The sequence below is a fragment of the Pacificibacter sp. AS14 genome, from assembly GCF_038899935.1.
Classification (GTDB): domain Bacteria; phylum Pseudomonadota; class Alphaproteobacteria; order Rhodobacterales; family Rhodobacteraceae; genus Celeribacter.
This window is the reverse complement of the sequence record NZ_JBBMQI010000005.1, coordinates 1-57671: the sequence shown is the minus strand read 5'-3', so window position 1 is coordinate 57671 and position 57671 is coordinate 1. Positions and strand designations below refer to the sequence as shown.

The 57671-nt window shown below is 52.4% G+C and carries 52 protein-coding genes (1 of these 52 running past the window's edge); 29 read left to right on the top strand and 23 right to left on the bottom strand.

Going from position 1 to position 57671, the window contains the following annotated elements; translation table 11 throughout:
* The 7 genes from WNY38_RS07090 to WNY38_RS07060 form a co-directional block, all read left to right on the top strand.
* On the top strand, positions 1-395 hold the 3' portion of the coding sequence (locus WNY38_RS07090; RefSeq protein ID WP_342856636.1) for a mechanosensitive ion channel domain-containing protein. It extends 916 nt beyond the left edge of the window; 395 of the gene's 1311 nt are visible here — the last part of the coding sequence; its start codon lies beyond the left edge, outside the window; it ends in the stop codon at positions 393-395.
* Between the two features lie 180 nt (positions 396-575).
* Positions 576-974: a ribosome silencing factor gene (gene rsfS, locus WNY38_RS07085; protein ID WP_342856635.1), complete on the top strand. Its 399-nt coding sequence runs from the start codon at positions 576-578 to the stop codon at positions 972-974.
* 11 nt (positions 975-985) lie between these two features.
* Entirely contained in the window at positions 986-1456 is a 471-nt protein-coding gene (gene rlmH, locus WNY38_RS07080) for a 23S rRNA (pseudouridine(1915)-N(3))-methyltransferase RlmH (RefSeq protein WP_342856634.1), read from the top strand.
* A gap of 136 nt (positions 1457-1592) precedes the next feature.
* Positions 1593-3119 (top strand): 2,3-bisphosphoglycerate-independent phosphoglycerate mutase, encoded by a 1527-nt coding sequence (gene gpmI, locus WNY38_RS07075; RefSeq protein WP_342856633.1) that lies wholly within the window; start codon positions 1593-1595, stop codon positions 3117-3119.
* Complete coding sequence (locus WNY38_RS07070) at positions 3116-4246, top strand: peptidase M23 (protein ID WP_342856632.1); 1131 nt, start codon at positions 3116-3118, stop codon at positions 4244-4246. The genes gpmI and WNY38_RS07070 overlap by 4 nt, the downstream gene beginning before the upstream one ends.
* Positions 4247-4319: 73 nt before the next feature.
* Positions 4320-5648, top strand: coding sequence for a S41 family peptidase (locus WNY38_RS07065; RefSeq protein ID WP_342856631.1), 1329 nt, complete (start codon positions 4320-4322; stop codon positions 5646-5648).
* Positions 5649-5705: 57 nt separating this feature from the next.
* Positions 5706-6182: an RNA pyrophosphohydrolase gene (locus tag WNY38_RS07060; protein WP_342856630.1), complete on the top strand. Its 477-nt coding sequence runs from the start codon at positions 5706-5708 to the stop codon at positions 6180-6182.
* A gap of 17 nt (positions 6183-6199) precedes the next feature.
* Here WNY38_RS07060 and WNY38_RS07055 read toward each other — a convergent pair whose 3' ends face one another.
* From WNY38_RS07055 to dapE, 5 genes are all read right to left on the bottom strand, one after another.
* Positions 6200-7465 (bottom strand): lytic murein transglycosylase, encoded by a 1266-nt coding sequence (locus WNY38_RS07055; protein ID WP_342856629.1) that lies wholly within the window; start codon positions 7463-7465, stop codon positions 6200-6202.
* 83 nt (positions 7466-7548) lie between these two features.
* Positions 7549-9804, bottom strand: a complete 2256-nt coding sequence (gene rnr, locus WNY38_RS07050; protein WP_342856628.1) for a ribonuclease R — start codon at positions 9802-9804, stop codon at positions 7549-7551.
* 38 nt (positions 9805-9842) lie between these two features.
* Entirely contained in the window at positions 9843-10424 is a 582-nt protein-coding gene (locus WNY38_RS07045) for a TIGR04282 family arsenosugar biosynthesis glycosyltransferase (RefSeq protein WP_342856627.1), read from the bottom strand.
* 17 nt (positions 10425-10441) lie between these two features.
* Positions 10442-10867 carry a GNAT family N-acetyltransferase gene (locus WNY38_RS07040; RefSeq protein WP_342856626.1) on the bottom strand — a complete coding sequence of 142 codons (426 nt, stop codon included), beginning with the start codon at positions 10865-10867 and terminating at the stop codon, positions 10442-10444.
* Positions 10864-12006, bottom strand: a complete 1143-nt coding sequence (dapE, locus tag WNY38_RS07035; RefSeq protein ID WP_342856625.1) for a succinyl-diaminopimelate desuccinylase — start codon at positions 12004-12006, stop codon at positions 10864-10866. Before dapE ends, WNY38_RS07040 begins: the two co-directional genes overlap by 4 nt.
* Positions 12007-12340: 334 nt before the next feature.
* On the opposite strand from dapE, the gene WNY38_RS07030 reads away from it, so the two are divergent.
* Complete coding sequence (locus WNY38_RS07030) at positions 12341-13429, top strand: Hint domain-containing protein (protein WP_342856624.1); 1089 nt, start codon at positions 12341-12343, stop codon at positions 13427-13429.
* Positions 13430-13484: 55 nt separating this feature from the next.
* The gene (locus WNY38_RS07025) at positions 13485-14540 is read left to right on the top strand and encodes a transporter substrate-binding domain-containing protein (protein ID WP_342856623.1); all 1056 of its coding nucleotides are present in this window, start codon (positions 13485-13487) and stop codon (positions 14538-14540) included.
* 3 nt (positions 14541-14543) lie between these two features.
* Here WNY38_RS07025 and WNY38_RS07020 read toward each other — a convergent pair whose 3' ends face one another.
* On the bottom strand, positions 14544-14900 hold the full coding sequence (locus WNY38_RS07020; RefSeq protein WP_342856622.1) for a hypothetical protein: 357 nt from the start codon (positions 14898-14900) through the stop codon (positions 14544-14546).
* A gap of 66 nt (positions 14901-14966) precedes the next feature.
* Positions 14967-15794: a 2,3,4,5-tetrahydropyridine-2,6-dicarboxylate N-succinyltransferase gene (gene dapD / locus WNY38_RS07015; RefSeq protein ID WP_342856621.1), complete on the bottom strand. Its 828-nt coding sequence runs from the start codon at positions 15792-15794 to the stop codon at positions 14967-14969.
* A gap of 132 nt (positions 15795-15926) precedes the next feature.
* Here dapD and WNY38_RS07010 point away from each other — a divergent pair, with 132 nt between their 5' ends.
* Positions 15927-16793, top strand: coding sequence for a TIGR00730 family Rossman fold protein (locus tag WNY38_RS07010; RefSeq protein WP_342856620.1), 867 nt, complete (start codon positions 15927-15929; stop codon positions 16791-16793).
* A gap of 49 nt (positions 16794-16842) precedes the next feature.
* Here the strand turns inward: WNY38_RS07010 and WNY38_RS07005 are convergent, their stop codons facing one another.
* The 6 genes from WNY38_RS07005 to serB all read right to left on the bottom strand — a co-directional run bounded on the left by WNY38_RS07005 (position 16843) and on the right by serB (position 21180).
* On the bottom strand, positions 16843-17031 hold the full coding sequence (locus tag WNY38_RS07005; protein ID WP_342856619.1) for a hypothetical protein: 189 nt from the start codon (positions 17029-17031) through the stop codon (positions 16843-16845).
* 44 nt (positions 17032-17075) lie between these two features.
* Positions 17076-17507 carry a hypothetical protein gene (locus WNY38_RS07000; protein WP_342856618.1) on the bottom strand — a complete coding sequence of 144 codons (432 nt, stop codon included), beginning with the start codon at positions 17505-17507 and terminating at the stop codon, positions 17076-17078.
* Between the two features lie 42 nt (positions 17508-17549).
* Positions 17550-18728, bottom strand: coding sequence for a 23S rRNA (adenine(2503)-C(2))-methyltransferase RlmN (rlmN, locus tag WNY38_RS06995; RefSeq protein ID WP_342856617.1), 1179 nt, complete (start codon positions 18726-18728; stop codon positions 17550-17552).
* Between the two features lie 116 nt (positions 18729-18844).
* Positions 18845-19375, bottom strand: coding sequence for an invasion associated locus B family protein (locus tag WNY38_RS06990; RefSeq protein ID WP_342856616.1), 531 nt, complete (start codon positions 19373-19375; stop codon positions 18845-18847).
* A 174-nt stretch (positions 19376-19549) separates the two neighbouring features.
* Positions 19550-20308 carry a TSUP family transporter gene (locus WNY38_RS06985; protein WP_342856615.1) on the bottom strand — a complete coding sequence of 253 codons (759 nt, stop codon included), beginning with the start codon at positions 20306-20308 and terminating at the stop codon, positions 19550-19552.
* Positions 20308-21180: a phosphoserine phosphatase SerB gene (serB, locus tag WNY38_RS06980; RefSeq protein ID WP_342856614.1), complete on the bottom strand. Its 873-nt coding sequence runs from the start codon at positions 21178-21180 to the stop codon at positions 20308-20310. Before serB ends, WNY38_RS06985 begins: the two co-directional genes overlap by 1 nt.
* A gap of 129 nt (positions 21181-21309) precedes the next feature.
* On the opposite strand from serB, the gene WNY38_RS06975 reads away from it, so the two are divergent.
* The 5 genes from WNY38_RS06975 (at position 21310) to WNY38_RS06955 (ending at position 28034) form a co-directional block, all read left to right on the top strand.
* The gene (locus WNY38_RS06975; protein WP_342856613.1) at positions 21310-21822 is read left to right on the top strand and encodes a hypothetical protein; all 513 of its coding nucleotides are present in this window, start codon (positions 21310-21312) and stop codon (positions 21820-21822) included.
* A gap of 156 nt (positions 21823-21978) precedes the next feature.
* On the top strand, positions 21979-23121 hold the full coding sequence (locus tag WNY38_RS06970; protein ID WP_342856612.1) for a phosphoserine transaminase: 1143 nt from the start codon (positions 21979-21981) through the stop codon (positions 23119-23121).
* A 104-nt stretch (positions 23122-23225) separates the two neighbouring features.
* On the top strand, positions 23226-24818 hold the full coding sequence (gene serA, locus WNY38_RS06965; protein ID WP_342856611.1) for a phosphoglycerate dehydrogenase: 1593 nt from the start codon (positions 23226-23228) through the stop codon (positions 24816-24818).
* A gap of 107 nt (positions 24819-24925) precedes the next feature.
* A complete protein-coding gene (locus WNY38_RS06960) occupies positions 24926-25708 on the top strand; it encodes a metallophosphoesterase (RefSeq protein ID WP_342856610.1) in 783 nt (260 codons plus the stop codon).
* A 133-nt stretch (positions 25709-25841) separates the two neighbouring features.
* Positions 25842-28034 carry a response regulator gene (locus WNY38_RS06955; protein WP_342856609.1) on the top strand — a complete coding sequence of 731 codons (2193 nt, stop codon included), beginning with the start codon at positions 25842-25844 and terminating at the stop codon, positions 28032-28034.
* 2 nt (positions 28035-28036) lie between these two features.
* Here WNY38_RS06955 and recQ read toward each other — a convergent pair whose 3' ends face one another.
* Both recQ and WNY38_RS06945 read right to left on the bottom strand, forming a co-directional pair.
* On the bottom strand, positions 28037-30079 hold the full coding sequence (gene recQ / locus WNY38_RS06950; protein ID WP_342856608.1) for a DNA helicase RecQ: 2043 nt from the start codon (positions 30077-30079) through the stop codon (positions 28037-28039).
* A gap of 69 nt (positions 30080-30148) precedes the next feature.
* Positions 30149-30436: a YggT family protein gene (locus WNY38_RS06945; RefSeq protein WP_342856607.1), complete on the bottom strand. Its 288-nt coding sequence runs from the start codon at positions 30434-30436 to the stop codon at positions 30149-30151.
* A 130-nt stretch (positions 30437-30566) separates the two neighbouring features.
* On the opposite strand from WNY38_RS06945, the gene WNY38_RS06940 reads away from it, so the two are divergent.
* The 6 genes from WNY38_RS06940 (at position 30567) to arfB (ending at position 35885) form a co-directional block, all read left to right on the top strand.
* Entirely contained in the window at positions 30567-31103 is a 537-nt protein-coding gene (locus tag WNY38_RS06940) for an acyl-CoA thioesterase (RefSeq protein ID WP_342856606.1), read from the top strand.
* 89 nt (positions 31104-31192) lie between these two features.
* The gene (locus tag WNY38_RS06935) at positions 31193-32566 is read left to right on the top strand and encodes an MFS transporter (RefSeq protein WP_342856605.1); all 1374 of its coding nucleotides are present in this window, start codon (positions 31193-31195) and stop codon (positions 32564-32566) included.
* Positions 32567-32661: 95 nt separating this feature from the next.
* Positions 32662-33486: a penicillin-insensitive murein endopeptidase gene (gene mepA, locus WNY38_RS06930; RefSeq protein WP_342856783.1), complete on the top strand. Its 825-nt coding sequence runs from the start codon at positions 32662-32664 to the stop codon at positions 33484-33486.
* Positions 33459-34331: an esterase-like activity of phytase family protein gene (locus WNY38_RS06925; protein WP_342856604.1), complete on the top strand. Its 873-nt coding sequence runs from the start codon at positions 33459-33461 to the stop codon at positions 34329-34331. The genes mepA and WNY38_RS06925 overlap by 28 nt, the downstream gene beginning before the upstream one ends.
* Before the next feature lie 91 nt (positions 34332-34422).
* Complete coding sequence (locus tag WNY38_RS06920; protein WP_342856603.1) at positions 34423-35064, top strand: queuosine precursor transporter; 642 nt, start codon at positions 34423-34425, stop codon at positions 35062-35064.
* 404 nt (positions 35065-35468) lie between these two features.
* Positions 35469-35885 (top strand): alternative ribosome rescue aminoacyl-tRNA hydrolase ArfB, encoded by a 417-nt coding sequence (arfB, locus tag WNY38_RS06915; protein ID WP_342856602.1) that lies wholly within the window; start codon positions 35469-35471, stop codon positions 35883-35885.
* 72 nt (positions 35886-35957) lie between these two features.
* On the opposite strand, the gene WNY38_RS06910 is transcribed toward arfB, so the two are convergent.
* Both WNY38_RS06910 and pncB read right to left on the bottom strand, forming a co-directional pair.
* A complete protein-coding gene (locus tag WNY38_RS06910) occupies positions 35958-36557 on the bottom strand; it encodes a hypothetical protein (protein WP_342856601.1) in 600 nt (199 codons plus the stop codon).
* Positions 36558-37000: 443 nt separating this feature from the next.
* On the bottom strand, positions 37001-38302 hold the full coding sequence (pncB, locus tag WNY38_RS06905) for a nicotinate phosphoribosyltransferase (protein ID WP_342856600.1): 1302 nt from the start codon (positions 38300-38302) through the stop codon (positions 37001-37003).
* 186 nt (positions 38303-38488) lie between these two features.
* On the opposite strand from pncB, the gene WNY38_RS06900 reads away from it, so the two are divergent.
* Together WNY38_RS06900 and WNY38_RS06895 are read left to right on the top strand one after the other, a co-directional pair.
* Positions 38489-39055: a hypothetical protein gene (locus tag WNY38_RS06900; RefSeq protein ID WP_342856599.1), complete on the top strand. Its 567-nt coding sequence runs from the start codon at positions 38489-38491 to the stop codon at positions 39053-39055.
* Positions 39056-39463: 408 nt separating this feature from the next.
* Entirely contained in the window at positions 39464-40564 is a 1101-nt protein-coding gene (locus WNY38_RS06895) for a Hint domain-containing protein (protein ID WP_342856598.1), read from the top strand.
* A gap of 114 nt (positions 40565-40678) precedes the next feature.
* Here the strand turns inward: WNY38_RS06895 and pncA are convergent, their stop codons facing one another.
* Positions 40679-41302 carry a bifunctional nicotinamidase/pyrazinamidase gene (pncA, locus tag WNY38_RS06890; protein WP_342856597.1) on the bottom strand — a complete coding sequence of 208 codons (624 nt, stop codon included), beginning with the start codon at positions 41300-41302 and terminating at the stop codon, positions 40679-40681.
* A gap of 105 nt (positions 41303-41407) precedes the next feature.
* On the opposite strand from pncA, the gene WNY38_RS06885 reads away from it, so the two are divergent.
* From WNY38_RS06885 to WNY38_RS06875, 3 genes are all read left to right on the top strand, one after another.
* Positions 41408-42331: a rhodanese-related sulfurtransferase gene (locus tag WNY38_RS06885; protein WP_342856782.1), complete on the top strand. Its 924-nt coding sequence runs from the start codon at positions 41408-41410 to the stop codon at positions 42329-42331.
* A gap of 20 nt (positions 42332-42351) precedes the next feature.
* Complete coding sequence (locus WNY38_RS06880) at positions 42352-43365, top strand: glycosyltransferase (RefSeq protein ID WP_342856596.1); 1014 nt, start codon at positions 42352-42354, stop codon at positions 43363-43365.
* A gap of 192 nt (positions 43366-43557) precedes the next feature.
* Positions 43558-46503 (top strand): calcium-binding protein, encoded by a 2946-nt coding sequence (locus WNY38_RS06875; RefSeq protein WP_342856595.1) that lies wholly within the window; start codon positions 43558-43560, stop codon positions 46501-46503.
* A 78-nt stretch (positions 46504-46581) separates the two neighbouring features.
* Here the strand turns inward: WNY38_RS06875 and WNY38_RS06870 are convergent, their stop codons facing one another.
* Both WNY38_RS06870 and WNY38_RS06865 read right to left on the bottom strand, forming a co-directional pair.
* Positions 46582-48306: a M10 family metallopeptidase gene (locus WNY38_RS06870; RefSeq protein WP_342856594.1), complete on the bottom strand. Its 1725-nt coding sequence runs from the start codon at positions 48304-48306 to the stop codon at positions 46582-46584.
* A 105-nt stretch (positions 48307-48411) separates the two neighbouring features.
* Positions 48412-48816 carry a hypothetical protein gene (locus WNY38_RS06865; RefSeq protein ID WP_342856593.1) on the bottom strand — a complete coding sequence of 135 codons (405 nt, stop codon included), beginning with the start codon at positions 48814-48816 and terminating at the stop codon, positions 48412-48414.
* Positions 48817-49076: 260 nt separating this feature from the next.
* Between WNY38_RS06865 and glf the strand changes: the two genes are divergently transcribed.
* Positions 49077-50222, top strand: a complete 1146-nt coding sequence (glf, locus tag WNY38_RS06860; protein WP_342856592.1) for a UDP-galactopyranose mutase — start codon at positions 49077-49079, stop codon at positions 50220-50222.
* A 178-nt stretch (positions 50223-50400) separates the two neighbouring features.
* Here the strand turns inward: glf and WNY38_RS06855 are convergent, their stop codons facing one another.
* Together WNY38_RS06855 and WNY38_RS06850 are read right to left on the bottom strand one after the other, a co-directional pair.
* Entirely contained in the window at positions 50401-52203 is a 1803-nt protein-coding gene (locus tag WNY38_RS06855; RefSeq protein WP_342856591.1) for a hypothetical protein, read from the bottom strand.
* A gap of 84 nt (positions 52204-52287) precedes the next feature.
* On the bottom strand, positions 52288-53340 hold the full coding sequence (locus WNY38_RS06850; protein ID WP_342856590.1) for a hypothetical protein: 1053 nt from the start codon (positions 53338-53340) through the stop codon (positions 52288-52290).
* A 390-nt stretch (positions 53341-53730) separates the two neighbouring features.
* Here WNY38_RS06850 and WNY38_RS06845 point away from each other — a divergent pair, with 390 nt between their 5' ends.
* Positions 53731-56160, top strand: a complete 2430-nt coding sequence (locus tag WNY38_RS06845; protein WP_342856589.1) for a glycosyltransferase — start codon at positions 53731-53733, stop codon at positions 56158-56160.
* 30 nt (positions 56161-56190) lie between these two features.
* Positions 56191-57219 (top strand): hypothetical protein, encoded by a 1029-nt coding sequence (locus WNY38_RS06840; protein ID WP_342856588.1) that lies wholly within the window; start codon positions 56191-56193, stop codon positions 57217-57219.
* Between the two features lie 7 nt (positions 57220-57226).
* Here WNY38_RS06840 and WNY38_RS06835 read toward each other — a convergent pair.
* Positions 57227-57671, bottom strand: a 445-nt coding sequence (locus WNY38_RS06835; RefSeq protein ID WP_342856587.1) for a hypothetical protein, incomplete at its 5' end; no start/stop codon positions are given.

Sequence of the window (57671 nt, the reverse complement as noted above, 5' to 3'; positions counted from 1 at the left end):
GCAAGGAATACCTGATCCCGAACGAGGACCTGATCACAAACCAAGTGGTGAACTGGTCGCACACCAATTCCTTTGTGCGGCTCGATATCAACTTTGGCACTGCCTACGGCGACGACCCGCACCTGGTCCGCCAAGTTGCCATCGACGCCGCCAATTCCATTGACCGCATTCATAGAGGCAAACCCACCGTTTGTCATATCGTTGGGTTTGGCGACAGTTCTGTGGATTACGTGCTGCGGTTTTGGATCACAGACCCCACAGGCGGACTGACGAACGTACGTGGAGCTGTGTTTTTGGCCCTTTGGGATGCTTTCAAAGAAAACAACATTTCGATCCCGTTCCCACAACGCGAGGTACGAATGTTGGATGATAACCCAGAAAACGGCGAAACATAGGCATATAGGGGAAAAGCCTTGCCCCCTGCCCTTTCCAAACGCGCCCAGACTATATAGATACGCGCGCTGTACCCCTGCAAACGGGCGAGAATCGAGAGCGTTGAGATCGACCTCTTTGGATGCTAAACTCTTCACAGGCCAACGTCGGGCTAAAACGGCGCATTATTTAAAGGGTCAATCATGACTGACGCGACACCGAATACATCAGACGCAAAATTTGGCGGCAAGCTGATGCTCGACTTTATCACGGACCACCTTGAGGCTGAAAAAGCCGAAGAGATCGTGACCATCGACTTGGAAACCAAATCTTCCATGGCTGATTACATGGTTGTTTGCTCTGGTCGCTCTGCGCGTCAAGTCGGCTCTTTGGCTGAAAAACTGTCCGCAAGCCTCAAGATCGAACACGACATTTTCTCTCGCATTGAAGGCAAATCGGCTGGCGACTGGGTGCTTTTGGATGCTGGCGACGTGATCGTTCACATTTTCCGCCCTGAAGTGCGCGAATTCTATCAGCTCGAAAAAATGTGGCTGTCATCGGATGAAGCGACTGCTTTGATGTCAGCGCGCCCTGAATCCTAAGGGCAGGCGTCGTGAAGGTTCATATCTGCGCCATGGGGCGGCTTCGTAGCAGCCCTGAAGCGACCCTAATCGACGATTACACCACACGATTTGACAGAAGCGGGCGGGCCTTAGGGCTTGGTCCGCTGTCGATCCATCAACTCGAAGACAAAAAGGGCGGCGGCATGAAGGCCGAAGCCGAAATCATCAGTCGCGCCATTCCAAGCGGCGCGCTGATTTGCACACTGGATGAGCGCGGCAAAACCCTGTCCTCGCCAGAATTTGCTGGCAAGCTCGGCGATTGGCGCGACAACGGGCGTCAAGACGTCGCCTTTATCATTGGCGGCGCTGATGGGATTGATCCCAGTTTGCGCGCACAGGCCGATTTTTCGATCTCTCTAGGCAAAATGGTCTGGCCGCATATGCTGGCACGGGTGATGCTGACCGAACAGCTGTACCGCGCTGCTTCTATTTTGGCCGGCGCGCCCTACCACCGAACCTAAAGAGTCCCCTTCACCTCAAAATGGTATCGAGACGAAACGCATTAATCGGCGATTTTTCGTCACCCATTGCGAGTAGAGGTTCACCAAAGCCCGCCAGCACGCTAGAAGAGGCCAAGTGAAATCCGAGGAGCCTCTCATGTCCGCACCCAAACCTGTCGTCCTTTGCATTCTAGATGGCTGGGGCCAACGCGATGAGATCGAGGGCAATGCCCCCGCGCAAGCCAACACACCAGCATATGATCGCCTGATGTCCACCTGCCCAACGGGGGCTTTGATCACCTTTGGTCCAGACGTTGGTCTGCCTTCTGGTCAGATGGGCAACTCAGAAGTTGGGCACACTAACATTGGCGCAGGCCGTGTTGTGGCGATGGATCTTGGGCAAATTGATTTGGCCATCGAAGATGGGTCTTTCTTTGAAAACGCCCAAGTCGTAGCCTTTGCGCAGACGCTTAAAAAGACAGGCGGCACCGCGCATTTGATGGGCGTGGTTTCAGACGGCGGCGTTCACGGCCACATCGTGCACACGCTGGCCGCAGCCAAAGCGATTGCCAGCCACGGCGTTCCTGTTGTGCTGCACGCGATCACCGATGGTCGCGATGTGGCCCCGAAATCTGCTGACCGCTTTATGCCTCAACTGGTCGAAGGCCTGCCAAAAGGCGTGCGCATCGGCACTGTGATTGGACGCTACTTTGCACTGGATCGTGACAATCGCTGGGAACGCGTGTCCCAAGCTTATGAGGCCATCGTCAACGCCACAGGCATGCAAGCAGCGGACACAGCTATTGACGCGGTGACCGAGGCCTACGCCCGCGGCGAGAACGACGAATTCATCAAAGCGACTGTGATTGGCGATTACGCAGGTGTTGAGGATGGCGACGGGTTCTTCTGCCTTAATTTTCGCGCCGACCGCGCCCGCGAAATTCTAGCGGCTTTGGGCCAACCCGATTTTGATGGGTTTGAAACGGATGATCGCCCTAAGTTCGCGGCAATGCTGGGCATGGTGGAATATTCCAGCGCCCATAGCGCCTATATGACGACTGCCTACCCGAAAAAGGCGCTCGTCAACACGCTTGGCGAATGGGTGGCAAAACAAGGCAAGCGTCAGTTCCGTCTGGCTGAAACCGAAAAATACCCCCATGTCACCTTCTTCTTGAACGGCGGCAAAGAAGTCCCCGAAAAGGGCGAAGACCGCTTCATGCCGCAATCCCCGAAAGTGGCCACCTACGATTTACAGCCTGAAATGAGCGCCCCCGAAGTGACCGAGAAATTCTTGGAAGTGATCGATGCGGGCTATGATTTGATCGTCACAAACTACGCCAACCCCGACATGGTCGGACACACTGGCGATTTGGGCGCAGCGATGAAAGCCTGCGAAGCGGTTGATGCAGGTCTAGCCCGCGTGATGGAAGCGCTGGAACGCGTCGGTGGCACGATGATTGTCACGGCAGACCATGGCAATTGCGAAACCATGATCGACCCTGTAACTGGCGGCGCGCATACGGCACATACAACGAACCTTGTGCCTGTTGCATTGTTCAACGGACCCGATGGGGCAACGCTGCGCCAAGGTGGTAGGTTGGCTGATTTGGCGCCCTCGCTTTTGGATCTCATGGGCTTGGATCAACCCGCCGAGATGACTGGCGAAAGCTTAATCCAACGATGATTACATTGCGCGCTCTTGGGTTGATTTTGGGACTATGTGCAGCCAGTGCCGCGCAGTCCCAAGACGCGACCCCAGCAGCGCTCGCGGAAGCCGCATTGGCACAATTTTCCGCAGCCCAAAGCCAACTCGACGCCGCCAACGCCGCCACAGATCGGGTCAAGGCCCTAACTGGAGTGATCAAAGCTTATGAAAGTGGCCTTGAGGCGATGAGAGCAGGCCTAAGGCAAGCCGCATTGCGCGAAAGCGAAATCGAATCAGCCTTTCAAAACGAAAGTGGGCAGGTCGCCAACCTATTGGGTGTGTTGATCAATTTGCGCCCCGATGCCTCTCCTGCAGCCCTTGTACATCCCACTGGTCCGATTGGGCACGCTCGCGCAGGCATGTTGGTGGCCGCAATCACCCCCTCAATGCAGGCCCAAACCGAAGAATTGCGGACAAGACTGCTGGAGGTCTCGATCCTGCGCGAACTTGAAGGCGAGGCTTTGGTTGTTCTGGAAGCGGGCTTGAAGAACGTCCAAACAGCCCGCACGGATCTCAGCCAAGCCATGTCGACGCGTACAGATTTACCGCGCCGCTTTGTGGCGGACCCTGAGCGCGTGCAAGAGTTGATCAACGGCTCTGAGACGCTCGAATCTTTTGCCTCCAGCCTAGCTGTTATGGATGTGGTGGATGGGTTATCAAACTTGCCCGATTTGGAGTCCGCAAAAGGCACATGGCCCTTACCCGTGCAAAGTCGCTTATTGCGCGGTTTCGAGGAACCGGATGCAGCAGGGGTCAAACGTCCCGGTTGGGTTTTAGCCGCGCGGCCTTTATCACTGGTTGTAACCCCTTGGCCTGCAACTATCCGCTATCAAGGCGCATTTTTAGACTACGGAAATGTGATCATACTTGAGCCAGGAAATGACGTATTGTTGGTGATTGCTGGGTTAGAAGAAGTGTACGGTGACATTGGCTCGGTCATTCCAGCGGGCTCTGCTGTCGGTTTGATGGCAGGTGCGTCGCCTGATCTAGAGGCCTTTGTCACAAATGCTACACAAGGGACTGGCGCAGGACTTACTGAGACGCTTTACATAGAAGTGAGAGAAGGCGGGAAGCCCGTGGACCCAAACCTATGGTTTACGCAATAAGTTACAGGAGTTAGCTTTTGGCTTCCTTTGCTGAACAAGAGCCCCTTTATTGGGCTGAAAAGAGGAAAGACGTATGAGAAAATATTTGATGGCAGGCGTGGTCGGTGTTTTGGCAGGTACGCTTGTGTCGACGCAATTTGCAGGCCCGTTGATCGCGCAAGAGGCCTCGAAGACCTCAAACGTCTACGAACAGCTTGACCTTTTTGGTGATGTCTTCGAACGCATTCGTGCGCAATATGTCGAAGAAGTTGATTCTGAAAAGCTGATTGAATCTGCGATTGATGGTATGCTGTCGTCTCTTGATCCGCATTCCTCTTATTTGTCACCAGATGACGCCGCCGCGATGCGCGTACAAACCTCTGGGTCTTTCGGCGGCTTGGGCATCGAGGTCACGCAAGAAGAAGGCTTCATCAAAGTCGTATCGCCGATGGATGGCACCCCAGCTGATATCGCAGGTGTCGAAGCGGGCGATTTCATAACGCAAGTTGATGGCGAAAGCGTCTTGGGCATGACCCTGAACGACACGGTCGCCTTGATGCGTGGTCCCGTTGGCGAAGAAATCATCATCACTGTTGCCCGCGAAGGTGTTGATGAACCGTTTGATATTTCCATCATCCGCGATGTGATCAAATTGACGGCAGTGCGTGCGCGTGTTGAAGGCAATTCTATCGTGCTGCGCGTGACGACCTTTAACGATCAGACCTATCCGAACCTCAAAGACGGTTTAGAGAAAAGCATCGAAGAACTGGGCGGCATGGACAATGTTAACGGCATAGTTGTCGATCTGCGCAACAACCCTGGTGGATTGTTGGATCAAGCGATCATGGTGTCCGACGCTTTCTTGGAAACTGGTGAAATCGTCTCGACCCGTGGTCGCGATCTTGAGCAAAGCGAACGTGTAAACGCACATGCCGGCGATCTGGCAGAAGGAAAACCCATCGTTGTTTTGATCAATGGTGGCTCGGCTTCTGCCTCTGAAATCGTGTCCGGTGCCTTGCAAGACCACCATCGCGCGATCGTTGTCGGAACGAAATCTTTCGGAAAAGGGTCTGTTCAAACAGTGATGCCACTACGCTCAGATGGCGCAATGCGCTTGACCACTGCGCGCTACTACACGCCATCCGGTCGCTCCATTCAGGCGCTCGGCGTGTCCCCTGACATCATCGTCGAACAACCTCCACGCGCCCCAGAAACGGATGAGATCGAAGATACCCGTGCTCAACGGACTGAAGCGGATTTGCGTGGATCTTTGGACAACGACAGCTTGACCGAAGATGAAATTTTGCAGATCGAAGCAGATCGCGAAAAAGCGGAACTTGCGGCAAAACTACGCGATGAGGACTTCCAACTCGCTTATGCCATCGACCTGTTGCACGGCCTGTCTGCTATCGGCGGTAAATAATGTAACCTGCGGGAGCGTTATTGCTCCCGCAGCCCTTTTTTTGACGGACGCCTTATCATGACACTTGATCCCAAAACTCTTCCCTACCGCGCTTGTGTGGGCGTGATGCTCATGAACAAAGATGGCGATATCTTCGTGGGTGAGCGCATCGACACACCTGGCGCTTGGCAAATGCCACAAGGTGGGGTCGACAAAGGAGAAGACGCGAAAGAGGCCGCTTTTCGCGAACTTTGGGAAGAGACCGGCGTCGATCCCGAACACGTTAATTTACTGGCCCAGACTTCTGATTGGCTGACTTATGATTTGCCAGACCACCTGCTCGGCAAAGTCTGGAAAGGCAAATATCGCGGTCAAAAACAACTGTGGTTCTTGATGCGCTTCAACAGCACCGATGACAAAATTTCCATCGCCTCAGAGCACCCCGAGTTTTCCCAATGGAAATGGTCTGCGCCAACCAATTTGGTGTCCGAAATCGTCCCGTTCAAAAAACACATTTATGAAGCCGTAGTCGCGGAATTCGCACCACATCTTTGATGCGCATTCCCGCAAGATTACTTGAGATGCCCCAAAAGCGTCTTTGATGGATACCCATCTTGGGTGATGCCAATAGAGCGCTGAAAATCACGAATAGCGTTGATGGTGTTGGGGCCAATTAGACCATCCACTTTGTCATCCAAAAACCCTTTGCGTTTTAAAATACGCTGCATCTGCTTCTTCTCTTCGAACGACAATGGCAAATAGCCACGTGGCCAGCTGGCCTGAATTGGCGCACCACCGTTCAAACGATCCGACAGATGCCCAACACCAATCACATAGGCATCCGCCTTGTTGTAGCGCTCAATGACGGCAAAATTATCAAAGATCATAAAAGCCGCACCGGATGCGCCAGCAGGCAGCAAGATCGAGCCGCGTCCATAATTTGGAACCACCTTGCCATCGACGCCACGCACGCCAAGGTTGCCCCAATCGCCGGGCGCGCGTTTTGTGTCGCGCTTAGCCAAACTGTAGTCGAATCCAGCAGGAAGACGCACTTCAACACCCCAAGGTTGCCCTTTGGTCCAACCGTGACGGGCAAGATAAGCGGCTGTCGACGCTAAAGCATCCGTTGGATCATCCGACCAAATATCACGTTTGCCATCACCAGTGCCATCCACCGCAAAGGCCAAAAAGGACGTAGGAATGAACTGCGTATGCCCCATAGCACCTGCCCAGCTTCCGGTCATATTGCGCGGACTTGTATCGCCTGATTGCAGAATTTGGAGCGCCGCGATCAGTTGTGCCTCAAAGAAGCGCCCTCTGCGGCCGTCATAAGACAAAGTGGCCAGCGCTTGGATCACAGGTACATCCCCACGGGTCGCACCGTAAGCGCTTTCAACGCCCCAAATCGCCGCGACCACTTGTTTGTCGACACCGTATTTGGCCTCGATCGCCCTGAGCGTGCTGGCATGTTTGCGCATCGCGGCCACGCCGTTTTTTACCCGCACGGGCGACGCAGCGCTATCAAGATAGTCCCAAATTTGTTTGGTAAACTCTGATTGATGGCGATCTTTTGCGATCACACTTGCGTCGTATTTGACACCACGAAAAGCGCGATTAAGGGTGGTGTCTGAAATGCCTTCGCGCCGCGCACGGGCTTTAAAGCCGTCAATCCAACGCGCCAAAGCGGCGTCTTGTGTGGCAGAAATTTGATCCACGCTTTGAAACTCCGTCCCTGCCCCCATCTGGGGAAACCCACCAATAGGACCAGACTGCGCAAAGGCAGCGCTGCACCCCAAAACAAGACCGCAAACAACTGAAAACACACGTGAACCAACCATAACCACCACTCCATAACTTTTCTCAACCTAACGCGTTTAAGGGGCTCGCGAAAAGGCCGGAGAAAATTCTTGGCGGTTTGTCGCTAGCGTCTCTGGCGCGTGACCTTCTTTTGAATTTTGTCCCGTTTCGCCTTTGACCGCGCGTGTTTGCGCCCTGCTGGTTTGCCTCGCGGGCGTCGATTACTGCGCGGCATCTGCATGCCGTCCAAAGCCAAAACCTCAAGCTCAAGCCCGCCGGTCACCGGAACGGCATCCGCGATTCGCACGACCACTTTTTGCCCTATGGATAATGTGATCCCCGTATCAGCGCCCATTAATGTCTGCGTGTCAGCATCATAATGGAAGAACTCTGCCCCCATACTGCGCACCGGAGCAAGACCATCGGCTCCGGTTTCGTCCAGTTTGATAAAGGCGCCAAAGCTCTGGATGCCAGAAATATGCCCCGTCATTTCATTGCCGATGCGTTCACTCAAATAAGCCGCTAAATAGCGATCATTGGTGTCACGTTCAGCAACCATTGATCGTCGCTCAGTGTCTGAAATTTGCTTGGCCGTCTCGTCCAGTGATTGAATGTCTTGCGGGCTCAACCCGTCGTCACCCCAACCATGCGCAGACACCAAAGCCCGGTGAACGATCAAATCGGCGTAGCGACGAATGGGCGACGTGAAGTGTGCATAAGACCGCAAAGCAAGTCCGAAGTGGCCATAGTTTTGTTGGTGGTAGTAAGCCTGCGTCATCGACCGCAAGGTCGAGATATTGATCAACTCACTATGATCCGTACCCGCAGCTTGCGCCAAAAGACGGTTCAGATGCGATGTATGCAACACCTGACCTTTGGCCAAATTCAGACCTGAACCAAGCGCAACTTCGCGCAAAGCTTCCATTTTCTCGTCCGACGGTTCTTCATGCACGCGGTACAAAAGCGGCCGGTTTTTAAAGAACAATTCTTCGGCCGCCGCGACATTCGCCAGCACCATGAACTCTTCAATCAGCTTATGCGCATCAAGGCGTTCTGCAATCGCAACGGAGGACACCTTGCCATCTTCGCCAAGAACAATCTTGCGCTCAGGCAGGTTCAATTCCAACGGCTGACGGGCCTCACGGGCCAATTTAAGCGCGTCATAGGCCTCGTAAATCGGGTTGATCACTGTTTCCATAAGCGGCGCACAGGCCTCATTGGGTGCGCCATCTCGTGCGCGTTGCACCTCAGCATAGTTTAGTGAAGCTGCAGAGCGCATCAAACCACGAGTGAACTCGTGAGAGACTTTAGTCCCCTTGGCATCAATTTTCATTCGCACCGCAATGCATGGACGCGGAACACCTTCGTGCAAGGAACACAGATCACCAGACAGACGATCCGGCAACATCGGCACAACACGGTCAGGGAAATAGGTCGAGTTTCCGCGCAAGCGTGCTTCGCGATCGAGGGCAGAACCAGAGGTCACATAATGCGCAACATCGGCAATCGCGACCCAAAGAATGAACCCACCCACATTGGCTGGATCAGTGTCTAATTCAGCCCAAATCGCGTCATCGTGGTCGCGCGCATCCGCCGGATCAATCGTCACAAGAGGCACATCGCGCAGGTCTTCGCGACCGTCCATGCCGGCAGGCACAGCGGTATCCGCCATCTCGATCACGTCGTCAGGAAAGGCATCAGGAATGTTGTGTTGATGAATCGCGATCAATGACACTGCACGTGGCGCGGTTGGATCACCCAGACGCGCAACGATCCGCGCACGCGGGAGGCCCATGCGACCTTTGGGGCCGGTTTGTTCCGCCTCGACCAATTCACCGTCTTCAGCACCATTGTCCTGACCAGAGCTGACGATCCATTCTTTGCCAGCCCCCTTATCAATGGGAACAACGCGGCCACCTTCGGATTGCTTTCGGAAAATCCCAAGGATTTTCTCTGGGTTAGACCCGATTTTGCGCACCAAACGCCCCAAATAGGCATGATCTTCGCCTTGAACAACTTGCAGCTTTGCCAAGATACGTTCGCCCGCACCAAGCGCCACGTCGCCGTCTTTTTGCACCAACAGAATGCGTGGTTCAGGGCCTGTGCCGGTCCATTCCATTGGTCGCGCGAACAGATCGCCATCCGCATCCGGCGCCAAAACTTCCAAAACAGAAATGGGCGGTAACTTGTCAGGGTCGCGGTAGGTGTTGACCCGTTTGGTCAAATGGCCCTCAGCCTCAAGCTCTTTCAAGATGCGCTTAAGATCGATGCGCGCAGCACCTTTGATGCCAAAAGCTTTGGCAATATCGCGTTTCGCGGCTTTGGTCGGGTGCTCAGTGACCCAATCAAGGATCGCCTGTTTTGTCGGGATAATTTTCATAGGATGAAACTACCACGCTGTGCGGCGCTTCACCACACTCAAAAAGTGCGGCGCACTCGTGTTTGATATAGCCTCAAATCGTCAAGCGTATCCACATCACTCAACGTCTCGATCTGGGCCCAATCTATGCTTTTGGCACTCTGCTGCGTGTCATGGCGCGCGAACTGCGTGGACCACCTGACATTTTGGAACAGCCCAGCGGGGGCAAGCTTGGGGTGACGCAGGCCAACAAGCCAATATCCACCGTCTTCGGAAGGCCCCAAAACGCCCCGTTGCGACCCTAAAGCACTAAAAGAAGACATAATATGGTGCGGTTGAATATCTGGAATGTCAGCGCCGATGATGCAGGTCTTGGGTGCAGGAGACGCACGCAGCAAGCGCCCCATCCGCGCACCGAGATCACCACGGCCTTGCGGCATGCGCGTCAGATGTGACGGCCAAAACCGACTTGTTAGACCCTCGCGATCAGGGGACACCGCCAAAACGAGATCCCAACGGGGATCATCTAAGCGGCGGATCGTGGAGAGGGCTTGTTTTCGAAACCAGTTTGCGGCACGCACCATACCCCAATCACGCCCCAAACGGGTTTTCACGCGTCCGGGCACAGGTTCTTTGACCATGATGATCAGCCTAGGCTTCACAGTGCGACCACCATGTCATGATGAGGAATTCCACCATCCATATACTCGCCGCCCTGCACGGCAAAACCGAAGCGTTCATAGAATTTGATCGCATGATTTTGCGCACCAAGTTTGGCTTGTTTCAAGTGCGATCGCTTGGACAGCTCTGCAAGGCAGGCGTCAATCAGTTTGGCGCCCAGTCCTGTGCCGCGATGCGATTTTGCGACACAAACCCTACCAATTTTACCCACATCACCGACCTCATAAATGCGCGCCGTGCCAACGGGTGTTTGATTTTCATCACGGGCAATAAAGTGGACGCTTTGATCATCAAGATCATCCATTTCTTCTTCCATTGGGACATTTTGCTCATGCACAAAAACAGCAACGCGCAGTGCCAGACAATCGGAAATACCCTCGGCAATTTCAATTGTGACACTCATGCGAAATAGTCTCTAATCAGGCGCGAATAGATATTTTTGAGCGTGTGAATTTGATCCACATGAACATGCTCATCGACTTGATGCATGGTTTTGCCAACCAGACCAAATTCGACAACAGGACAGTGGTTTTTAACAAAGCGCGCATCAGAGGTGCCGCCCGAGGTGGACAGCACAGGCACAAGACCTGTTTCTGCTGTGACGGCTTTGGACAGCAGGTCTACAAAATCGCCTGGAGGTGTTAAAAAGCTATCGCCTGAAGTTTTGGTTTCCAGCGTGATATCTATGCCTGTTTCTTCGCTCGCTTTAGCGGCCTTTGCGGCCATCCATTTGGCAAGCTCAGCTGCGGTGTGGGAGTCGTTAAATCTGATATTGATCGTCGCTTTGCACATCGATGGGATCACATTGGTCGCAGGGTTCCCTGTGTCAAAGGTTGTAACCACCAAGGTCGATGGATCAAAATGTTCAGTGCCCTCATCCAAAACATGAGCTGACAGTTGGTCGATCAAATGCGCCAATGCTGGAATAGGGTTTTTTGCGCGGTGCGGATAGGCCGCATGGCCTTGAATGCCTTGCGCGGTAAAGAACCCAGTGACTGACCCACGACGTCCGATTTTCATCATTTCGCCCATGGTGTTCGGACAGGTTGGCTCGCCGACAAGACAATCGGTCATACGCTCATCATTGTCGTCCATCCAGTTCAACAAAGCGATCGTGCCATCATGGGCGTCGCCTTCCTCGTCACCTGTAATGGCGATCACGATCGCACCATTGGGCGGAGTTAGGGTCACAAAATCGACGGCAGCAGCCACAAAAGCAGCCACACCAGATTTCATGTCAGTGGCACCGCGGCCCCATAAAATTCCATTTTCAATCACAGCACCGAACGGATCCTTGGTCCAAGCCTGTTCGTCACCGATGGGAACAACATCTGTATGCCCATTAAAACCGAGTGATTTATCCGCGCCCTTGTCGCCCCAGCGTGCGAACAAGTTTGGCGTGCCGTTTCTATCAACCCGCGTGCAAACAAAGCCAGCTTTTGTCAGCATGTCTTCGAGCAAGACAAGCGCACCCGCTTCCACTGGGGTCACAGAAGGGCAGCGGATCAACGCTGCGGTGAGGTCTACGGGATCGATTGTCATCTTGGCGCTCCTAGTTTCTATATGGTTAGCGCGCCGTTGGCGCTTGAGCAATCGCAAGATTGTGGCGCAAAGGTAACATTTCAATGGGGAAGCGGCTTGCTGGCCAATGAAGCGGTTAACAAAATCTTAACGGCATGTTTTTATATAAAAAAGTGGGCAGGCTTGATCAGTACATCCGGATAACCGGGGACGATCAAAACAGGTTTCTAGTTTAATATTCACATCTGTGAGTTAATGTTATAGTGCGCGGTCTGCCTCAAATATGAGGCGCGAGTATGATACAGGCTACACGTTCGAACACCGCTTGCGGTACCAAAAACGGACGCTCAAAACTGTGAGCTGGATCGGCGCTAAAACGCGTGGTCAGCCCGCGATTTTTGATCCCAACGGATTGCAAAAAACTGCGTTTACAGGCGCTGTTCCGCGACGCCTTATGCCGCGTGGCACTATTGTTGTGGAAACGCTGTTCCCAGATCGATTTAACCAGCCTCTTGACTTAATCGATTACGAGCGCTGGCATAAGTACAGACGATCCATGCATATGGTGCTTGGCCCCAACGGACGCCTTTGGTTTGCCAATGAACAAGGTGCCAACTTAATGATGCCGTCGCTTGATCTTTCAGCGTGTCAAAAAGACACTCCCATTCGGATCAGCTTCGCTTGGGACGCCTACCAAAAACGCAGCTGGCTTTCTGCCGAAGACTTGGTGACTGGGCAAATCTATTCGAAAACTATCAACGCTGCCTACGCGCTTCCGATGGATGATGTCGCACGCATCTTATTTTGCAAAGATCGCCAATCCATCACTTCTGCGGTTTGTACGCTGTTTATTTCCGATCAAATTGAAGAATTGGGCTACACATCAGGTCTGTCAGCGGGCGCGCTGGTTGACACTGAAAACGGCCCGATGCCGATTGAAGACTTGTTGCACGGCGATCTCATTGTGACACAAGATTCAGGCTTAACCCCCCTTATCGCATTGATCAAAAGCGAGGTTCCAAATTTTGGATCCTATCGCAGCATCAAACTGCGTCAGCCATTCCAAAACTTGACACAAACACTGTCGGTTTCGAAGGACACCTACATCTTGACTGATGGCATTGATACTGAATATCAGTTTGGGTGCGAAACCGTCAGCCTTCGGGCTGAGCACATCGCGCCTTTCGTTCCGCGCTCGCAGGTCAAACACGCCCCCATAGCCACACGATATCACCTGCTCTTGAAAAATCAGAGTGCGTTTCAAGTGGCTGGCATTTCCGTGTTGTCGCTAGCAGCCCAACATGACGCCCGTGACACCGACCTCCATGCGCGCACACGGCTATCACACATAAACCCAAGCATGCTAACGCCCTCACAACGGCCAACCCCACGATTGTTGTATGAACATGAGGCAACTGCGTTGCTTTCGGATAGGTATCTTTAAAGTCAGATTGCCTTTTTACGTGAGGATATGCCATATGCGAACTGTTGGGGACACGATGAAAAAATATTTTACGATACTCTGTGCGCTCGCAGCTTGTTTCTTTGAAGCCAGCATCGCAAGCGCAGAAAATTTGACGGTCACAACTGTGACACGTCCACCGTTTTCGATGGTCGAAAACGGTAAGGACACCGGCTTTTCGATAGACCTTCTCGACGAGGTTGCGAACAATCTTGATTGGACATACTCGATCAACCGCGTTCAAAGTTTCGGTGAGATGTTAACGGCTGTCCAAGAGGGCACCGCAGACGCAGCCATTGCCAATATTTCCATTACCGCAAGTCGTGAAACGGTTATGGATTTCTCTCAACCAATTTTTGAAGCCGGTTTGCAAATCATGGCGCCGTCCGACCCGAACACAGGTTCGGTGTGGCATCTTTTGTTTTCAAAAGACTTGGTTCTCGCAATTTTTGGTGCCTTCGCGTTGCTGCTAGGAGGCGGCATGCTAATGTGGCAATTGGAGCGCAAGCATCAAGACTATTTTGATTTGAACGCACGCGAAGCCATGTTCCCAGCCTTTTGGTGGGCACTTAATTTGATCGTCAACGGCGGTTTCGAAGAACGTCAACCACGTACGCCTCTGGGGCGCCTGTTTGGCGTCATTTTGGTTATTTCGTCATTGTTCTTTGTCTCTGTGTTTGTTGCGAAAATCACTGCAGCCATGACTGTGGGTGCAATCCAAGCCAACGTATCCGACATCAACGATCTCTATAGCAAAAACGTCGGCACGATTATAGGCTCTACCGCAGCAGACTTTTTAGACAAACGCGATCTAGGGTACTCAGGGTTTTCCGACACAGGAACGCTACTTGAAGCATTCGAAAGCGAAGCGATCGACGCTGTGGTATTTGATGCTCCGATTTTGGCGTACTATGTGAATTCTCAAACCAACAATCGCGCGCGACTTGTTGGCCATGTATTTTTGGCCGAAAACTATGGCATCGCCTTTCCGTCAAATTCGCCACTGTCCGAGCAAATCAACCAAAGCCTTTTGGAGTTGCGCGAAGATGGCACCTATGATCGTATTTACAGAAAGTGGTTCGGTAACAGGTGAGCGTTACAGATCAAGATCGCGCGGTTCATCGCCAAAAAACGGTGTCATCTGCGCGACAACGACCGAATTTTCATCCAGCGCGCGCTGCATCAAAGCAGCTTCCTCGTCTGAAATATCGTGCCCCTCGGCCAAGCGCTCTTCCAAGGTGCCATACCCCGTAACATCCAAGGGCGCGAGGTCAGCTTGTTTTAGCAAAGCGACCGTTTCCCGCACGGCTTCGGCCTCATCCACACCTGAGGCATAGATCATCAACGCGCCACCGGTTGCGTTTTTGGGCAAGCCGTCATCAGCTTTACGACCCACTTCAACCAAAAGCGTATAAACTTTTTGGCGAGACGGTTTTTTCACTTTGTCAGTCATGGTGCAGCCTTATATCGACAAAAAATACGCCCGCTCATCAGGCGGGCGCACTTTGATCATGGGGTATTAGTCGCGCAACAGGTCGTTGATACCTGTTTTAGACCGTGTTTTCGCGTCAACACGTTTTACAATCACTGCGCAGTAAAGATTCACGCCGTTTTTGGACGGCATGGAGCCAGCCACAACAACGGAATAAGGTGGAACTTCACCGTAGGTAACTTCGCCTGTGTCGCGGTCAACGATTTTAGTGGACTGACCGATAAAAACGCCCATGCCCAAAACGGACCCTTCGCGCACGATACAGCCCTCAACAACTTCAGAACGCGCGCCAATGAAGCAATTGTCTTCGATGATGGTCGGGCCAGCCTGCATTGGTTCAAGAACACCACCGATACCAACGCCGCCAGACAGGTGAACGTTTTTACCGATTTGGGCGCAGGACCCAACGGTGGCCCAAGTGTCGACCATCGTGCCCTCACCGACATGCGCGCCGAGGTTCACAAAGGATGGCATCAAAACAACGCCTGGGGCGATGTAGGCAGATTTACGGACAATCGCGTTTGGAACAGCGCGGAAACCAGCCGCTTTCCATTGGTTGTTGCCCCAACCTTTGAACTTGCTGTCGACCTTGTCCCACCAGCCCGAGCCTTGTGGACCGCCAGATTGTTCTTCCATATCTTTGATGCGGAATCCAAGGAGCACGGCTTTTTTGGCCCATTGATTGACGTGCCAGTCGCCGTTTTCCATTTTCTCGGCAACACGCAGCTTACCGGTGTCGAGGGCCGCGAGCGTGTCTTCGATCGCGTCACGTGTTTCGCCTGTGGTGGCGGAGGTGATTGTATCGCGAGCCTCCCATGCGGATTCAATAGCTTTTTCGAGTTGAGCGTTGGACATATCTGTCTCCCAAGTGGTCATGGAACATCTGTTGCAAGTGGCTATAGTCGCTTGGAGGCCCGCGCGCAACGCACAGCTGAATGGCTTACCGCGACGCATGGAAAATTTGACGACCTTATTGAGGAGCACGAGATGTCCAGTAAAAGCGACACAACACACACACGCCGCCACCCTTTGCGCGATAGCCATGCAGATATTATCACGGCTAAAGACATTCCGGACACGCCACAAACGCGCTCACCCGCCTATGCTTTGGCATTCTCTGATCAAGATTTCATGTGCCGCGATGAGCTTCGGCCTGTACGTTTGCAGCTTGAGCTGCTCAAAACTGAGATGATGATGGCTGAATATGGCGTCGAAAGCACAATTGTATTGTTCGGAGGCGCACGTATTCCCGAGCCTGCGAAAAAGGACAAGGCGCGCACCAAGACGCTTGCTGATCTGTCAAAATACTATGACGAAGCACGTACATTTGCGCGCATCATGACGGAACGCTCTAAAAAGGCTGACAACCGCGAAGATGTGATTGTTACGGGCGGTGGTCCGGGTGTGATGGAAGCAGGCAACCGCGGCGCACAAGACGCAGGTGGCGTATCAATCGGCTTGAACATCGTGCTGCCCCATGAACAAGCGCCGAATGAATACGTGACGCCCGATCTGTGTTTCAATTTTCACTACTTCGCGATTCGAAAAATGCATTTTTTAATGCGCGCCAAAGCGATCACCGTGTTTCCAGGTGGCTTCGGGACATTGGATGAAATGTTTGAAGCGCTCACACTGATTCAAACCGGTCGCATGCAACGTGTACCGTTCTTGCTGTTTGGCAAATCATTCTGGGAAAAAGTCATCAATTGGGATGCACTGGCTGATGCTGGCACTATTTCGGCAGAAGATCTTGACCTATTTCGGTTTGTCGAAACCGCAGAAGAAGCCGTACGGGCCATTGATGCGTGGCAAGGTGCCAATGAAACACGCGAATCGCTGCCTGATCGCGACTGATATCTACCTTGGGCACTTGCGTAATGCGAATGCCCAAGTGTATCGCCTGCTAGCGGTTGGCGGCTTCGGCAAAAACAGTATCCGAGGGCTTGGGCACGGCGGCGTCAGACGCATCCAAAGCGTGCCGCATGTAGCGATCCAAAGCCATTTCCTGCACCAGATCGCCAATGTTTTGACCCGTCTCGCGCGACAGGAGGTGCAGCATTTCTGCGGTGTTTTCGGGGAGAAGAAGTGTCATTTTTTCCATGCCACTAGGTTTCGCACAATTCGTTGAATTATTAGTTAAAATCCAAGTGTCATTTGACCAAGATGTCGTTGTTCTAGGTGCTGATGTGAATGGTTAGGGAAAGGTGCGCCGAACTGTTTCATTAATGCAGAATATGGCTGGCCGATATCCGAGGCCTTGCACAGGCGCTCGCCTTCGACAGTGCGCAGCACAAGGCCGCCCCCGCGCTCTACCAACTCATAACCTTTGGCCCGCAAACCTTCTTGCAGATCATCCCAATCTTGGGCGTAGGCAAAGTCGTGCGCAAGATAAGCGCGCAACCCAAGTGGTTTACGCGGCCCTGCATAGGCAAGCTGTGGGTGGCAAGGTTGACTTGCCTTGGCCAAAATATCGCGAATGTAACTGCCCACGGGCATATTAGCACGAGAGGCAGCACGCTCAACTGAGCGGGCGAGGTCCTCATCAAATTTGATCTGTATCCAATCCATACCCAAGAGTTGCGCATGGATGGTTAATTTTAGGTTAGCACCCTACAAGCCCGCTTCAGATTCAATCTGTTTGCGTGATTTTCGTGCGCGTTCCGTTTCAGATTTCAACTGGCCACAAGCTGCCATGATGTCTTCGCCACGCGGTTTGCGCACAGGAGAGGCATAGCCGCCCTCGTGAATGATATCCGAGAATGCGCGGATACGATTGTTGGACGAGCGCTTGTAAGGCGCGCCGGGCCATTCGTTAAACGGGATCAAGTTGATCTTGGCAGGGATGCCTTTGATAAGCTCAAGCAAGCGATACGCATCTTCGTCGCTGTCATTCACGCCGTGCAGCATCACATATTCAAAGGTGATGCGCTCGGAATTGGACACACGTGGATAGGCGCGCAAGGCTTCGACCAATGTCTCAATATTCCAGCGTTTGTTGATCGGCACGAGTTGGTTGCGTACCTCGTCTGTGGTCGCATGGAATGAAATCGCCAATTGGCAGCCGATCTCTTCGGCCGTACGCGCAATCTCGGGCACAACACCAGAGGTGGACAGCGTGATACGACGGCGAGACAATTGAATACCTTCAGGATCCATCGCGATATTCATCGCGTCGCGGACGTTTTCAAAGTTGTACAAAGGCTCGCCCATGCCCATCAAAACGATGTTCGACAGCAAGCGTGTTTCTGTGTTCTTGGCGCCTTGTTCAGGCCACTCACCCAGATCATCACGCGCCACCATCACTTGGCCGATGATTTCGCCCGCGCTGAGATTGCGGACCAATTTTTGCGTGCCAGTGTGACAGAACGAACAGGTCAACGTACAGCCAACTTGCGACGACACGCAAAGCGTGCCGCGATCTGTTTCAGGAATGTAGACCACCTCGACCTCGTGACCACCTGCGATGCGCACAAGGTATTTGCGTGTGCCATCTTCAGAGACTTGCTTGGTCACAACTTCGGGCACAGCCACCACAAAAGACGCCTTCAAATCTTCGCGCAGAGATTTCGACAGGTTGGTCATGTCGTCAAAATCGCGCACGCCCCAGCCGTAAATCCATTGCCAAATTTGCCCCACACGCATCTTGGCCTGTTTTTCAGGCGTGCCATGTTCAATCAACACATCGCGCAGCTTTTCGCGCGTGAGACCAACCAAGTTGATCTTATCGCCCACAGGGTCTTTGCGAGGGATGGTCAGAACATCCTGAGTGATTGGTGCGATAGGCGGCATGGCAGGTCTCTTTTCAGCTTATGAAGCCGCTCATGTACAAGATTCTTGGCCATCATGAAAGACAAATGAAAAAGGCCCCCATATGGAGGCCTTTGTAAATCGGTTTTTCGCTGGTTTTAGCTGCAGCGTTTGTTGGCTTCTTCCACAGATGCGGTGAAACCTAGCAAGGAGAAGGTATCTTTGGTGATTGTACCGCGTGCGGATCGACCGGTGAGCACCGCAGAGGCACCACGTTTCATCGCCGCCACAATACGTGCATCATCTTCTGCCGTCGCAGCCCATGCCGTTTCACCATCAACAAACAGAGAGAACTCAGCCCCGCCGATCTCCAAGTTAACCTCAGATCCGGATGCAAAAGGATAGCCGCCCATGAAAGACACTTGGCCTTTGACGCCATTGGTCAAGGCATAGGACACGAACAACAAAATCTCAGAGCGCGTTACGGATTTTATCCGACCTGCGCTATCTGTATTCACCGTCTCTTTGGGTTTGGACACGGCCCAGCATTGCTTGGCGGGCGCGGTTTCTTCGAACACATACCAATCGGTGTTGTTGCCGACTTTGTTTGTGCTTTCTTGCGCCTGCGCGCCAAGGGCGGCTACAGCAAATACTGTACCCAAAATGAATTTATGGATGGAAAAGCTCATTGAATTCTCGCTGCCTCTGTCTAACGCGGCCTGTATTTGTGTCACCCGTGCCGTCTATATATGCGGCTTAAAGGCAACTTGGACCTGTTTTCAACTTCTGGGCTTACCGTAACGCACTCTTGCCGATTTGTGAAAGGCCCTTGGCAGAAATTCGCTGAAACGTGATTGCCCAGTTCAAAACCAGTCCCACAACAAGCGCAGCGCCAAGGCTGTCGAGGCCAGAACCAACACAGGTTTGATCAAGCGCGCGCCGATGCGTGTTGCCAAGGTGGACCCTAAATAAGCGCCTACGATTTGCGCCGCCCCCATGGCGAGGCCGAGCATCCACAAAGGTTTGGCCACGATCGCAAAACCTATCAACCCACCGACATTTGAAGCAAAATTCAGCAACTTGGTGTGCGCCGTGGCCCGCAAAATGCCGTAGCCCGCAAGGCTGACAAAACCGATCATGAAAAAAGCGCCAGTTCCGGGCCCAAGGATACCATCATAAAAGCCGATAAAAGGCACGAATGCGGCGGCAAACACCACAGGCGAAATACGCTGTTTTTTGTCCACGTCGTCCAAACCCGGCTTGAAGGCAAAGAACAACGCGACCGCGATCAGCAAAAAAGGCAAGCCAAGCCGGATCACATCCGTGGGCATACGACTGGCTAAAACAGCCCCCACCAAGGCACTCGCGCCCGATAAAAGGGCCGTCCTAAATTGTTTGCGCAAATCCACATGCCCAGCGCGCGCATAGGTGAGGGCCGCCATGCCAGCACCAAACAGGCCTTGGACCTTATTGGTGGCCAACGCCGTGATCGGAGAGATCCCACACAAGAGCAGCACAGGGATCGTAATTAGCCCGCCGCCGCCTGCAATCGAATCGACAAATCCAGCAACGAAAGCCGCAGCTATAAGGATCATCACCAAGTCGAGCGTGACTTCGAACATTAAATGAATTCTGCTTTGGAATAGCCTTGAACGTACAAGAGCGCGGTCAAATCGCCGTGGTTGATGCGCACATCGCATTGCTCTTGCAGCGCGGGTTTGCCGTGAAGCGCCACGCCGGTGCCTGCGTTTTTCAGCATCAACACATCATTCATGCCATCGCCAACTGCGAGCACATCTTCGCGGGTGATGCCAAGGCGCGCTGTGATTTCATCGAGCGCTTCCAACTTGGCTTCACGACCCAAAATAGGCCGGATCACTTTGCCTGTCAGTTTGTCGTCCGCGATCTCAAGCGTGTTGGCGCGGTTCTCATCGAACCCCAATTCAGATGCCACTTTCGCGGTGAAGGCGGTGAATCCACCAGAGACCAAAGCGGAATAACCGCCATTGGCCTTCATCGTCTGCACCAAAACTTTGCCACCGGGCATGAATTCAATACGCGTGTTCAGCACATGATCGATGATGCTTTCGGGCAGATCTTTGAGCAGACCAACACGTTCATCGATGGCGCCTTCAAAATCCAACTCGCCGTTCATCGCCTTGGCGGTGATCTCGGCCACACGTGGTCCGACGCCCGCTTCCGCGGCCAGCTCGTCAATACATTCTTGTTGGATCATTGTGCTGTCCATATCGGCGAGCAGCATTTTCTTTTTGCGCCCCTCCATAGGAAGAACGATCAGATCAACACCTTCACCCTGCATCGCGCCCCACACGTCCCACAGATTGCTTGGCATTTCGCCGATAACAAATTCAGCGGCTTCACCAACTGCCAACCACTGCGCATCGCCGCCACCCCAAGCATTGCGCAAGGCTTCAACAGCTTCACGAGACAAAGACGGTTTGGCAGGAGAGGTCAGGAGCGTGACGATATACATGTGAATGATCCGAGTGTTTTGCGTTTGCCCCCCTATCGCATGACTGGCGCGTTCTGCCAAGACTGTGATCCAGAACGGCCAGCCAGACGTATCAATGATACCAATTCAAACAACAAAAAGGAGTTCGTCATGCGTTTTTTCACCGCTTTGTGCCTCAGTCTCACGCTGATCACCACATCCGCCTTTGCCCAGAGTTTCCCGTCTTTTGTCTCAGAAGATCTCAACGGCGACACCCATAGCCTGCCCGCTGACTTTCCAGGCGATCCGACGATTGTGTTCATCGCCTACAAACGCAACCAGCAACCGGATGTGGACAGCTGGGTCGCCGCACTCAACCTTGATCCTGATATCGGCCCTGAATTTGTTGAGCTACCTGTTGTTGGGTCGTTGACGCGCCTGATCAGCCCAGTCGTCGACAACGGCATGCGATCTGGCATTGTTGACACATCTTTACGAGCACGAACGATCACACTCTATGAGAATGCCAGCAAAGTGAACGCGCCTTTGGGCTTTGACGGGCGCGATGAGATCCGTGTGCTTTTGGTGCGCCCCACTGGTGAAGTTCTATGGAAAATCTCTGGGCCTGCGTCATCGCAAGGCGTGGAAGATTTGAAATCCATCTACGCTCAAGCATTGAAATAGCTATGTGGCCCGCTTGCGTTAATGGACGGTTCACCAGATTTGGACGAAAACGCGCAGGGGCGCAAAATTTCGTTGCATGAATTGGGAATCAGGATTAGACGCATCAGCGGGACACCTCTCCCCAACGAGAGGCTTTTATCTGGAAGGATACCAGCAATGGCTATTCAAGCTCCGGCCACGCGGCCGGCTAACCCGCGTTTTTCTTCAGGCCCTTGTGCCAAAATCCCCAACTTTTCTTTGGACATGCTTGCTGATGCGCCCCTTGGTCGCTCGCACCGCGCTGCCGTTGGCAAATCCAAACTCAAAGACGCGATCGAGACGACTCGCGACGTTTTGGGCATTCCCGCAGATTACAAAATTGGCATCGTTCCTGGCTCTGACACGGGCGCAGTTGAAATGGCACTTTGGTCCCTTTTGGGCGAGCGTAAAGCCACCATGGTTGCATGGGAAAGCTTCGGCGCTGGCTGGGTTTCCGATGTTGTCAAACAACTCAAAATCGACGCTGACGAAAAAGTCGCTGACTACGGTGAGATCGTTGATTTCGCTGAAATCGACTTTAACACAGACGTTGTTTTTACTTGGAACGGCACCACATCTGGCGTGCGCCTTCCAAATGCTGACGCGATCCCAGCGGACCGCGAAGGCTTGACAATCTGTGACGCTACCTCTGCTGTTTTCGCCATGGATCTTGATTGGGACAAACTCGACGTCACAACATTTTCTTGGCAAAAAGCCTTGGGCGGTGAAGCGGCGCACGGTGTGATCGTTTTGTCCCCACGTGCAGTTGCGCGTCTGGAAAGCTACACACCTGCATGGCCTTTGCCAAAGATCTTCCGCATGACCAAAGGCGGCAAATTGATCGACGGCATCTTTACAGGCGCCACAATCAACACGCCTTCTATGCTTGCTGTTGAAGACTATCTTGTGGCCTTGAACTGGGCGAAATCCATCGGCGGCCTCAAAGGCATGATCGATCGCGCCACTGCGAATGCGACCGCGATTTGGGATTTCTGTGCAGCCAAGCCTTGGATCGCAAACCTTGCGTCCGATCCTGCGACTGCATCCACAACTTCTGTTTGCCTCAAGTTCACTGACGCGCGCATCCAAGATGGCGCAGCCTTTGCCAAAGCCGTTGCAAAACGTCTTGAAGGCGAAGGTGTTGCTTTGGACATCGGTGCATACCGTGACGCGCCAGCTGGTCTGCGCATCTGGTGTGGCGGCACAGTTGAAACCTCCGACATCGAGGCGCTTTTGCCTTGGCTCGAGTGGGCGTTTGAAGCTGAGCTCGCTGCCGGGTAAGCTTTCGCGCCCAACCGCGTAGCTTGCAGGACACCTCAAAGGCGGCCAATGGCCCTGGTCGCCTTTTCCCTCACAGAATTCATATAATGTAGGAGCCTCATATCATGGCACCCAAAGTACTCGTATCCGATAGCCTGTCTGAAACCGCTGTTCAGATTTTCCGTGACCGCGGCATCGAAGTTGATTTCTTGCCAGCACTCGGCAAAGACAAAGACGCCCTCGCTGCCGTGATCGGCAAATACGATGGTCTTGCGATCCGTTCCGCGACCAAAGTGACTCCAAGCCTTTTGGAGCACGCCACGAACCTTAAAGTCGTTGGTCGCGCTGGAATCGGTACAGACAACGTCGATAAAGAAGCCTCTTCCAAAAAAGGCGTGATCGTTATGAACACGCCATTTGGCAACATGATCACAACAGCCGAGCACGCCATCGCGATGATGTTCGCTGTTGCGCGTCAAATCCCAGAAGCATCAGCATCTACACACGCTGGCAAATGGGAAAAATCCAAATTCATGGGTGTTGAGCTAACAGCAAAAACACTCGGCGTTATCGGCGCTGGCAACATCGGTGGCATCGTTTGTGACCGCGCACGCGGCCTGAAAATGAAAGTGATCGCATACGATCCCTTCTTGTCCGCTGAGCGTGCTGTTGAAATGGGCGTTGAAAAGGTTGAGCTTGAAGACCTTCTCGCACGCGCAGATTTCATCACATTGCACGTGCCGCTTACAGACAGCACACGCAACATCTTGTCTGCTGAAAACTTGGCGAAAACCAAAAAAGGCGTGCGTATCGTCAACTGTGCACGCGGTGGTTTGATCGACGAAGAAGCGCTTGCTGAGCTGTTGAAATCCGGCCACATCGCAGGCGCCGCCTTGGATGTGTTCGCAGTTGAACCTGCCAAAGAGAACGTCCTGTTCGGCCTGCCAAACGTTGTGTGTACACCACACTTGGGCGCGTCTACTTCTGAAGCACAAGAGAACGTAGCGCTGCAAGTGGCTGAGCAAATGTCCAACTACTTGCTCGACGGCGCAGTTGAGAACGCGTTGAATATGCCATCCATGTCTGCCGAAGAAGCCAAAATCATGGGCCCTTGGGTCACTTTGGCAGAAAATCTCGGCTCTTTCATCGGCCAAGTCACTGATGAGGCAATCAAAGAAATCAACGTCACGTTTGACGGCGTTGCAGCTGAGATGAACTTGAAAGCTTTGGAAGCAGCTGTTGTGGCTGGCATCATGCAAGCGGCAAACCCAGACGTGAACATGGTGTCCGCACCTGTGATCGCCAAAGAGCGCGGCATCCAAATCTCTAAGACAACACAAGACGCGACAGGCTCGTTTGACGGCTACATCAAGCTTGACATCCAAACTGTTGAAAAGCACCGCACCATCGCGGGCACTGTGTTCTCTGACGGCAAACCACGTTTTATTCAGATCAAAGGCATCACCATCGACTCTGAAGTTGGCGAGCACATGCTCTACACCACCAACAAAGACGTTCCTGGTATCCTTGGCAAACTCGGTACACTTTTGGCCGAGCACGATGAAAACATCGCCAACTTCACTCTGGGCCGTGCCGCCCCAGGGGGCGATGCCATCGCTGTGACCTTCTTGGACACGCCGATCAAAGCAACAACAGTTAAAGCGCTCAAAGACAGCGGATTATTCCAACACGTGCGCCCGCTGCATTTCAAAGCGTAAGCATTTACAAAACAATCATACGTTATGAGCTCGGGGCCGCTGGACATTCCAGCGGCCCTTCGCTTTTTATAGCGGTCAATGACGTTCACATGACAAAGGTTTGACACATGCGCATTTATGCAATCGGAGACATTCACGGCCACATATTGGAGCTCAAAGCAGCCCATGCGCGTATCAAAGCTGATATGGAACGTGTCGGTGACACCACGGCCAAAATCGTACACTTGGGCGATTACACAGACCGCGGCCCTGCCAGCCGCGAAGTGATCGAATATATGATGGACGGTATGGAACGCGGCGAGCCTTGGATCGCATTGCGCGGCAATCACGATCGGTTGTTCACCCGCTTCGTGCGCGACATGACCGCCTTTGACGACAACATGCCGCCAGAATTGTCGTTTCTCAACCCACGCATTGGTGGCAACACCACCTTGGCCTCCTACGGCGTCACAACCGTGGATTACGAATTCGAAGCTGCTTTTGAGGCCGCACAAACAGCCATCCCTAAAGCGCATCTCGATTTCATCGAAGGCCTACCGCTTTACTATGAGTGGGACAAATATCTCTTCGTACACGCAGGCGTAAAACCCGGCGTGCCACTGGCTGAGCAAACCGAAGAAGACCTGATGTGGATCCGCAAAGGCTGGCTCGATTTTGATGGCGATTTGCCTTGGATGGTTGTGCATGGCCACACGGCTGTGAACTTACCATCGCACTATGGCAACCGCATCGATATCGACACAGGGGCGGGCTATGGCTGGCCCGTCACTGCCATTGTGATCGAGGGCGACAGCCAAGAAGTCGTCACTGACACAGGACGCGCGCCCTTGACGCCAGCTGACCCCAAAAACCCAGCGCCCTTCGTCAAAAAGGTCAAACCCACGAAATAGTACCTATCCCTGCGAGCGGTCCTGCAAGCCGCTCGCATTTTCCACAATGCGTTAACAATCTTTTCACCCTGTTCCGCCAATCTGGCGCAAAGCCCACGTAAACGATCGTGGCGGGGATTGAAGAGGTTCACACATGTCACTCGACACACTTGCGCAAGAACGTCGCGCTCGTTTGGCAGCCGAGCGTTTGCTTGAGCTCAAACAAGCCGAACTGTTTAACGCCAACAAAAAGCTATCAAATCACGCGCGCAACTTGTCTGATGAAATCATCGTCAAACGCGAAGAAACCGCAGTTTTAAAGACCGAAAACGTGCAGGTTCTTGAGGACTTGGAACGGGCGAACTGCGCGGTGCATATCGCGGAACGGCGCTTGTGGGATTCGATTGAAACCATCGAAGACGGGTTTGCTGTGTTCGATCCTTCCGACATTATGATTGCCGCCAACCCAGCCTACTTAAGCGTTTTTGACGGGCTCGAAGATGTGCGCCCAGGTATTTCCTACACTGAAATTTTGGGGCTCGCTGTGGAAGAGGGCATCATAGACATCGGCGACAGGAGCCGTTCAGGCTTTGTCGAACAAGCGCTACAACGTTGGCGTGCCCCCACCCGCGAACCGCACACCATCCGGCTTTGGAACAATCAGTTTATCAAACTGGTCGATCGGCGCTCTGCAGAAGGCGACATGGTTTCTCTTGGTCTGAATATAACGGATTCCATGCGCTATGCTGCGCGCCTCAAAGAAGCCACGCGCAAAGCCGAATCTGCCAATCGCGCTAAGTCTGCTTTCCTCGCCAATATGAGTCACGAAATTCGCACCCCCATGAATGGTATGGTTGGCATGGCAGACCTCATGAGTGAAACTGAACTGAACGAGGAACAAAAGCTCTACGTCGACACAATCAAAAGTTCTGGCGAAGCACTGCTCAGCTTGATCAATGACGTTCTAGACTTCTCCAAAATCGAGGCATCAAAATTGTCGCTGAACCCAAACCCATTCGATTTGGAACGCTGCATTCAGGATGTGATCGTTCTGTTGCAACCCGTCGCCCAGCAAAAGAACATCGATTTGATCGTCGACTACGATATGTTCATGCCCACTTGCTTTGTTGGCGACCAAGGGCGCATGCGTCAAATTTTGACCAATCTTGTCGGCAACGCAGTTAAATTCACCGCCGCAGGTCACGTCATCGTGCGCGTTGTGGGACTTCCCGAAGATGACGGGAGAAGCCAGCGCGTGCATATTTCGATCGAAGACACAGGCATCGGCATCGCACCTGAAATGCGCGCGCATATTTTCGGCGAATTCAATCAAGTTGAAGACGAACGCAATCGAAAATTCGAAGGCACAGGCCTTGGCTTGGCGATCACCAAACAATTGGTCGCCCTCATGGGGGGCGATATTTGGGTCGACAGTGAGCAGGGCGTTGGATCCTGTTTTGGATTTCATTGCACAATGGATGTGGTTAATGCCGCACAGGATGTACCGGAATTACCATCTTGGATGCACCGAGCGTATCTTGTCGATCACATCAGCGCAAACAGCGCAATTTTGGAAAAGCAACTCACCGCAATCGGGTTCGATGTCACGCCAATGGACACGAGCCAAGCGTTGCTTGACTCGCCACTGGATGGCGACATTTATCTGCTCGACAACAACTTGCCCAATACCGACATGGGCAAATTGATTGCCGAGATCAGAGCCCGTGGCGTGACCGCGCCAGTATTGCTTATGACCTCCGGCCCAGTATCAGCCGCCGCCCTAGAACATGACAGCACGAACACGCTTCAGAAACCATTACTGCGCTCTGATCTATGCCACGCGTTAGCAAAGCTGCTGCCCGCCAAATCCACGTTTAAAACCGAAGACCCCAACGACCGTCAAATGCGCATTCTCGCGGCAGAAGATAACAAGACCAATCAATTGGTCTTTGGAAAGATGCTCAAGAATTTTGATATCGAATTGCAATTTGCCGACAACGGTCGCGAAGCCATTGAATATTACGAGAGCTTCAATCCAGATATGATTTTTATGGATATTTCCATGCCTGAAGTCGACGGCAAAGAAGCAACGCGCGCCATCCGTGCGATTGAGCTTACCAACGGACGTCACATCCCGATTGTCGCACTGACCGCGCACGCAATGGCGGGGGATGATCAAGAAATTTTGGCCGCTGGGCTGGACCATTATATGACCAAACCCCTGCGCAAAGCGGCGATCATTGATCAGATCCAAAACCAAAAGCCCTCTCACTGCCGCGCGATTTCACCCGATGAAACAGCGCCACCCCAATCGAACCCTCAGGTGAGCGTTATGGCCGGTGAATAATCTTAGGCGTTTTGGATTACGCCAAGCATCGCGTCACAAAAGCGTTCGGTTTGACGTGGTCCGACAAGTTTCTCAAAGGCTCTTGCGTCCCTTGGACGTGAAGACGCAATGCGTGACAACTGCGCCGAGGTCATCGTCATAGGTTTTAAAGTCCCGCAAGCGCCCCGCGCCAATTGGTCATGAACGCTTTGCAATTGATCAAACAAATCTCCCCCTCCAGAGGCCGCAAGCTTTCGGCGTGACGGGTGAAGCTTTTCAGGTTCGGCCCCCAAAATGACCGACAAAAATGCATCGCCATATTTCTCAAGCTTCTTGGCCCCAACGCCTCCAATATGCGCCATATCATCAAGGGTTTTGGGGCGAACTTCTGCCATTTCAATCAAGGTCCGATCCGCAAACACTACATAGGCAGGCACGCGCGCATCTTCGGCCAGCGCACGACGTTTGGCTTTGAGCGCCGACAACAAAGGCGCGTCTTCGTCAGACACCAATGCTTTGGCAACGGGTCCGCCGCGATTGGCTTTGGCAAGCGTGTCACGGCGCAACGTCACATTGGCCTCGCCACGCAAGATTGGCACGGCAGGTTCCGTCATGAACAGCGCGCCAAAACGATCAGGGTTTGGCCGCACCAAATCGATCCCCATCATTTGACGAAAAATCGCGTTCCATTGCCGCTTGTCATATTCTTTGCCGATGCCAAACACCGTCAATGTGTCATGGTTCCACTGTTTCACTTTGTCTGTGGTGTTCCCGATCAGAACATCAATCAAATGCCCAACGCCAAAGCCCTCGTCGCAGCGTAGGACGGCAGACAAAGCTTTGCGCACGGCCTCGGTGCCATCGAACAATTCAGGCGGGGTGTCGCAAAGATCGCATGTGCCGCAAGGCTCTGGATTTTCGCCAAAGTAAGACAGCAGATTTTGACGTCGGCACACCTGCGCCTCGGCAATACCAAGCAGCGCGTTCAATCGTGCATGATCTGCAGCACGGCGTTCAACAGGTGACGGGCTTTCATCGATTTGTGTGCGGCGAAAGCGAATGTCATCTGGGCCAAACAGAGTGAGCGTTTCAGCAGGTGCGCCATCACGCCCAGCGCGACCAATCTCTTGGTAATAGGATTCAACGGATTTTGGCAGATCAGCATGCGCGACCCAACGAATATCTGGCTTATCGATCCCCATGCCGAAGGCCACAGTGGCGACCACGATCAATTCGTCTTCTTGTTGAAACCGACGCTCTGCATCGCGCCTAAGATCACGGTCCATGCCGCCATGATAGGCCAGCGCCATTTGCCCACCATCATTGAGCGCCTTTGCAAGGCTTTCCGTTTTTGCCCGGGTGCCGCAATAAACAATACCAGATTGGCCTTTGCGGGCTTTGGCGAAATTCAAAATTTGCGCGCGCGGGCTGTCTTTTACGGCAAAAGCCAAATGAATATTTGGGCGATCAAAGCCGCGCAAGAACACTTCAGGTGTTTCACCATCAAACAGCCGCGTGTTTATTTCATCGCGGGTTTCGGCGTCGGCGGTAGCGGTGAAAGCGGCAAGCGGCACATTTAAAGCGCGGCGCAGATCGCCGATGCGCAGGTAATCAGGGCGAAAATCATGCCCCCATTGACTGACACAGTGGGCTTCGTCGACGGCGATCATCGAGACATTGGAGCGCCGCAACAGCGGCAGGGTGCCGCCAGAGGCCAAACGCTCGGGCGCCATGTACAACAGTTTGAGACGGCCCTCGCTGAGGGCGGCAAACACTGCATCGGTTTCCTCGTCGGTGTTGCCAGACGTCAAAGCGCCCGCTTCAACACCGACCGCTTTGAGTGCTTGGACTTGATCACGCATCAAGGCGATCAGCGGCGAGATCACAACAGTCAGCCCGTCCCGTACCAAAGCAGGCAACTGAAAGCATAGTGATTTACCGCCGCCGGTTGGCATAATCGCCAGCACGTTTTGACCTGCGGTGACAGCGTCGACGATTTCTTCTTGGCCAGGGCGAAACGCGCTGAACCCAAAGACCGACGACAAAAGGGCCTGCGTTTGTGACATGTGATCCTGCTGCTTATTGGTTGGCATCAGAATCGCACGTCACACGCGGGGCCTCAAGGCCAGATCGACTTAGATGAAGATATGCGCATTGTTGCGAATAATAATCTCAAGCGCGTAGATGCCCAAAAACGCAATAAGCGGCGCAAGGTCGAGACCATTCATATCTGGCAAGATGCGGCGAATGCGTGAGTACATTGGCTCGAGCAATCGGTTGAGACCTTCCCAAATTTGGTAAACTAAGGGTTGGCGCAAATTGAGAACTTGGAAATTGATCAACCAGCTCATCGCGATGTGAACGATCATGACGAATTTAACGACGCCGAGGATCATTAGTAGAATTTGGATGAGTGAGAGCATGGGTCATTTCCTATGTTTCGTATGGTGTAACACTTAAGGTTTTGAGAGGCCTTTCGCAAGGTATGCCCATCATAATCATACCGTCACGTCGCCATTGATTTTTTCACCCAGCCTTGTATTGGCTTTGCATATGTATCCAATTTTACGCATCGCCTTTAATCTTTTTAAGTTTCGCAAGGCCCCTAAGCTAGGGCTTTGGGACACCCATGTGTCGCACCACTATTGCCTGCCGGTGGACATTGACCTGTGGTGGGAACTTAATAACGGGCGCACCTTAACGATCTATGATCTTGGTCGCATTCCCATGGCGCTGCGCAACGGCACGGCAAAAGCGAGTAAAGCAGCGGGCCTTGGCACTGTCGTCGCAGGCGCGTCTGTCAGGTATCGCAAGCGGATCACCATGTTTCAAAAGATCGAAATGCGGTCGCGCCCCGTTGGATTTGACGACAAGTTTTTCTACGTCGAGCAATCGATGTGGCTCGCGAACGGGGACTGCGCCAACCATATTTTGATCCGTGGTGCGGCCGTAAAACACGGCAAGATGGTGCCGCCGATAGAGTTGCTCAAACATGTTGATCCCGACCTGAAACCACGTCCCTTGCCCGATTGGGTGCAAGCTTGGGTTGATGCCGACCAAACCCGCCCTTGGCCACCTGCTCGCGATTAAAGATTGGGCCAGAGACTTGAACGTTTAGACGTTGCGTCACGTAGGTTTTGCCTGTTCTATCTCGATCAACAAAAGATCGGGGATTGGGCATGAAAAACGTAAGCGCACGTCAGCGTATCAAAGGCTGGATGATGTACGATTGGGCAACGCAGCCCTATCACACATTGATCATTACCTTTGTTTTTGGGCCCTATTTTGCCGAACAAGTGATCGCGCATCTTAGTGCAAGCGGCCTTGACGAAGCCTCTGCCCGCGCACAGGCGCAGTCGATTTGGGGCATGGGTTTGACGATTTCAGGCCTCACGATTGCCATACTCGCGCCGATCTTAGGGGCCATTGCCGATGGCACAGGGCGACGCTTGCCTTGGATCTGGGCGTTCAGCGCCTGCTACGCTATAGGTGCTGCTGGGCTTTGGGTCGCATCCCCGATTGATTTTCCGACTGTCATCGTATTGGCGTTCTTCATCTTGGGCATGATTGGGGTCGAATTCACGACAATTTTTACCAACGCCATTTTGCCAAGCCTTGGCACAAAAGAAGAGATCGGCAAGGTATCAGGCGACGGCTGGGCTTGGGGCTATGTCGGCGGTTTTATCGCGCTGATCGTAATGCTGTTGTTCTTTGCTGAAAATGGCAGTGGCGTCACCCTCTTGAACAAAGCGCCCCTGCTTGGCTTGGACCCAGAGTTGCGCGAAGGCACACGCTTTGTTGGCCCTTATGTGGCCCTTTGGTTTGTCCTGTCGATGATCCCGTTTTTTCTATGGGTGCGCGAACCGAAAAGCGGCGGCATCTCGATAACAAAAGCGGTCGATTCAGGATTGAAAAGCCTTGGTAAGACTTTAAGAAGCCTGCCATCACGTCGGTCTCTTTTTGCCTATCTGATATCCTCGATGTTCTATCGTGACGCGCTGAACGGTGTGTTCGCCTTTGGCGGCGTCTATGCCTTGGGTGTGTTGGAATGGTCCGTCGTCAGTGTCGGCGTCTTTGGCATTTTGGCCGTCCTATCTGGCGCGGTGTTCACTTATGTTGGTGGGTATCAGGACAGAAAATATGGCCCGAAACCCGTCATCATCTTTTCTATCGTGGTTTTGATGGTCATCTGCACAGGGATCATTTCGATCACCCGCAACAGTGTGCTGTTCATGCCTGTGGCATCAGACAGCAGCCTGCCGGACATTGCCTTCTACATTTGCGGCGTGGGCTTGGGGGCTGTCGGCGGCGTCATTCAATCGGCCAGCCGGACAATGATGGTGCGTCAAGCGGACCCCGAGCGCATGACCGAAGCCTTCGGCCTGTTCGCTTTATCAGGCAAAGCGACGTCTTTTTTAGCACCAGCGCTCATCGCGGCCACAACGGCGCTAAGCAATTCACAACGCATGGGCATAACCCCGCTGATCGCGCTTTTCCTTATCGGATTGGTACTGTTAGTCTGGGTGAAACCCGATGGCGAAGAGGTAGGTTGATGCAGTTCAAAGTAGTTGGTTTTCTTTTATGCGCTGCACTTGCGGGCTGTGGTGGGGATGATGAACCAACCACGGTCGCGGCTCATCCCGTAAAAATGTCGTCCAGCGATCACAGACCGGCCAAGGAGCTTTTCGGTCATGTGTCGACCGCCTCTAGTCAAAGCGCAGAATCATTTGGCAGCTACTCAAAGGGCTGTGTTGGGGGCGCTGTTCAGCTGCCTGAAACTGGCCCAACATGGCAAGCCATGCGTCTGTCCCGTAATCGCAATTGGGGCCAACCCATTTTGGTCGATTACCTGCAAGACCTATCACGCAAAGCCGCCGCACAGCCGGGCTGGGAAGGCCTGTATATCGGCGATATGAGCCAGCCCCGTGGCGGCCCGATGTTAACAGGACACGCCAGCCACCAAATTGGCCTTGATGCTGATATTTGGATGCGCCCGCCCAAGCATTTAATGCTCACGGCCAATGACCGCGAACACATTTCGTCCATCTCTATGCGTAAATCTGCTGGTGCCTTTGTCAACGACAGCTGGACCAAGCAACATCACAATGTGCTTAAAGCCGCGGCCAGCGACCCCCGTGTCGCACGTATCTTTGTCTTCCCTGGCGCCAAGGTTCAAATGTGTAAAGACGAAACCGGCGATCGCGCATGGCTTAATAAAATTCGTCCTTGGTATGGGCATCACTACCATTTCCACGTGCGCCTGAAATGCCCTAAAGGGGACAGTTCTTGCATTGATCAAGCCCCGCCGCCTGAGGGTGACGGTTGTGCGGATGCGCAATCTTGGGTGAATAACATTCTCAATCCTCCGCCCCCAAAACCAACTGACCCCGACGCCCCCAAACCGAAACCCAAAGCGCCAATCACGCTTGCAACATTGCCATCCCAATGCTCAGCAGTTCTCTCCTCGCACTAAGCCTCATCGTATGTTTTGCGCAAAGCCTAGCGGCTGAAACACAATACATCGGATCGTACCTTTGGACATCGAATGACCCCTTACACGGCGGGTATTCGGGACTTGAAGTGACGGATGATGGCGCATCCTTCACAGCGATTTCAGACCATGGCAGCATCGTTCTTGGCCGGTTTTCACGAAATGAAATGAATGTGATAGACAATATTACCACTTCAAACTTGCACAAACTGAAGGGCGCAAAAAGCGACACGTTGCTTCGCAAACTACAAGATGCCGAAGGTCTGGCTATAGCGGATGACGGGGAGATTTTTGTCAGCTTCGAAGGGTCGCATAGGCTTTGGAAATACGCCTCAAACGCCAGTCGCGCGACAGAGTTGCCACAACATCCCGCCTTTAAAGCGCTTCAACCAAACTCTTCACTGGAAGCCCTCGCCATCACGGAGTCTGGCGACTTATTGACCGTTCCAGAACGATCCGGCGGCGAAACCGTGCCCTTTCCCATTTATCGCTTTGACGGGCAGGAGTGGGGCATCCCCTATACCATTCCAAGGCGCGGCAACTACCTGCCTGTGGGCATGGATATCGGCCCGGACGGTAAGCTATATTTGCTAGAGCGCTGGTTTCGTGGCATCGGCTTTTCGTCACGGGTGCGTCGGTTTGATATGGGCGATCAAACTTTGACGGGTGAGGTCACCTTGCTGGAGTCCCCCCTTGGCGCTCACGACAACCTTGAAGGCATCGCGGTGTGGTACGACGGCACAGGCATCCGTTTGACTATGGTTTCCGACGACAATTTCAAAGCCTTCCAAGTCACCGAATTTGTCGAATATCGCGTCACCGATTAGGCTTGATTTCTCTATTTTTAAAGGGTATTTGCCCGCATCGCCTCGTTCGAGGCCGAGTTGCCGTCACCTTCGATAAAAAACGGAATTTATCATGAAACATATCCTACCTGGCATTCTTGCCATGGCTGCCATCGTTGTGGCCTCTAACATCCTCGTTCAGTTTCTCATCTTTGATGGGCTGCTCACGTGGGGGGCTTTCACCTATCCTTTTGCCTTCCTTGTGACTGATCTGATGAACCGCATTTATGGCCCAAATGCCGCGCGTAAAGTGATCTTTGCGGGCTTTATTGCTGGTATCATTTGCTCGCTTATTGGCACCCAAATCACCCTGCAAGGCGATGGATACACCTATTCTGCCGTGGCTTTACGTGTCGCTGTTGGCTCTGCTGCTGCATTTTTAATCGCTCAACTTGTGGACGTGTTTGTTTTCAATCGCTTGCGCAATGGCAACTGGTGGAAAGCGCCGCTGGTATCGTCTGTCATTGGGTCCGCTTTGGACACTGCGATCTTTTTCACAATCGCATTTTCGCAGTCTATTCAATGGTTTGGGCAGAATGCAAACATGGAAATCAACTGGGCGTGGGACGCTGTTCCGCTGCTTATGACTGGCCCTGATGCGCCGCTTTGGGTCACTTTGGCGCTGACAGATTGGGCTGTGAAACTCACGCTTGCGCTGATCGCGCTGGTGCCGTTTCGGATTATTTTGCGCCGCATTCACACAGATGTCGTATAATTTTACTTGCCATATACCAAATCTATGGCACGATACCCCTATCGGCAAACAATCGAAAGGAGGTGGACCAGTGTCTAGAGTTATTACGGTGAATGAGGTCAAGACAGTTGAGAGGGCCGCCGTTTAGAGGCAAACCTGTAGACGAAACACTCTCAATTGGGCAACCTAACTGGCCCATTTCCTAAATTCTCGAAGGGTTGTCTTTTCTAGGCAACCCTTTCAGATTTTCCCCCTTCTTTAAAAACTTTAACGACTTTGTGGCGCGTCCTTGCAAAAGTTGTACAGTTGAGGCACCTCGGGCTTTACATGTTTTAAAGGGGTGTCACGGACACCACTCTCTAAAACCGCCGCCCGCACACAGCCCACTGCACACCTGCACACAACACAAGCCACGGATCACACCCATGTCACTGCGCATCACGGACACCATCGAACTGGCCGATTGGGAGCTTTCCGAAAGCTTCATGCGGGCCTCTGGTCCGGGTGGGCAGAATGTGAACAAAGTGTCATCCGCGGTGGAGCTGCGGTTCGAGGCCGACCGTTCCCCCAACCTGCCGCCTGCCGTGAAAATCCGCCTACGCAAATTGGCCGGACGGCGCTGGACCAAAGACGGCGCGATCATCCTGCAATGCGACGAGTCGCGGTCGCAGGTGCGCAACCGAGAACTGATCCGAGAGCGTCTAGTGGCGCTGATCAAACAGGCGACCGAACGGCCCAAGTTTCGGGTCAAGACGAAACCGACGAAGGGGTCTGTTCGGAGGCGTTTGGATGGGAAGAAGAAGCGTGGAGAGGTGAAGGCGTTGCGTGGGCGGGTGGAGTAGTGGCCACAGAAATGAAACCTTATTGGGGTACTACGCTCAATTCGCACTAGTGGGCAGCAATTGAGTCTCGGCTCATGAAGTGAATATAGTAAAAGCACCAAAGAACAAAGCCGCAAGTAGACTTGCTCCACCAAACCAAATTCCAACAAGCGTAAGCCGTGCATTTCTAGTTTGAGTCTTCAACTTTTTATTGAGATCATCCCTAGCGTACTTCAAAATATTGCAATATTCTTTGAGCTCTCTGAACGCTTCCATTGCTTGAGCGTGATCTGCCGCTTGAGCCTCACCGTTTTCACGATTCCGAACTACATTCATTTGAACTTCATCACATCGACGCAGTATAGTTTGCCAGTTGTCAACTACGTCACCTACGGTGACCTGTTCATAGGTCGTCTGAAACCCACGGACTATCTTCAGTGCAAACAGGATACCTGACTCTGACGCTTCGTATGCAGCACGCCGAACGTGATTAATTGCACTCACGGCCTGATCTTCGTCGTTCGGATCTTCTGAAACATACTTCAACAGATGATAGCCCGCATAACGCAATTCGTTAATTGCTGGAATGCCTGCTTGAGCTCTAAATTTTTCAACTTCTTGGCAAATAAGATCCGCCGCATCATACTCTAAACGAAGGCGCTTAATTAATTCGTCATCTGCAATGTTCGTCACTGAAAGTCCAAGTTTTTTGGTAAAGGAATTCTTGATCAATATCACTATCTAGGTAATAGTCACCAGCCTGCAACGAAAGATTGCCGTGCGAATTACTTGCCACGACTTCTTTTGCAAATATATCTTCTTGTAGCTCTGCGGACAAAGACGCCTTTGGCACCCTAGTAGCGAGCCGTATAATTGAACCAATCATGAAATAGCCTTCCCAAGTAGAAGCCGCTGTATGAACCCAAAATGGATCAAGGTCAAGTTTGTAGCCCAAGCACTACAGAAACGATCAAACTCATCAATACCTACTACATATTGACAAACGGAAACAACAAGAACGTTGCATAAAAGAATCACCCCAACCACACACCCAGCTTTGCTTATTGCTCGTCAAAATGCATCAGAAACCAAGGCCCACCAACGCCTCTTCAGATAAAACGATAATCCAAAGATTGCTAAACTACCACTTCCATAGCACGTTGCTCCCCAACACCAAACACTCGTTTATACCGCTCGACTTCATCCGCAGGCCCCATGGCTTTTTTCGGGTTATCGCTGAGTTTCACTGTCGGGTTGCCGTTGGCTTTCACCGCTTTGCACACAAGTGAGAACGGCGCGAGGGTGTCGGTTTTGCCTGACATGTTGAGGCCACGGAAGTCGTTGGTCATCAAGGTGCCCCAGCCGAAGGAGGTCTTCACACGGCCTGCGAATTTTTGGTGCAGTTCGATGATTTTATCGGTGTCCAAGCCATCAGAAAAGATCACCAGTTTTTTGGTCGGGTCTTCGCCGCGTGATCTCCACCAGTTGATCGCGACTTCGGCAGCCCCCGCAGGATCACCGCTGTCGATGCGGATGCCCGTCCAACCAGCGAGCCAATCGGGGGCGCGATCCAAGAAGCCTTGGGTGCCATACGTATCGGGCAGGATGATGCGCAGGTTGCCCTCGTGTTCATCTTGCCAGTCAGACAGCACATCATAGGGCGCTTGCGCGAGGGCGGCGTCATCTTGGGCCAAGGCGGAATAGACCATAGGCAGCTCATGCGCGTTGGTGCCCACAGCTTCCAGATCGTTGTTCATCGCGATGTGGCAGTTAGAGGTGCCAACGAATTTGTCGCAAAGCCCCTCGCCCATGGCCTGAACGCACCAGTCTTGCCACAGGTAGGAATGCCTGCGCCGCGTGCCAAAGTCAGCGATACGCAGACCGTCGTGGGGTTTGAGCAGCTCGATCTTTTCCCACAGTTTGGTCATGGCGCGGGCGTATAGGATTTGCAGTTCGAACTTGTCCATATGGCCGGTGACAGCGCGGGATCGCAGCTCCATCAGGATAGACAAAGCGGGGATTTCCCACAGCATAACCTCGGGCCAAGAGCCCTCAAAGGTGAGCTCATATTGGCCATCGATTTTCTCGAGGTGATAGGCGGGAAGGCGCAGCTTTTCGAACCACTCCATGAAATCAGGGCGGAACATCTGGCGTTTGCCGTAGAACGTATTGCCACGCAACCAAGTGCTTTCGCCACGGGTCAAAGACAGGGTGCGCACATGGTCAAGCTGTTCACGCAGCTCGCCTTCATCGATCATATCCGCGAGACGGATGTCTTTGGCGCGATTGATCAAGGAAAAGGTGACTTGGGTGTTGGGCTTGTTGCGGAACACCGACTGGCACATCAGCATTTTGTAGAAATCGGTATCGATCAGGGACCGCACGATGGGGTCGATTTTCCATTTGTGATTGTAAACACGCGTCGCAATATCAACCATCTCAAGGCTCCCTTTGATATGGATCGGTTAAAGCAGGCGCGCGGTGGGTTTGGCAAGCTGTGTCGCGGGGCAGTCGGGTGCCCTTGGCCGTTTTTTGCCTCCAACAGGTCGATGAAACAGATCGCGTAGACAGTTTGCACATGTTTGCGTGCTATCAGCTGAGTGACCTTATTTGAAAGATGCCTCATGTCCCTCTTTTTACGCGCACTTGTCGTGACTGTTTTCGCCACTTTGACGCCGCCCTCAGAGGGGTTTGCAGCTGGCGGCTATTGGGAATTTGGCGACTGGCGGGTCATGGTGGACGAGGTGGATACAGGCGAAGATCTGCGCCGCACTTGCACCATGGTGACAGGCGGCGACGGCGATATGAGTGCGGTCTTAAAGATCAGCAACGGCGACGCGGGCCCGCCCACGTATTTCGCTGAACTGGTGATCAACGACCACGCCATCCGTCACCACAGCACGGTTTTGAAACAAGACGCGACACTCTATGTGCGCTTTGACGACAAGGATGTGATCGATGGATCTATCATGCAATACTATGACGCAGACGGATTTCAACACGCCACAGCGCGGTTCCCGCAGGTCCATAGCCAATGGGTGCTGCTGGCGATGAAACGTAACGCGCAGATGGACGTGATGATGAACAACGCTCGCGTCCATGCCTTTTCACTGGCTGGTTTTTCGGCGTCTTATTTGAAAATGGTCGATGAATGTGGTTTCACCGATGTGGGTGTTTTGGATCGACCTTAAAGCCCTGCTCTAAGAGTTTTAAGGAGCAAGATACTGTTTCCGTTACCAGAATCACCCTATAAATTTTGAAAGCTCGGCCCAATGGCGCTCCACGTCAATCGCGGCGCATAGCAGGTTTGAGCACCCTCTACCAAATGCCGCGGGTTGCGCGAATGTCTGAAACAATGATTGACCGATGCTTATGCTTTTGGTGAACTTTTCTGGTCTGTGATTGAAATTGAGACTGGTCAAATAATTTTACGTAAAAATCCATCGCTATACTGCACGGCTGTCTCTAAGCTTTTAGCGTTAAATTTTGTTGAAAAATTAGGGCTAATTTTCTGCATAATTTCGCCATTATTCTAATGTTTATTAAATTGAAAAGAACTTAATACCAATCCGAAAATCTGAAGTATAGGAATCAACAGAATGTCAACCGTCACAGGCTCCCTAGACTTTAGTCTATTGTATTCAATTGACACGATCGTAGCATCAGACTTTTCAGGAAGTGGCTCGTCAAACTCCCTTAGTCTAAGCGGTTTGACACAAGTGTCCTCGACATCAGAATACGACTACGACGCGGTCATTGTTGATGACAATGACGATGGTGAATTTAACGCAGGCGATACGCTGACCTTCACCTTTCCCGGCGATACTGAAGAAACCACGCTCACCCGTGTCGACACCGCAAAATATTATGGATCCGATGGCAGCGGATTTGCCTCCGGGACTGACTATGCGATCTTTGAAGATGAAGACGGAAATCAGTACATCCTGTTTTCTTCCGATTTCGATATATCGCGCATTTCCTCTCGTGGCAATCTTACTCTCACAGAGGGCAGCGATTCTGATGACAATATGGACATCATCGATATCATTGATGTCATTTGCTTTGCGTCTGGAACAAAGATACTCACCCCCAATGGTGAGCGGGCGGTGGAAAGCCTAAAAGTCGGTGATACCTTGGTCACCCAAGAGGGCAAAACAACAACCATCCACTGGGCGTCACACACGCATCATAGCGCGCAGACAGTGTCCCGTTTTCCAAATATTCGCCCGATCAAAATCCCAGCAAATAGCTTTGCTGCTGGAATGCCACATGATGATCTCTACCTCTCACGCCAGCACCGCGTGATGATTGAATCCGTTGTGGCAGAACGTATGGTCGGACAGTCTCAGGTTTTGGTGCCAATCCATACCTTGGCAGAATTTGATTTTGCGACAACTGTCACTCAAGACCAAGATGTCAGCTACTATCATATCTTGACGGATCAACATGACGTTCTCTTGGCCAATGGTCTGCCCTGTGAAAGCCTTTATGTTGGCGAACATTTGGACAAAGCTTTGGACCCTCATCGCGCGCAACAAGTGCGTGACTTGGTGGAGTCCGGCGTCGTATCGACACGCTCGTCCTGCCATATTTTGGAGAACAAACAGGCCCGAAATCTGCTGGCGCGTATCGCTAAAAATGCAAAGAGTCTGCTCGAAAAATGTTCCGCCATTGAGACTCCTTTGAAACGCGTTGCATAACGCGGTCTCTAAAATCACTCTTCAGGCCACATCTCGCTCGGGCGAGAAGGCTGCACCCTTGATGCAGCCCACAACAAATGTCCGTCCGCAGTAAATGTCCGTCCGCAATCTGGCCTACGCCACCGCCACCCCTTGCGCCAACATCGCTGCGCGGGCGGCGGCTTCAGTGCTCGCATCAATTGCGCGGCAGAAGTCTGTTAGGACGGTGGTTTTGAACCCCAATTTGGCAGCATCCTGTGCTGAGTAGTTGACGCAGTAATCTAGGGCGAGGCCGACGATGGTGACTGTGTCGATGCCGCGGGTGCGCAGATAGCCGTCAAGCCCTGTGGGTGTTGTTTTGTCGTTTTCGAAGAACGCGGAATAGCTGTCGATGGCGGGGGTGTAACCTTTGCGGATGATCAGATCGCCATGGGTTTTGAGGGCTGGGTGAAAGTTGGCGCCGGTGCTGCCTTGGATGCAGTGATCGGGCCAAAGTACTTGGGTGCCATAAGGTGCCTCATATGTGGTGAAAGGATCGGCGTTATGGGTGCTGGCAAAAGAACTATGCCCCGCGGGGTGCCAATCTTGGGTCAAGATCACAGCGCTGAAATCATCCATAAGCGCGTTGATGCCCGCGACGATTTCATCACCGCCCGCGACCGCAAGTGCGCCGCCTGGGCAAAAATCATTTTGAACATCGATGACAATCAGGGCTTCGTTTGGGGCGCGCATGGGGGAACCTTTCTTGAGTTGGCTCATTTGGTACGCCTACAGACGCGAAGGTCAAGCACAGAGCAGAGTTTGACGCAGGGACCATCGCGCGGCGCACTTGATCTGGACGCATTTGGAGCGTATTGGATGCCCATGTTTACAGTATGCGCTCTATATCACTTCACCCGTTTTGAAACACCCGCCGACATTCAGGGGCCCTTGTTGGACCTGTGTCAGGCCGAGGGAATCACTGGGTCGTTGTTGCTGGCACATGAGGGCATTAACGGCACTGTGGCTGGCCCGACGCCGGCGGCGATTGACAAAGTGATGGCGTTTATCCGCGCCCTGCCCGGCTGTGCGAATTTCGAATTCAAGCTGTCGACAGCGCAAGATCAGCCCTTTGGCAAAATCAAAGTACGGCTGAAAAAAGAGATCGTCACCATGGGGCAACCCAATGTTGATCCGCGCGCAGCTGTGGGCAACTATTGCTCGCCTGAGGAATGGAATGAGTTGATTTCAGCGCCTGACGTGGCAGTGATCGACACGCGCAACGATTACGAGGTCGGCATCGGCACGTTCAAAGGCGCGATTGATCCGCAGACACCAACCTTTCGCGATTTTCCGAAATGGTGGGAAGAAAACAAAGACCGTTTTCACAACAAACGCATCGCGATGTTCTGTACCGGCGGCATTCGCTGCGAGAAATCGACCAACTATTTGATGCAGCAAGGCGTGGAAGACGTGTTCCACCTCAAGGGCGGTATCTTGAAATACTTGGAAGAAATGCCCGAAGAAAAAAGCCTTTGGGAAGGCGAATGTTTCGTCTTTGATCAACGGGTGTCGATCGGCCACGGATTGACGGAAGGCCCGCATGAATTGTGCCACGCCTGTCGTCGTCCGATTTTGCCCGAAGACAAAGCCAAGGCCGCTTTCGAAGAGGGTGTGTCGTGCCACCAATGCGTTGATGAATTCGACGAGACCCGCAAAGAACGCTTCCGCGAGCGGCAAAAACAAATGGCGCTGTCTCGGGAACGCGGCGAACGCCACCTTGGCAGAGAGCTCACGCGTCGCGCTTAGGCGCGCGGGTTCCCCTTCTTATGGCACATAAACCACAGCCCGCACGTATATCCGGAACTCCGGCAGATCTATCAGCGCGGCTGGTTGCCGTCGTCGTCACCTTTAATCGATGCAGTCACATTCAACTGACCGTTGATCGGCTGCTGGCAAGTGACGCGCAAACGCTCGCGCAGATCGTCATCGTCGACAATGCTTCGACAGATGGCACTGCTGACTGGCTTTGCACCCTCACTGACCCGCGCGTTGACGTGATGCGCCTGCCGGCAAATATTGGAGGCGCAGGCGGGTTTGAAGCTGGTATGCGCCGTGCCGTTGACGCCCATGATGCCGATTGGATTGTGGTGATGGATGACGACGCACGACCTTTTGTAGACGCCTTGAAACAATTCATGACCACGCCCCCTGCCGCCGATTGTGTCGCGGCCGCTGTGCTGTACCCTGATCGCGGTATCTGTGAAATGAACCGGCCGTCGGTCAATCCCTTCACGACACCGCGCGCATTTGCAAAAACGCTTTTGGGCCGTGGCCGAGATGGATATCATATCCCCCGTGCCGCGTATTTTTGCGACACACCTATCAAAATTGACCTGACATCATTTGTTGGATTTTTCGCGCATAGATCCTGCATCGACTCTGTCGGTTATCCAGACCCGAACCTGTTCATTTACGGCGATGATGTGCTCTACACGCTGTCTGTGCGCCGCGCAGGGCATACAATTGCCTTTGATCCACGGATCACCTTTGAACATGACTGCAAGACATTCGACAATGATGCTATCCGCAAGTTTACACCTTTGTGGAAGGCCTATTTCGCCTATCGCAACGGCCTATTTATGTATCGCCAAGCCGCTGGACCGGTGCTGTTTTGGCCAATATTGGCTCTGTGCTCCCTCAAATGGCTGCTGGCCACAGTACGGTATTCCGACTGCAAACAACGCTATTTACAGGTCTTACGGGCTGCTATTTGGGATGCTGTTCGCAATGACACACGGCGCAGCCTTGCGGATGCAAAACAGCTGTCAGGTGACGCCTAGTCTTTTTATCGCGAACCTTACCCACTGAGGGCAAATTGCGTCGCACACGTTGCATCGCCCCATAGCAACGACAATTTTAACATCTCAGATTGAAACTAAACGCCACTTTTAAGCCCGAATCTAGCAAGCCGTCCCTAAGACTTACCCGTCATCTTTAATCCCAGTGGTGGTTATTAATTGGGGGTGGCGAAAGTGGGGTATCTCGGTTTCTTCGCAGAGCATAATTTCGAGTTGGGCCTATTGGGCGTCGACATTCGCGACATGGTCGTGCGTGAACGTGATGGCGAAATCTATCTCTACACAAGCACCTCAATGGAAGGTGGCGCAACGGCTTACCGGCTCAACGCCGATGGCATTCCCGAGCTCGTTGACATGGAAGAATACTCAGGTGCCAGCCGTATTCCTGTTATGCATGGCGTCAATATTGTCACCCTAAACGGCAGTGACTTTTTGCTCGTTGGATCCGACGGATCCCATGAAATGACAGGATACCGACTTGCTGACGATGGCAGCATCGGTCGCAGGCATTCCGTCGATTGGGGGCCCGTCGACAACGGCGCCACCCATTTGGAAATCATCCCCGTCGGTGATCAAACCTTTGTGGTAACCGCAAGCGAGAATGGCACGGGCCTATCGGTGTTCGAGCTCACCGACGATGGGACCGATCTCACGTTTGAAGTGTCTGGCCCAACAACGTCGACCCTGAATTCAGTTGCAGCGATGGATACGATCACAATCGATGGCGCGACCTATGTGCTTACAGCTTCCACATCTCAAGATGAAATCGTCAGCTTCAAAATCGATTCATCGGGCGCGCTCACAGAAGTCGGTACCTTTGGGGCATTTGACGGCTTAGGCATTTCTGCTCCAACGGGCATGGAAGTGGTGACCGTGGACGGGACCGCATATGTGATTTTAGCCTCCTCTGAATCCGACAGTCTTTCTGTGCTACGATTGGAATCAGATGGATCGCTTGCTGCGGTCGATCACGTACTGGACACAACCCACACGCGGTTCGAAAATGTAGGTGAGATGACTGTTTTCACCTCAAACGACCATGTTTTTGTGTTGGTATCTGGCACCGATGATGGCCTCAGCCTATTCACCGTGCTGCCCAATGGTCGCCTGCACCACCTAGAATCAGCGGCCTATGATGGCTCCAACGGATTGAACTCTATCTCGTCCATCGAAGTGGCCGAAGTCGACGGAGCCTTTCAGGTGTTTGTCGCCTCAGGCACTGGAGACGGCCTGTATCAATTCAGTTTCGACACCTCGGATTTGGGCAATGTTTACCATGGCTCTGCCGCGTCAGAGACCGTCAACGGCAGCTCAAAGGACGATGTGATTGCGGGGGGTGCGGGAGATGATGTTTTATATGGCTACAAAGGTGACGATATTTTGCTCGACGACATGGGCAGCGACACGTTTTGGGGCGGGAACGGTTCAGACACCTTTGTGATGATGCCCGACGACGGCAGCCTTGATACAGTGATGGATTTTGAACGGAACGTCGACGTGTTGGACCTGTCCAACTTTGGGATGTTGTATTCCTCAGGCCAGATTGCCGTCGTTTCTACCAGTTACGGCGCTCAGGTGACCTTTCGCGGCGAAGTCTTCAAAATTCATTCAAAGGACGGCTATTCGCTCACCGCGGACGACATGTTCGGGTCTAGCTTTGATGGCACCGATCGCCCCTATTTATCCGTGTTCAACGAAATGGGCGGCACACCGGGGGCAGACGAATTGATCGGCGGAACCGGCACCGACATCATCTATGGTTACGCGCAAAATGATCTTATTTACGGTGGGTACGGCGACGATATTTTAATCGGTGGCGATGGCTATGACACGATCGACGGCGGATCTGGCAACGACAGGATCGAGGGCGGTTATCGCGCTGACACGATCGACGCAGGCGCAGGAGACGACTGGGTCGACGGTGGCCGCGGCGCTGATTCCGTCACACTGGGCAGTGGCAACGATACTTACATTGATAACACTGAAGGTGGCACCTATGGCCGCGACACCGTGTATGGCAACGCTGGCAATGACACAATCAACGGAGGGGGCGGCAATGACATGTTTGACGGCGGGTCCGGCAATGACACGATCACGGGCGGCGGCGGCGATGACACTTTGATCGGGGGCAGTGGTCATGACTCGCTGATTGGAGGCTTGGGCAAAGACAGCATCAATGGAGGCAGCGGCAATGACGTGATCGAAGGGCGCGCGGGCGACGATTACATCCTAGGCGGCAGCGGTGACGACCAGATCAATGGCGACAGCGCGTTTGACACTATTTATGCAGGCGATGGAGACGACATTGTTTATGGAGGGCTTGGCAGTGATCAAATTTGGCTGGAAGCCGGTGACGACGTTTTTGAAGACAACATGCAAGACGGCGCACGCGGGCGAGACTTTGTGCGCGGTGGCGCAGGAAATGACCTTATTGAAGGTGGTGGCGGCAACGATGGATTTTGGGGCGATAACGGAAACGACACAATAAACGGCAGACGCGGCGATGATTTCATTCACGGTGGTGCTGGAAATGACACAATAAGGGGTGGAAGTGGTGAGGATGAAATCAATGGTGGGGCAGGCGCAGACAAGATTTATGCAGGCGATGGAAACGATTACGTTATCGGCGGAACCGGCAGTGACAATATCTGGCTGGAAAATGGCAATGATGTTTTCGAGGATAATGCGCAAGATGGCGCGAGCGGTCGTGATTTTGTCCATGGAGGGATGGGCAATGATACGCTTAACGCTGGCGGCGGCAACGATGGGCTATGGGGCGACGCGGGCAATGATGTTTTGAACGGGGGACAGGGCGACGACATTATTCGCGGCGGCTCCGGACATGACACAATAAAGGGCGGGCAGGGTAACGACACGCTTACCGGCGGCTTCGGAAGCGACGCATTTGTGTATTTCAAGAGCGACGGCGCCGATGTTATCACTGACTTCAACCCGGATGTAGATACCGTCAAACTGAACATTGACGGGCTCAGCTACGTATCCTTGCGCTGGGAAACAACTGACGACAATAATCTTCTGCTTAGGTATGGCTCAGGCAATATCGAATTTGAGGGGCTGAATATGGATGACATCGATCCTTCATGGATAGATTTAGGTTAAATCACGTGGCACTTGCCGGCAGACGCAAAAAAGGCCCGCAACATCTGCAAACTTTTTTATCCATGTTTGTTGTAGATGTTAGATGATCACGAGAGAATCTTCTAAAGCGCCTAAATCCGTTACGCTGGACAGCGTTAGAATTTCGCCATCGTCAAATGTGAACACCGTCTGCGCACTATCAACACTTGCATAGGCTTCAATAACCTCTTCGGCAGATAGATCGCCGTCCCATAATGCATCGTCAAGACGCAGCACATCTGTGCCCAAAGTGAAATCGGTCACACGGTCATTTCCATCATTCGATCCGAAGACAAAGTAATCAACCCCGCCGCCGCCAGTGGCCGTATCATCGCCTTGAGCGAACACAATCATATCGCTGCCCCAACCGCCATTGATGATATCATTGCCAAAGCCATCCGCGATATAGTCTTTGCCAAAGCCGCCTGATATGGAATCGTTCTGTGCGCCAGCGAAAATTTTATCGTTGCCGTTGCCGCCTTGAATGGTGTCTTGGCCATTGCCACCGAAAATAACATCTTTGCCGGCCGCGCCATTCACAATATCACTGCCATTGCCGCCGAACATACGGTCATCGCCGTTGCCGCCAAACATACGGTCGTCACCAAATCCACCATCGACGGTGTCATTGCCATTCCCGCCGTAACCAAGATCAGCCCCACCCGCCAAGATGAGACGATCGTTGCCTCCGTTGCCAAAGACAACATCGTCACCCGTGCCCGAGCGGATCCAGTTGTTCACAAAGTTGCCCGTCACAACGTCATCGCCACCCCCAAGATAGGCGTTCTCGATAAAAGTGCCCCGTGCGATATGAACCACGTTGACCAAATCGCCCAGAGAGCTGGACTGCGCGCCACGCATATCAAGGTCGATATCATCGTTCATTGTGCTGAGATTGATAATGTCGATGCCGCCGGCGTCATAAATCGTAAACGTCATGGGGTTTTCGCCCACGTATGATTGCGTGCCACCCGTTGCGGCATTCAAAAGTTCATCCAAATAGGTGCCAAGATTGGAATTATGACCCCATATCGTCGCCCCCCATGTCGCAGACCCTTCGCCAGGAGCGCCGTACAGATCTTGAATCGCAATGATGTCGACCATCATTGGGGTCATCACATACGCATAGCTACCGTCGACATCTGTGTTTTGGGTTTGCGAAAAATACGACATGACGGAGTACATCCAGCTGTCGTTGGTAAATTCGTTACTGACGCCATACACAGCGCCACCGTTATAAGGCCCTTGATGACCGAGACCCAAAGCATGCCCCAATTCGTGCATGTAGGTCTGAAATCCGTAGTCGTCATAGTCGCCGTAGGACCCTTCATCTGTCGGATACAGCCAGCTGGACGGAATGTTGATCGTCGCCGATAACGTGTAGCTTCCATAGTACGATGCCGACGAATAAGCCCCGCCAGAATTATCCTTAAAGGTGATATCTGCACTGCTGGTTGTGAGCTCAAATTTGAGATCCGCGACCATTTCCCAAGCCTCAAGGGCAGCTTCGGCCATCCGACGCCCCGCCGTATCAAGACCTGACAAGTTTACTGTAATGATGTTGCTGAAGCGCGTATCAAAAGTCGTTCCGGATACTCCAGAGCTGTAATACCAATATCCTGTTGTCAGATAGTCAGCGAGTTCATCGAGTGAACCATCGCCTGATCCTGCATAAGAAATGACATCGTCGGCGTCTGTCAGACCAGACAAGTTAAACAGCTTACCAGCCGAAGAGAACGAAGTGTTATCGTTAAAAAGAAGGTCTGATGTATTGAAATTAGACATTATCGAACTCCGAGACAAATGTGTTATGGATCAATCTAGATCCGTGAATTGGTAAAAGTATGGTGATGTGATGCTAACTATACGCTGGTTATCAAATCAAAAAGATTATCGTAAAAATGGCAACACTTGAGGTTTGACCAGCCCAAAGACAAAATGATCATACATATCAACCGTGAGATCCGCATCTAGGGCGCGCAGGCCGGCGACTTTGGATTGACCGATTTGGCCGGTCGCTCCATACGTCCACTTGAGACGCAATGACAGGCCCAGCGCGGTGCGCTGTAAACCGACAGTTTCTAAGATGACCAGTTCAGCGCCAAGCCTCTGCGCTGGCTGCCCCGCATAAGGGACAACGGTCAAACCTTTTGCCTTCAACGCGCGCGCCAGCAGCAAGCAAAAGGTTCGATCGTCTGGAAGGCCCGCGCTGTCGCATTTCAAAAGAACCCCGGAAATGGCATTTTGCGCTGCTTTCGTCACTTCGGGGTTGGCTGAGGGGCTTCGTTTCGACATGGCTGCCCCTTTTTGGCATCCAACAAAGGACACAACGGCTGCGGTCGCCACGATTGCAACGTAGGGTTTTAAAACACTCGAACGCACGTTACATCCTTTGGCTGCACACAATCACTTGGTTGTGACTATACTATCCAAGTGATACTCAAAGCCAAAGTTCCGCGAAAGTTCGCTGAGTATTCCAGCAATTTTTTGCTGGGACTTGACCCACGTTGGCCTATGCTTCAGGCAGACCAAAGAGTTTATAAATGGGGCTATTCGTGAAAATACTTATTGTAGGTGCAGGGTTTTCAGGCGCAGTTGTGGCACGTGAATTGGCGCAAAAGGGTCACAAGGTTTCTGTCATCGACAGCCGTGCCCATATTGGCGGCAATTGTTACACCAAACGCGACGCTGACACCAATGTGATGATCCACACCTACGGGCCGCATATTTTTCACACCAATGATGACGAAGTTTGGGACTACGTGAACAGCTACACCACGTTCATGCCGTTCGAGAACCGCGTCAAAACCACGTCCAAGGGTCAAGTGTTTTCTCTGCCGATCAACTTGCACACCATCAATCAGTTCTTTGGCAAAACCTTTCGCCCAGCTGAGGCGGCAGACTTTATCGGCGAGATTGCAGACAAAACGATCACCGATCCGCAGAACTTTGAAGAGCAAGCCATGTCCATGGTTGGCCGCGATATCTATGAAGCGTTTTTCGAGGGCTACACCCGCAAGCAATGGGGTCTTGATCCCAAGATGTTGCCGGCGTCGATCCTGAAGCGCCTGCCGATGCGGTTCAACTATGACGATAACTATTTCATGGACAAGTATCAGGGCATGCCAAAAGACGGCTACACCCCTATGTTTGACGCGATTTTTGACCATGAGAATATCGATGTGCGCATATCCACCGCGTTCACCGAAGAGATGCGTGACGGCTATGATCACGTGTTTTGGTCTGGCACGATTGATGGCTACTTTGGTTTTGAAAGTGGTCGCTTGGCTTACCGCACTTTGGATTTCGAAGCCTTCCGCGCCGACGGCGATTTTCAGGGCTGCGCCGTGATGAACTACGGCGAACAAGACGTGCCCTATACGCGCATCACCGAGCACAAGCATTTCTCGCCTTGGGAAAGCCACGACAAAACCGTGTGCTACAAAGAATTCAGCCGCGCGATGGAACCCGATGACATCCCCTATTACCCCGTGCGATTGGTCGACGACAAAGAGATGTTGGCAGATTATATCGCGCGCGCAGAGGCGACGACTGGCGTGACCTTTATTGGTCGCCTTGGCACCTACCGCTATCTGAACATGGATGTGACCATCCGCGAAGCTTTGGACGCCGCGCGTGCCTTTTTGGCGGCGACTGATGCAGGCGAAAAGCCACCGGTGTTTTCAACGCACCCTATGTAGGGGGCAGTTTACAACGACACTCAGATCAAGAGGCTCAGATATGTGCGGATGTGAAACGTCAAATGACTTTGGTTTTCACATCAGCACATGACCCTTGTGGCGGTCAGCATAGCCAGCACCGCTGTATCACCATCACGGCGCTCCAGCGTTGACTTCAACGTTAGGCCATAATCCAGCTTTATGCAGGATCGTCTGAACCGGCCTCTTTACTGTTCGTGGCGTAGACGTCTTCCCAATAAGATTTGGCCGCAATTTCTGGGTAGGTTTTGCGGTATTCGGCCACCAGTTCAGGATAGCGGCGGACCAAGTCTATGGACAACTTAGCCGTTTTCAACAGCAACTTGAGACCGCGTAGCTGTTCGATTTTCGTGGTGTAAGACAGTTCGCGCACAGAATCGATATAGGTGATTTCGCGTGCCCCCCACGCCATGCCAACGATCCCTTTATCACGCGCTTCAACAGCGACACGCGGCCCCAAACGTCCATAAAACGGAATTAAATGGCCGTTTAATGTGATCCGCGACAAGGCCAAGCGCCATTTTTGTGCGATCGGACGTCTGCGCATAGGCAGGCGTTTCTCGCCCTGCATCATCGACGTGAACACCTCTGCATGAGTGATAGCTTTGATGCGTCCGCGACGTTCCGCCATGTCTTTGTTTGCGTCAAAAAACTGCGGCCCTTGCATCACGTCCTCAATAGCCAAATGGCAGGCCTCAATGGTCTCATAGTGAAACCGAATGAAGTTGCGTAGCACAAACCAGACACCAATTTTAGCAGTCCGCAAGGCCCCAACATCCATCGATTCCAGTTGCAAGTGATGCGCCAAATGGCTGCGCAGATCCAAGTACCACGTCATCGGGCTTTCTTTCTCGACGAAGCCATCTTGGAAACTCGCCACGCCGCCCAGCACACACACTTTGAAATCATTCGCTAGGGAAAAGCTGACGTCATCGCCGCGCACAAAGAACGGAAACGGATAAAATTTTGCCTGCTTGATCGGAAAGGCAAAGAACCACCAACCCCCATACAAATTAGGGTCTGGGGTGCTTGATGTTTCGATTTCCATGCCGTGCAATGCGCCGATATCCCGCAGGTCAAGGCCGTGGTACTGCGGCTTGCATCCACGATCAAAGCTCGCGCCGTTTTCCCACAACTGCCATTTGTGTTGGTTGTTGATCATAGCGCCCGCGACAGCCGTGCGCTCGTCTTGCGCCAACGCCAAATAGACGTAAGTGCGGTGCAGGCTTTCAGTCGAAAAGGATGCGTCATCATCGGTGAACAACACATGGGTGAAGCCAGCGTTTTCAGCCTCTAATAGCCCTCGCGAAAACCCGCCTGCCCCGCCAAGATTATCATTGGGAATATAGGTCGTATGCGCGCAGGATTGGATGTCAGCTGATTGACCATTGTCGACAACAAAAATATGCAGGTTGTTCCCATAGACATAGCTGTCGATGAACGATTCAACACGGGCCACGGTCTTTTCGACAGCCGCCTCGCGCTTGAACGTCGTGACACTAACTGCCAGCTTTGGCCAAGATGCGGGTTCCGCGCTGGACATAAATCGCATGGCACCAACGGTCGCGTCACTCAGGGCTTTCAACCCGAAGTAAACCAGCCCAAGGTCGTCTTCTGCCAGCAGACTTGTTAAGTCCACAGTTTCCGGCACGCCCGATTTGAGCGTCACAACCTGACTGCGTGACAACGACCATGAACCATTTCCAGGCGCATGAAACACCTCAATTGCGACGGTTCCCGTGCCTTCGATTTCGAACAGCAGATCTTCAATCGCAGTATTTTGCGCCCATTTTTTCAACGTAAAACTGTTGAAATAGGTATCGAATGTCGCTTTCCCCCCCGGTGCAAAAACCAACGAAGACTGCGCGTAATCCATAGCGCAGTTATCGTTCAGGCGCGCATAGACCAATTGCTCTGCGCAGATATCTAAATCAGGTAAGACAATGTTTTGAAGGGTAATCACAGGATTTCGCTTTTCTAAAATTTGATAAAAACGCCACTGGTTCGGTCTGATCAGTGAACCATTCAGACTTAGGGATTTGGCGGGTTATTTCACAAGAATTTTCGTCGTCAGGTCGCGGATGTGCTCGATTTGCTTGCCGGGCGTTAACGCCGACATATCAGCAATCAAACGGGCCATAACCTTCAAGCGACCAAGCTCGGCTTCGCCAAAATGGTCTTCGGCTTTTATGGATTGAGGAAGAGGGACAGTTTTTAGAACGTCTCGTTTGAGACTGTCAAACATCTGAGTGCCGTCAAAAAACTTTGCATCAAGAGCGATTGCATCACGTTCATAAGCGTTCAACACATCTTTGGCGAGCGCCTCGTCCAATGCGATGGGGGTCAACGTGATGTCACCTGACATCTCACTCATCAAGGTCTGCCAATGCCATCCAAGCGCATGACGCCAATTCGGCGGACGCTCGGAATTGGCCAGATGAAACATCCGCATTGTCGCCAAATCTTCAAGGCCGAGAGATGAATTGGTGTTCTTGGGTTTGGGCATTTCGATATCTGTCGTTCCGCAAACCATCGATAAGAAATCGAGACACACATCTCCACCAAAAAGTTGATCGCGCACCATAGGGCGCAGATAAAACCGTTCACCGAACACCTGCCGCCAGCTTTTAAAACGCGGCGTGTAAATGAATCTTTTTGTGCTGATTTCGTGATGAAAATAATCGCGCAAATTGCCAGTAAAGCAACCAATCTTGACGTCTTCGGCATAGTTAGACACCAAGCGCTGCGCATGCGGTCGCACGTAGGCAACGATTTTGACCGTATCAAGATGATCGGGGAACCATTTTTTTATCACATCGTTCAGCGTCTTCGCATGAAACCCCTCAAACTCCTCAGCCGACAAAAATCCCCACTCTGCATCAGAGTTCTGGAAGTCCAAAGCGATTGCGGCCAGCCTTTTTTCCAAAAATACAGAGTTGTTCTTGGTTACGATATGTTTGGCGATACCATTATGGCTGCGGCGTGATGGGTAGCAAACAGAACGGCCATCGACCTTTAAACTTGGGTCCACCAACGCCGTTTGTATAGATGTGGTCCCAGATTTATGATCGCCGATGTGAATGCAGAGGTTCTTGATCATATCAACGTGGCTTTCTTACTGAGAAAGCACTTCCTTCTCTTATTCTGCAGGCAATAGTTGGCACGACTTCGTCAACCAACAAACCCGACTTCGATTGATGAGCGTAATTTCGGCCGCCTTTGATGTGACTTGCTAAGCACTTTGTTGAAACATCAGACTTTGCCAGACCCTATGTTTTGGCTCGTCAATTGGCAAGCAAATCCACCGGCAATAACCTTAGCGGACACACAACACGTTATTCGATAGAAAAAGACCTAATCAGACCACCGCCTTGCGAATGCCTAGTGCAAATTGTATTGTTTTCAGACATTAATTGAGCCGTTAAAGCTCGATGCCATTACCAGTTGCTCCCCTACGTCTCTTTGTTACTTTGAAAATGAGCCAAACCAGATGATCTCCAAACCTAGATTCGACATTTCAGTTATTGTTCCCTGCTACAATGCCGAACAATTCGTAGAGACCTGCATCAATTCCATTTTGATGCAAAAAAACGTTTCCGTTGAAATCATCGCGATTGACGATGCCAGTTCTGATCTGACATTCCACATATTGCGCTCTATGGCGTTGGATCATGACAATCTGCGTGTCAAGATTTTGAAGAAAAACGGAGGCCAAGCCGCAGGTCGCAACCTTGGTTTTGACATGGCACAAGGTGACTATATCACCTATCTAGATTCGGACGATTTCTACAACGATGATAAGTACTTATCTAAATGGATGTCCACGGCACGCGAGTATGATCTGGATCTGTGCGTTGCTGATTATCAGCGCCTAAATCGTGACCTACGCTTAACCACTCCAACAGCGATTGACATCAAACCTGGCGACGTTGTTGATGTGACGACAGCCCCAGAATTGGTGGATGTCTCGCAGTGCTGGCAAATTTTGTATAAGACGTCATTCCTGAAAGATTTAGGTCTCAAGTTCTCAAGCAAACTACGCCAAAGAGAAGACCGTTTGTATTTTGTCGAAGCCTTAGCCAACGCAAAACGGATTGGGAAAATAGCCGACGTCGCGATTGTTTACCGCGCGCATGATGACAGTACCATGGCGCGTGTTGACCTTGATCAGCTCAATCAATTTACGATTCACATGCAGCTGCTGAACGCGGCGCTTGAAAAATCAGCCATATCGAAAACTGATTCCTCCGATTTTGCCACAGCAAACGCTGGGCGATACTGGCGCCAAACCTTCACCTATTGGAAGCCTATACTGGAACAAGGTATCCATCGAATTGTTGACGCTGACGGCGAACGCCTTGAGTTCGAGCCATTCTTTATGGACTACATGAACGCGATCTACGCCCTCACGGCGGACGCTGACCCACTGTTCTCCGAACAATTCTCCAAGCGCACCCCCCCCAATGACGAGGCGAAATCCGAAGGCACAATGGACGTCGCACGTATCGCTTGTGAACACGGGCGTTACGACCTATTTGCCCGCCTTCTAAGCGGCGACCGGCTTCACATTTCTGAACTGCTCGCCTTGTCCGAGACATCAAAATTTGACTGGGCTAACAATGCGGTCGCACATTACGTGCGTTTCAATCGCGGCCACGACTTTGCCCAGAACGACGCTGATGACCATGGTGAAGCGTTACGATCCTTGGTGGATCGCGTTGTGCTGCATATTGGCATGCCCAAAACAGGTTCCTCGGCGATGCAAGAGTTCCTAGAACTCAATCGTCTGGCCCTTTTAAAAATGGGTATTTGGTATCCTGATATCGGCATTGAACGCGGGCGCGGCGTCCGTTCGAACAGATGTTCAGGGCACTCCATTTTGATCAATCGCCACGTTCATAACCGAGGGGCCATCGGACGGATATTGGCCGCACAGCTCAAAACGCTGCCGTATAAAGTTCACACAGTTATCCTATCTGCTGAGAACATTTTTTCTGACCGCTTTCTATATGACCTAGAAGATAAAGACAAAAACGTCGTGGCGTTGACGACAAAAATCATCGATTCCATCGACCATGGCAACATCGAAGTGATGACAGCGCTGCGGCGCCAAGATGATTGGTTTGCAAGTTACTTCCGCGAAGTGACGGCCAATCCCTTTAACAAGATGTTTGACTCCACACGCACGTTTTGGTGCAAGCTAAACCAGCTCGGCTTGTTCGACTACGACGCCATTACAGATCAAATCAGCAAGAATGGCAACGTCACAAAACATCACATCGTCTCTGCTGGTGCAATGCGCGCAGCAGGCGGTTCTATCCCTTGGATCTCTTCCGTTCTTGATATTGAAGGCAATCCAACAATTCAGTTCGACGTACCACGCATCAACGATTCCTTTAGCGACGCCATTGCCGCCAATCTTTTGATGCTCAAACGGCTCGATATGGATCGTGCAACAACCTCTGAAGTTTTCTTAAATGTAACTTCAAATCCTTCCCTCAAAGCGTCGAGTTTTGAACTCATTTCGTCGGGCGAGATGGAAGAGTTTCGGATGTTTTTTTGCCCGCAACTCAAGGCATTTGATGAATCCTACCCGAACGAATCGCGGCCCGTGAAACCCAAAACAAACCAGCCGCAAGCGATCGAGCTTGACCCATCGATCATTGGCAAACTGGAATTTTCAAGACGCAGCTTGGCCTGCGGTGAAAGCTCCCCACCCGATGTTTTGCATGAAACAATGGAAACGCTGCGCAAAGAACGCGATCTTCGTGAAACGGCTTTCGCCGATATCCATCGGATGCATCATGAAAGCTCCCACATGGGCGGCGAGCTGCACTACATGAAAAACAGTGTGTCATGGCGCGTCACAAAACCACTTCGCAGCGCCATGACGCTATACAGAACGCTGCGAAAGCGTTGATTTCAGTTCTTTAAATTTGGAGCTTAGCTAATGGCCTCAGACCAGTCATCCGTGACACGCACTGTCTTTTTGTTTGGTGCTATCGGGCAAGGCCCTTATGGCTATATGACCTTTGCCAGCGACGGTCGCATTCAAGTCTATGAGAACAGCAACGAGCATTCGTATGCCTATGACGACGGGGTTCTTGCCTTCTACGACATCAATGGCGTTGAGACCTCGACACTTATTGAAAGCGCAGCGGATCCACTTCATTTTCGCCCTCATACGCTTGGCACGCACTACTTGGAGCCAGTTCTACATCTTGGGCCCCTGCAAGAGAAAATGTCAGACAAGCCTGCTGTTGTGGTCAACACACTGGCAAAATCTGGCACTTATTTGGTTGCCGAGGCTTTGACCGCCTCTGGGTATAAGCCGCTTGACTTACACCTGTCCTCTGACTTTTTACACGACAACCGTGGTGTCGACATGAACGTCATCCATTGGAACCCACCAGAGCGCTCCATTACCTGTAGCGCAAGCGCATTGGCGTCAATTGTTGGCCCCGGTGAATTCGTAGTTGGTCATATCGACTCGGTCGAAGAGCTACGTAAAATTGACCGCAGCCCCGTCGAATTGATCAGTGTTGTACGCAATCCATTTGACCAAATTCAATCTATGCTGACTTTCAAAATCCACAAAACCAAACCAAAACCTTCGGACTTGATCTGGCGATCAATGACTGGGTTGGATCGCTTCAAAGCCTTTCTATTGGCGCATCCTGTCGACTACTGGCTCGACTTTTCGCGCCGTATTACCGAAAATTTCGAATTTTTGACATTCGAGGACCTCCGCGTCGGACGCGTTGCCTCAGAATCTCTGTCTACAAAGCTGATTTCAGATTTGGAAACAGGGCTGTCATCGGCTCTCGGCAAGGAAACGTCGACCAATATGGGTGGGTTACGCGAAGCCAAAGTAAATTACTTTGAAGACGAAAGCGTTTGCGCTTTTTTGGACTCCCTAGGCGTCACAGCCTATGCGCAAAAGCACTGGAATATTTCTGGTCCCACTGCGCCTCCATAGGCTACCCTCACGGGCATCTTTGTACGCCTAGTTTGATGAGCTCGGCACCTGTGAGTTTTGTTGGTTTTCGTGTGCTGTAGCGTGCGCTTGTCATGTACCAGGTTTTGATGGCTGGCGGGTAGTGTGACGCGATGACGTTTGACCATCGGTCGAATTCAGCTTGGGTCAGTTTTGATCCGAACCTATATGGACCATGGAAGCCCAAGACGGCTGTTGGTGTCACGCAGACATTTCTGGCGCCCAAGAACATTGTACAGCTGGACATGCAGGATCCGCGGCGGATTTCAATGCGCTGACCCAATCTATTGATTTGTTGGATCTCACCGTAGCGGTCGCGGACGCTGCCGCCTGGATCGCCGTTGATAACGATTGTCGCCCCTGGGACTTTTGACTTTGGCCGGGCAGCCTGGGCTGGTGTTGCCAAGGTCGCCATCAAGAGCGTGGCGCTGAGT

Coding starts and splice junctions, on each gene's coding strand:
- WNY38_RS06975 (WP_342856613.1), top strand. CDS start 21,310: ATGCGTTTTTTCACCGCTTTGTGCCTCAGTCTCACGCTGATCACCACA.
- rsfS (WP_342856635.1), top strand. CDS start 576: ATGACTGACGCGACACCGAATACATCAGACGCAAAATTTGGCGGCAAG.
- WNY38_RS06880 (WP_342856596.1), top strand. CDS start 42,352: ATGGCACATAAACCACAGCCCGCACGTATATCCGGAACTCCGGCAGAT.
- WNY38_RS07040 (WP_342856626.1), bottom strand. CDS start 10,867: ATGAGTGTCACAATTGAAATTGCCGAGGGTATTTCCGATTGTCTGGCA.
- WNY38_RS06960 (WP_342856610.1), top strand. CDS start 24,926: ATGCGCATTTATGCAATCGGAGACATTCACGGCCACATATTGGAGCTC.
- WNY38_RS07060 (WP_342856630.1), top strand. CDS start 5,706: ATGACACTTGATCCCAAAACTCTTCCCTACCGCGCTTGTGTGGGCGTG.
- WNY38_RS06940 (WP_342856606.1), top strand. CDS start 30,567: ATGTATCCAATTTTACGCATCGCCTTTAATCTTTTTAAGTTTCGCAAG.
- mepA (WP_342856783.1), top strand. CDS start 32,662: ATGTCGTCCAGCGATCACAGACCGGCCAAGGAGCTTTTCGGTCATGTG.
- WNY38_RS07020 (WP_342856622.1), bottom strand. CDS start 14,900: ATGACTGACAAAGTGAAAAAACCGTCTCGCCAAAAAGTTTATACGCTT.
- serB (WP_342856614.1), bottom strand. CDS start 21,180: ATGTATATCGTCACGCTCCTGACCTCTCCTGCCAAACCGTCTTTGTCT.
- WNY38_RS06840 (WP_342856588.1), top strand. CDS start 56,191: ATGGCCTCAGACCAGTCATCCGTGACACGCACTGTCTTTTTGTTTGGT.
- WNY38_RS07005 (WP_342856619.1), bottom strand. CDS start 17,031: ATGACACTTCTTCTCCCCGAAAACACCGCAGAAATGCTGCACCTCCTG.
- rlmN (WP_342856617.1), bottom strand. CDS start 18,728: ATGCCGCCTATCGCACCAATCACTCAGGATGTTCTGACCATCCCTCGC.
- WNY38_RS06920 (WP_342856603.1), top strand. CDS start 34,423: ATGAAACATATCCTACCTGGCATTCTTGCCATGGCTGCCATCGTTGTG.
- WNY38_RS06955 (WP_342856609.1), top strand. CDS start 25,842: ATGTCACTCGACACACTTGCGCAAGAACGTCGCGCTCGTTTGGCAGCC.
- recQ (WP_342856608.1), bottom strand. CDS start 30,079: ATGTCACAAACGCAGGCCCTTTTGTCGTCGGTCTTTGGGTTCAGCGCG.
- WNY38_RS06970 (WP_342856612.1), top strand. CDS start 21,979: ATGGCTATTCAAGCTCCGGCCACGCGGCCGGCTAACCCGCGTTTTTCT.
- WNY38_RS06845 (WP_342856589.1), top strand. CDS start 53,731: ATGATCTCCAAACCTAGATTCGACATTTCAGTTATTGTTCCCTGCTAC.
- dapE (WP_342856625.1), bottom strand. CDS start 12,006: ATGACAATCGATCCCGTAGACCTCACCGCAGCGTTGATCCGCTGCCCT.
- pncA (WP_342856597.1), bottom strand. CDS start 41,302: ATGAGCCAACTCAAGAAAGGTTCCCCCATGCGCGCCCCAAACGAAGCC.
- pncB (WP_342856600.1), bottom strand. CDS start 38,302: ATGGTTGATATTGCGACGCGTGTTTACAATCACAAATGGAAAATCGAC.
- WNY38_RS06865 (WP_342856593.1), bottom strand. CDS start 48,816: ATGTCGAAACGAAGCCCCTCAGCCAACCCCGAAGTGACGAAAGCAGCG.
- dapD (WP_342856621.1), bottom strand. CDS start 15,794: ATGTCCAACGCTCAACTCGAAAAAGCTATTGAATCCGCATGGGAGGCT.
- WNY38_RS07025 (WP_342856623.1), top strand. CDS start 13,485: ATGAAAAAATATTTTACGATACTCTGTGCGCTCGCAGCTTGTTTCTTT.
- serA (WP_342856611.1), top strand. CDS start 23,226: ATGGCACCCAAAGTACTCGTATCCGATAGCCTGTCTGAAACCGCTGTT.
- WNY38_RS07055 (WP_342856629.1), bottom strand. CDS start 7,465: ATGGTTGGTTCACGTGTGTTTTCAGTTGTTTGCGGTCTTGTTTTGGGG.
- gpmI (WP_342856633.1), top strand. CDS start 1,593: ATGTCCGCACCCAAACCTGTCGTCCTTTGCATTCTAGATGGCTGGGGC.
- arfB (WP_342856602.1), top strand. CDS start 35,469: ATGTCACTGCGCATCACGGACACCATCGAACTGGCCGATTGGGAGCTT.
- rnr (WP_342856628.1), bottom strand. CDS start 9,804: ATGAAAATTATCCCGACAAAACAGGCGATCCTTGATTGGGTCACTGAG.
- WNY38_RS06935 (WP_342856605.1), top strand. CDS start 31,193: ATGAAAAACGTAAGCGCACGTCAGCGTATCAAAGGCTGGATGATGTAC.
- WNY38_RS07065 (WP_342856631.1), top strand. CDS start 4,320: ATGAGAAAATATTTGATGGCAGGCGTGGTCGGTGTTTTGGCAGGTACG.
- WNY38_RS06985 (WP_342856615.1), bottom strand. CDS start 20,308: ATGTTCGAAGTCACGCTCGACTTGGTGATGATCCTTATAGCTGCGGCT.
- WNY38_RS06885 (WP_342856782.1), top strand. CDS start 41,408: ATGTTTACAGTATGCGCTCTATATCACTTCACCCGTTTTGAAACACCC.
- WNY38_RS06990 (WP_342856616.1), bottom strand. CDS start 19,375: ATGAGCTTTTCCATCCATAAATTCATTTTGGGTACAGTATTTGCTGTA.
- WNY38_RS06925 (WP_342856604.1), top strand. CDS start 33,459: ATGCTCAGCAGTTCTCTCCTCGCACTAAGCCTCATCGTATGTTTTGCG.
- WNY38_RS06895 (WP_342856598.1), top strand. CDS start 39,464: ATGTCAACCGTCACAGGCTCCCTAGACTTTAGTCTATTGTATTCAATT.
- WNY38_RS07000 (WP_342856618.1), bottom strand. CDS start 17,507: ATGGATTGGATACAGATCAAATTTGATGAGGACCTCGCCCGCTCAGTT.
- WNY38_RS07070 (WP_342856632.1), top strand. CDS start 3,116: ATGATTACATTGCGCGCTCTTGGGTTGATTTTGGGACTATGTGCAGCC.
- WNY38_RS06850 (WP_342856590.1), bottom strand. CDS start 53,340: ATGATCAAGAACCTCTGCATTCACATCGGCGATCATAAATCTGGGACC.
- WNY38_RS06945 (WP_342856607.1), bottom strand. CDS start 30,436: ATGCTCTCACTCATCCAAATTCTACTAATGATCCTCGGCGTCGTTAAA.
- WNY38_RS07010 (WP_342856620.1), top strand. CDS start 15,927: ATGTCCAGTAAAAGCGACACAACACACACACGCCGCCACCCTTTGCGC.
- WNY38_RS06870 (WP_342856594.1), bottom strand. CDS start 48,306: ATGTCTAATTTCAATACATCAGACCTTCTTTTTAACGATAACACTTCG.
- WNY38_RS06900 (WP_342856599.1), top strand. CDS start 38,489: ATGTCCCTCTTTTTACGCGCACTTGTCGTGACTGTTTTCGCCACTTTG.
- WNY38_RS07045 (WP_342856627.1), bottom strand. CDS start 10,424: ATGGTCAAAGAACCTGTGCCCGGACGCGTGAAAACCCGTTTGGGGCGT.